The sequence below is a fragment of the Pseudomonas sp. 32A genome, from assembly GCF_052682255.1.
Genome location: NZ_JBQYLY010000001.1, coordinates 572194 through 629864, shown reverse-complemented (window position 1 = coordinate 629864; position 57671 = coordinate 572194). Strand labels below are relative to the sequence as shown.

The window sequence follows — 57671 nt, the reverse complement described above, 5'->3', positions numbered from 1 at the left end:
GTTCCTGCACAAGGCTCCGCTCAAGGACCTGTGGGTGCTGCGTCAGACCGATGCAACGGGCGCGGTCAAACGCTTGCTACTGTGCACGCCTCACGCGCCACGCGCCGAACAGTTCCAGGCGTTTGGCAGCGAGCGGGAATTGCAGGCGCATATCCTCGGCTGGAGCCAGGAGGTAGCGTCCGCTCCCGGTTCGCGCAGCATGAAAGACTACCTGCTTGAACAGTTGGTCAGCCGGATCCGGCCCAAATACAGCGCGATGCTTTCCGCCCTGGGTTTTGCCCCGGCCAGCCTTGAGTATTTGATGATCAGTTTCGGCGCGCCCTCCACCTATGAGGCCTGCCTGGTGGAAATGAGCACCACGACGCTGGCCATGCAGGCCGATGAATACCTGCATCAGATGCCCAAGTGGCTCAGCCAGGCATCGGCCGCCGACCGACAGAAACTCGCCGACCTCAAGGAACAGGCACAGGGCGCTGCACAGGCCTACGCCGCAAGCCCGGGTAGCCCACAACAGTTTCCCGACTTCGACAGTTACTTGCACAAGGCGGCAAAAACTGCGCTGAACCAACTGCTGGGTAATCCGCCCCCTGCGGTAGACCCAAACCTCGTGGGCGTGATCACCCCGCGCGAACGCGTCAGCTACACCACGCTGTACCGCAACGGCTACGACGCCAGCCTGGGCTTTATCAACCCCGATGCCAGCACCACCGCGCAGTTCAAGGGACCGCCCGGCGTCGACCTGAGTCGACTCACCGCGCAAACGGTGAGCAACTCGGTCAGAGGCACCTGGATCGGTGACCGCTATGTCGCCGAGGTCGAGAAAACCCTGCTGGACCCGCAAGGCCCCCACTATGCATGGCGCCGCAATATGGCCCTGGAGGTTACCCAACTGCACATGCACGTCGCTGCGCTTGAGTGCTGCCTGCAAGGCTGCCTGGCAACAAGCGACCTGGCCTGGCTGGAAAAAAGCATCGACAGCCTGGCCGATAACAGCGATGCCGTGCGCAATCGGTATCGCCTCTATCCCCTGCAAATCAGCGGGCAAGTGATCGATGGCTGCTACCTGTTCCACCACGCCAACGACCTGCCCCTGCTCTACACCCCGCACGCACCGGATGGCATCGCCTTCAGGCCGCAACGGGAATTCAACGAACGCCTGAAAAACCTTGAAGGCATGGACACCTACTACATCAGCCGGGTCGCCAGCGTTGAGCGCGCGGCGTTCCAGCCCAAATTGCAAGCATTGATAGCCGGCCTGCCGGCACAGCTCAAGGGGGTGTATTCCAAGCCGGTGTTCGACGAAGTGCCTCGCACCGCACTGCCGCTCAAGAACCTGCATTACCACACCTACGACAAACAGCTGCGTCACCGTATCGACGAAGTCAAAAGCACCACCACCGGGCGCTTGCAGATGATCATGGAACTGGTCAGCGTCATCGGTGAAATCACCATTGCCGTGCTGACTGCGCCCTTCCCGACACTGAGCCTGGCCTTGGGCGGCTTGCTGGTGTTCAAGGATTCGATGCTCGCCCTGCATGCCTACAGCCGCAACGACACCGCTGCCGCGCTGGGACACTATCTGGGCGCGCTGCTGAATGCCGGCGGGGCGCTGTTGACCGACCTGCGACCCCTGCTGTTTGCCCCCGTCAAGCTCGCCCGTCCGCCGTTGCGCCACGTTGCCCGGGTGACCAAGGACCAACAGGCCATGACCTTGATCAAGCAACTGCAACCGCAACCCCCATTGCCCCAGGGCATGCAGCCCGTGCTGTTTGCCGGCGACAGCCTGTGGGCCTCCCACACCCCGGACAGCCTGGGGCGATTCCTGTTGTTTCGCTACGACAACACCAGCGGGCAATTGCGCTCCACCGGCAAGCTGGTGAACCAGACGGTGGACGGCCAGTGGCAGCGCTCCGGTGTCATCGGTGGCATGCCTGGCCCTGAAAGGCTCGGGCAGCCCTATGAGTTGTCGGAAAAGTTTCGTCGGGACGTATCGGCTGTCATCGCCCCCGAGGACCGGTCGGCGCTGTTCCTGCAAATCGCCTACCTGGATCGAGACCTCAATACCCACAGCATCTGGATCTCGCGTCGGCAACTCGCCCCGGCACTCCAACAGCACCTGGACAATGTCAGGGCACTGACGGATGACGCCGACGCGTTTTTTGCGCGGTTGCCCGCCGTGGTTCCCCGGGCCGAAACCCTGAACCCGGCGCCAGACATTGCCCTGCGTGATTTGCTCAAGCTGCTGATCGATGACGCGCACAACCTAGTGGTAGGCGAGGCACCGTTTTCCACCGCGGCTAAACAGGTGCTGATCGAAAACATGCAGTACCTGCGCGAACTGAACGTGACGGTTCTCTATATCGAGCCGCTGTGGCGCGACATTCATCACCTGAAAACTCATTCACGGTTTTCCAGTGGTCTCTCCAAACGGGCCGAGGGCCAGCTCAAATCCATCGACAAGGAAAATTACCGCGACCCCGACGGGTTGTACGGCCACTGGATGCTGGTAAAAACCGCGCAACAGCACGGGATTGAGGTCAGACCATTGAACGCCTCAAGCTCCTACGACTTGGAAAACACCCTGTGCCTAATTGATTCACGCCCGGCACCGATTCGCGCCAACCGGCTGACCAACTTTTACTCCCACACCCTCATCAACGACGACCAGGTAAAAAAACCGGGCGAGCGCTGGATAGCGTTGGTTGATCAAAAACGCATGAGCACCTATCGCGGCACGCCGGGCCTGGCCGACCTGCAAAAGAGCATTGCCCTGCGGGTCGATGATGCGTTCGACCAACCCACCCAGGTCATTGCGGATGTGGCCGGCGGCATTCCCGGCGATGCCCTGGCCAAGGGCGACCTGAAGCTCTCGTTGCACACCGCAAGCCAACCGGCACCGCGCCCGGGCCCCTCGGTGGAACGCTCACACTCGCTACGGCCAACGCGCCCTCTGCCTGTTGAGGCGCCGCGCCACTTCAGCACCTTTGACCTGCCACATGAACACCTGAGCCTGATCAGCGAAGAAATCACCTTGCCGATGGGCACGCGTGAAGCGCTCTTCGCCACCGCCTACAGGGAGACCGCCAGCAGCCGTCGCGCGGCGCAAACCACGTTCGACCAGACCCGCAAAAAACTTCAGGATCAGGCCCAGGCGTTTTTTACCGAACACACACCGCCTGCGCGGGGAACACTGCCTGCGGTCGACCCGGCCCTGGATGAGGCGAAGTTTATCGATCAACTGCTGGACACCGCCGATGGCCTGGTCGTCGGCGAAGCCCACGCCGGTACGTCGAGCAAAGGCTTCCTCAGCCGGCACATGGAATACCTGAAAGGCCAGCGCGAAGTAAAAACCCTGTACATGGAGCAACTCACCACCGAGCTGCATCAGGCCGACCTGGATATCGTCCACAGCCTGGGCTTTATGCCAGATGAACTGTGGAGCTACCTCAACGCATTGGACAAAGGCCACGGCGTACCGGCCGACAGCCCCTACAGTTTTGTCAGCCTGGTGCAGGTGGCGATGAAGCATAACGTGCGGATCCGCGCGCTCGACTGTGTCGCCAGCTTGCGGGTGGACGGCATGACCGCCTCCAGGACATCAATGTTCAACTACTTTGCGACCCAGGTGATCCGCGCCGATCAACTTCAACAGGGGCCACACAAGTGGGTCGCGCTCGTGGGCGAAGCGCACGCCAATACCCATCGCGGCGTGCCGGGCATTGCCGAGCTCAACAACGGCATCAGTTTGCTGTTGGACGATGTGCCTCCCGGCTCGGCCAGCGGCTTTGTGCGTGAGCCCGCCAGCGTCCAGGCGCTGCCGCGCGAGCAGCAATGGCCATTGGTGCGCTACGACTTCAAGAAAAACGTCGAAGTCGCCGGTGCGCCATTGCCGCCACCTGTCGTGCCCGCGCCATCCCTCAGCCTCGAACAACGCCTGCGGCGCAAAGGCGATTACCTGCTTCAGCGCACCTTGGACGACGGGTTGGAGATGGTCCATAAAAACCGTGACGGTGTACTGGTCCACACCTCGTTGCAGCAGGATGCCAGGGGGCACTTCGTCAATCGCTGGAACCTGGATGACCGGCGTTTCCGCAGCAGGGAAGCGTTGATCGACATCATCACCACCAGCAAAAGAATGCGCCAAGTCCACTGACCCTCGCACCGCCCTCTGCATGAGGGCGGTGCGACCGCTCGTCGCTCACGGTCGATAAATCTTCCCCTCACGAAAAAACCGTTTCAGCTCTCGCCAGGGCTGCCGATACCTCCTGACTACCCATCGGCTGGTCGCTACTTCCAGCAACCGGATGTACCCGCAAATCTGTTCCTGGAGGAATGCGATGAATAGTTGGTTCGGCAACATCAGCGTCAATATGAAACTGGGCCTGGGCTTCGGCCTGGTTCTGGTACTCACCTCGATCCTCGCGCTCACCGGCTGGACCAGCCTGGGCGGCCTGATCGACCGCAGTAACTGGATGAGCGACATCACCCAGCTCAACGCTTCGCTGACCAAACTGCGGATCGTGCGCCTGCAATACATGTTGGCCAACGGCGACGAAGCCGTGGCGCAAAACGTGCAGACCAACCTCGACGGTTTTGTCGCCCAGCAACAGAAGCTGCTGGACAGCTTCAAGAGCCCGGACAACCTCAAGTTGCTCAATGAGCAAAAAGCGATCATCACCGCTTACCAGCAGTCCTTGAACAAAATGCGCGAGGCCTACCGCAACGGTAACGCCGCGCGCCAGGTCATGGGCGACAAGGCTGACATCGCCAACGCGCAGATCAGTGCCCTGGACGCCAGCGTGCGCCAGATGCCCGAGAGCACCGAACGCTTCGCTCAGTTCGAGGCCGTGAACACCGCCAAGGAACAGTTCCAGTTGGCCCGCTACGAAGTGCGCGGCTACACCGGCAACGTCAACGCCGAGACTGAAGCCCGTGCCGCCGCGCAGATCGAGAAAGCCATCGACGGTTTGAAAGGCCTGCATGCGGTGTTCGGCGCCAGCCAACAGACAGCCCTGAGCTCACTGGAAACCGCCCTCGGCGCCTATCGCAGCGCCGTCCAGAACTACAAGGCAGCCAACGCCAACATCGTCTCGGCCCGGGCAGAAATGACCACCCAGGGTGCCGACATCGTCACCATCAGCGACAAGCTGTACGACATCCAGCTGCAACGTCGCGACGCTGAAAGCGCCCAGGCCCGCAGCCTGCAACTGATCAGCACGTTGCTGGCGTTGCTGGTGGGCATCGTGGCGGCCGTGATCATCACCCGCCAGATCACCCGCCCATTGCGCGAGACCCTCGCCGTGGTGGAGCGCATCGCTTCCGGCGACCTGAGCCACAACATCCAGGTGACGCGCCGCGACGAACTCGGCGTGTTGCAGCAAGGCATCCAGCGCATGGGCACCACCCTGCGTGAACTGATCAGCGGCATCCGCGACGGCGTGACCCAGATCGCCGCTGCCGCCGAAGAGCTGTCGGCCGTGACCGAACAGACCAGCGCCGGGGTCAACAGCCAGAAGATCGAGACCGATCAAGTGGCCACCGCCATGCACGAAATGACTGCCACCGTGCAGGAAGTCGCACGCAACGCCGAACAAGCGTCTCAGGCTGCCTCGGCCGCCGACGGTGAAGCCCGTGCCGGTGACAAAGTGGTGGCCGAAGCCATCGCCCAGATCGAACGTCTGGCTGCCGAAGTGGCGCGCTCCACCGACGCCATGACGCACCTGCAACAAGAGAGCAACAAGATCGGCAGCGTGATGGACGTGATCAAGGCCGTGGCCGAGCAGACCAACCTGCTGGCGCTCAACGCCGCCATCGAAGCGGCTCGTGCCGGTGAAGCCGGTCGGGGTTTTGCGGTGGTCGCCGACGAAGTCCGCGGCCTGGCCCAGCGCACCCAGAAATCCACCGAAGAAATCGAAGGCTTGGTGGCCGGTTTGCAGAATGGTACCCAGCAAGTGGCTGCCGTGATGAACAACAGCCGCAACCTCACCGACAGCAGCGTCGAACTGACGCGCAAGGCCGGTGTATCACTGGAAAACATCACCCGTACGGTGTCGAATATCCAGTCGATGAACCAGCAGATTGCGGCAGCCGCCGAACAGCAGAGTGCCGTGGCGGAAGAGATCAGCCGCAGCATCGTGAATGTGCGGGACGTGTCGGAGCAGACGGCGGCAGCCAGCGATGAGACGGCCAAGTCGAGTGTGGAACTGGCGCGTTTGGGCGGGCAGTTGCAGCAGATGGTCAGCCATTTCCGGGTGTAAATCCCAGGCACAAAAAAGCCGCCCCGGTCGAAACCGGGGCGGCCCACTTCTCAGACCTTAACGGTCATCGAAGCTGTCCCGCAGGAATTTCCACACGTGATAGACACGCAGGGAGTTCACTACGAGGTCCCACGTACGTCGTGCAAACTTGGACATACTCGGCCCTCCATCAGTTGGGCCTACCTCCAGCGCACTTACCGGAACACGTGAGCCTTCGGACGCAGGTCAATGCTTCCAGTGAGGCGGCCGGGCTTTGGTTCCTCCCGCATGAATCCGGCACGGATTACTAGCCCGTGGCGTTCGGTCCATAAATTCGCGCGCGTACCCAGCCCACCTACAAGCGACATACACAGAACGGGGGCGATACTAACCAACATCCCGCTCAAAGGTGTGACCTGGGAGAACTAATCCACCGGTAACGCTCCAAGAATTTATTGCCAGTTTTTGCAGTCGTCCTTAAATAGCGTAGGTCTCAAAGAACTGAAAACACCGAGTGTCACCAGGCCTTGCGTGATGCCTGAACCGACAGTAGTATCCGGTCAGCAGGTCAATGCTTCCGGTGAGGCGCAACCCCAGCCGCGAACTGGGATTGCAATAAAAAACCGCCCTACTAAGGCGGTTTTTTATTGCCTGCGATTTATGCGCGCAGCCTCAGCTGCTGACTTCTTCAACAAACACCAACCGGTTCCCCGACGGGTCGCTGATGCTCATTTCGCGGCTGCCCCATGGCGTGTCTTCAATCCCCGGCTTGGCGTTGCGGTAATGCTTGGCCAGCAATTGTTGCTGGTACGCTTCCAGCCCTTGGGCCTGAATCCGCACCGCCGCACCCGGCGTGCAGTCGCCATGGTGCTCGGACAGGTGCAGCACACATTCCCCCAGCGACACCTGCAAGTACAGCGGAAAGTTGTCTTCAAACCGGTGCTGCCAATCGACCTTGAACCCCAGGAAATCGACGTAGAATTCCAGGGTTTTGGCCTCGTCGAAACTGCGCAAAATGGGGGTGACTTTTCCTAAGTGCATGGCGATTGCTCCGTGTTTGAGAGCGGCCACTATACGGCCGCAAACCCCTTACGCAAATCCCCGTTTCGCGCCAGGAATCGTCCGGGCCGCTGCCCATTGGCTTGCCCGTCGCTGTAGCTGAGCACGCCATTGACCCACACACCGTCAATCCCTTCCGCCGCGCGCTGCGGCTCCTTGAAGTCCGCCACATCCCGCACCCGCAACGGATCAAACAGCACCAGATCGGCCCAGTGTCCTTCACGGATTTCACCGCGCTCGGCCAAGCCAAAGCGCGCTGCCGACAAGCCAGTCATCTTGTGCACGGCGGTGTGCAGCGGGAACAAACCAAGGTCTCGGCTGAAATGCCCGAGCACCCGTGGAAACGCGCCCCACAAACGTGGATGAGGAAACGGATCTTCCGGCAAACCATCCGAACCAATCATCGACAGTGGATGCGCCAGGATGCGCTGCACGTCGGTCTCATCCATCCCGTAATACACCGCTCCGGCGGGTTGCAGGCGACGAGCTGCGTCCATCAGCGGCACCGCCCACTCGGCGGCAATGTCTTGCAGATCCCGTCCGCCCATTTCCGGATGCGGCGTGGACCAGGTGATGGTGATGCGAAACGCGTCGGTGACCTGCTTCAGATCCAAGGTCGATGAACTGGCCGCATAGGGATAGCAATCGCAGCCCACCGGATGAGTCTTCGCCGCGTGTTCCAGAGAGGCCAACAACTGCGGGCTGCGTCCCCAGTTGCCAGCGCCGGCGCATTTGAGGTGGGAAATGATGACCGGGGCATTGGCGTGACGGCCAATCTGAAACGCTTCGTCCATGGCCTCCAGCACCGGTTCGAATTCGCTGCGCAAATGGGTGGTGTACACCGCGCCGAACGCCGTGAGTTCTTCACTCAGTTGCAGCACCTCATCGGTCTCGGCGTTGAACGCGCTGGCGTAGGCAAGGCCGGTGGATAACCCCAGGGCTCCGTCCGCCAGGCTCTCCTGCAACTGCACGCGCATGGCGGTGATTTCACCCGGCGTGGCGGTACGGTGCAGGTCGTCCATATGGTTGCTGCGCAGCGCGGTGTGGCCGATCAGCGCTGCCACGTTGACGGCCGGGTGGGCGTTTTCCACCGCCGCCCGGTAATCGCTGAACCGTGGGTAGGCAAAGGCCTCGGCGGTGCCCAGCAGGTTCATCGGGTCCGGGGGATCAGCCTTCAAGCTCACGGGCGAGGCGCTGATGCCGCAGTTGCCGACGATCACCGTGGTCACCCCCTGGCTGAGCTTGGGCAGCATCTGCGGGTGACGGATCACCACCGTGTCGTCGTGGGTGTGCACGTCGATAAACCCCGGCGCCAATACGCGCCCGGTGGCGTCGATTTCATGCTCGGCGCTGTCTCGGGACAAGTCGCCGATCTTCTCGATACGGCCCTCGTGCACTGCTACATCGGCGACATAGCCGGGGGTGTTGCTGCCATCAATGATCAGCGCCTGGCGGATCAACGTGTGGTACTTCATTTCAGTCTCCAAGCGGCAGGCTGTCGGGGCCGCCGCGATAATCGTCCAGGGCCAGCTTGATCCGTCGCAGGCGTTCCTGGTTGTCGTCCGGCATGGCCAGGGCCAGCTCGGTGGCGAGCACGTCGATGGCCAACAGCATTCCGTAGCGCGCCGCCGTTGGCTTGTAGATAAAACTGGTTTCCGCCGGTTGCAGCGGCAGCAGCACATCGGCCAACTGCGCCAGCGGAGAATCCGGCAGGGTGATGGCGATGATTTTTGCGCCGTAGTTACGCGCCAGCGCCACCACGCCCAATACCTCCGGGGTGATGCCGGTCAGCGAGCAAACAATCAGTGCATGCTCCGAACCCAAGGTGGCGGCGGTCACGCGCATCATCACCGGGTCGTGGCAGGCGGCAATCGAGTAGCCCAGGCGCACCAGGCGCACTTGCAACTCATCGCTGCACAGGCTCGATGGCCCGCCCATGCCGAACGCGTGGATCATCCGCGCTTTGCCCAGCAGGCTCACGGCGTCGACAAAGCTGCGCTGGTTGAAGCCGGACAAATGCCGGCGCAACGTTGATTCGATATCGCTGAGAATCTGCCGGTGAAAGGCCGACTGCTCAGGCAGGCCCGCCGGGTCGAGAAACCGGCTGCCGACGCCGCTGGCCTGGGCCAGTTGCAGGCGCAGGTCACGCAGGTCGCGGCACCCGACGCTGCGGGCAAAACGCGACAAGGTGGCGGTGCTGACCTCGGCCCGTTGGGACAACGCTTCCAGGCTGGCGGACGCTGCAAAGCCGACATCATCGAGCATCAGCTTGGCGATACGCCCTTCGCCAGCGCTGAAGGAATCCTGGCGGGCGCGGATCTGGTAGACGATGTCCATGAGGTCTCCGGTTACAGGATGCAGGACAGACCATACGTCAGACCGAAGGCAACCACCGAAATCAGGGTCTCCAGCACGGTCCAGGTCTTGAAGGTCTGGATCACCGTCATATTGAAGTATTCCTTGATCAGCCAGAAGCCGCCGTCGTTCACGTGGGAAAAGATGACCGAACCCGCACCAGTGGCCAGCACCAGCAATTCCGGATGGGGATAACCCAGCCCCATCGCAACCGGCGCAACCACGCCCGAGGCAGTGGTCATGGCCACCGTGGCCGAGCCGGTAGCGATGCGCATCAACGCGGCAAACAGCCAGCCCATCACCAAGGGCGACAGGTTGAAGGCATGGGCCAGGCCGAGGATTTCATTGGTGACGCCAGCGTCTACCAGAATCCTGTTAAGACCGCCGCCCGCGCCCACCAGCAAGGTGATGCTTGCGGTTGGTGCCAGGCATTCGTTGGTGAACTTGAGGATCGATTCGCGGTTGAAACCCTGGGCCAGGCCCAGCGTCCAGAAGCTCACCAGGGTCGCCACCAGCAGCGCAATCACCGAGTTGCCAATAAACAACAGGAACTGGTTGAACGCGGTGCCCGGTGTGGAGATCAGGTTAGCCCAGCCGCCGATCATCATCAGCACCACCGGCAACAGGATGGTGCCCATGGTCAGGGCGAAACTCGGCAAGCGGGTGCGCGGTTCGCGGTCGATGAACTGGCGCTCCAGCGGGTTTTCCGCCGGCAGGTGAATGTGCGGCACGATGAGTTTTGCGTACAGGGGACCTGCGATGATCGCCGTGGGTATGCCGATCAAAATCGCATACAACACCGTTTGCCCAACCGACGCGTTATACGCCAGCACCGCCATCATCGCCGCCGGATGCGGCGGCACCAGCGCATGCACCACCGACAAGCCGGCCACCATTGGCAGACCGACCATCAGGATCGACACGCCCACTCGCCGCGCCACGGTAAAGGCGATCGGCACCAGCAACACAAAACCGACCTCGAAAAACAGCGGCAGCCCCACCAGGAATGCAATGCACACCATTGCCCAGTGCGCATTCCGCTCGCCGAACCGATTGATCAACGTGCGCGCCACCTGCTCGGCGCCGCCGGACTCGGCCATCATCTTGCCGAGCATCGTCCCCAGCGCGACCACCAGCGCAATATGCCCCAGAGTCTTGCCGACGCCGGCCTCGTAGGAACCCATGATCGTATCCGCCGGCATCCCGGCCAATAGCGCCAGGCCGATGGACACCAGGGTGATGACGATAAACGGGTTGAGCCGGTAACGCGCGATCAATACGATCAATGCAATGATGGCGATGGCGGCGTAGATCAGCAGCCAATACCCCGGTGATGCGGCCATGCGGTACTCCTCGGAAAGGGTCACGTCGAATAGGTTGTGAAAGTCATAAATCATTACCGAGGTGGATTTTCAATTTTTATGAAAGTAATTTTCGCCCACAGACACGCCCTGTCGCACAGGGATATGCCATGGGTCAGTGGATGAAAATTCGGGGGGCGTTCTTACATGAAGATCGCCGGGCTGGAAACTCAACTGCGCAGGCCGAGTCTTAGACTGCACACCGACTCATGACCAGGAAAACCCAGAATGAATCGTAACCACCTGCTTGTCCCTTTCGCCGCCGGCGCGCTGTTGCTGGCCTTGGGCGGCACGGCTTCGGCCGATGAGAACGCGGCGCTGAAAAAATGCATGGACGGCGCCAACACCACCGCCGACATGGTCGATTGCAACGCCAAGGAAACCAAGGTGCAGGACGCGCGCCTGAACACCGCCTACAAAGCCGCCATGACCGCGATGGAAGGCAACCGCAAGCAGCAGCTGCAAGACGTACAGCGCCAGTGGCTCAAGTTTCGCGATGCCAACTGCGGCTTCATCGGCTCGGCAACCGGCGGCACCATTGATCAGGTCAACGGCTCCGGCTGTGTGCTGGACATGACCCAGACCCGCGCCCAGGAACTGGAAAACCTGGTCGGGCCATGATCGTTCCCACGCTCTGCGTGGGAATGCATCCTGTGACGCTCCGCGTCACGACTTCAAGAGCGGACGCGGAGCGTCCCAAGCGACGTTCCCACGCAGAGCGTGGGAACGATCATCGCACTTCAACAACGGTCAGTCGTGCTGCACCCGTGCACGCTTGAGCAGTTTGCGGCAGCGCTCGGACAGGTGCAGCACCCGCAAATGCTTGCCGGCCTTGGCGTAGCGCTCCCGCAAGGTCATCAACGCAGCAATCGCCGAATAGTCGACGAAGCTCAAGTGACGACAATCCAGCGTCACCTGGGCCGGGTCGTTGGCCGGATCGAACCGGTTCAGGAACGGCGTGGTCGAGGCAAAAAACAGCGTGCCGTGCACCCGATAGAGTTTGCTGCCGTCCGCTTCCATATGCTCGTCCGCGTACAGCTCACGCGCTTGCTGCCAGGCGAAGTTCAGCGCCGCAATCACAATCCCGCACAGCACTGCGGTCGCCAGGTCGGTGAACACGGTAATCACCGTCACTGCCATGATCACCAGCACGTCGTTCAGCGGCACCTTGTTGATCACCCGCAACGAAGCCCAGGCAAACGTCTGCTGAGACACCACGAACATCACCCCCACCAGCGCCGCCAGCGGAATGCGCTCGATCAGCGATGACAGAAACAGAATGAACAACAGGATCATCACCCCGGCAAACACACCGGAGAAGCGCCCGCGCCCGCCGGAGCTGAGGTTGATCACGGTTTGACCGATCATCGCGCAGCCGCCCATGCCGCCGAACAATCCGGAGACCATATTCGCCGCGCCCAGGGCCACGCTTTCACGGTCCGGGTAGCCGCGGGTTTCAGTGATTTCGTCGGTGAGGTTGAGGGTCAGCAGGGTTTCCAGCAGGCCCACCATGGCCATCAGGATCGCGTAGGGCGCGATGATGTGCAGGGTTTCGAGGGTCCAGGGAATCTGTGGCAACGCGAAGGTCGGCAGGCCGCCGGCGATGTGAGCCATGTCGCCCAGGGTGCGGGTCGGCAAGCCAAGCAGGTACACCGCCAGTCCCACGCCGAGGATCGCCACCAGGGCTGGCGGCACGGCACGGGTCAGGCGCGGTAGCAGGTAGACGATAGCCATGGTTGCAGCGACCAGCCCGGTCATCACGTACAGCGGCGTGCCGCTGAGCCAGGTGTCACCGCTCTTGAAATGCTCCAACTGCGCCAGGGCGATGATGATCGCCAGGCCGTTGACGAACCCGAGCATCACCGAGTGCGGCACCATGCGCACCAGCTTGCCCAGGCGCAACAGGCCGAAGGCGACCATGATCAAGCCGCCCAGCAACACCGTGGCCAGCAGGTACTGCACGCCGTGCTGCACTACCAGCGCAACGATCACCACCGCCATCGAACCGGCGGCACCGGAGACCATGCCGGGCCGGCCGCCGAACAGCGCGGTGAGGGTGCAGATGATGAACGCGCCATAGAGGCCCATCAGCGGGTTGAGGTGAGCCACCAGGGCAAAGGCAATGCATTCGGGCAGCAAGGCAAAAGACGTGGTGAGTCCGGCCAGGGCGTCGGCGCGCAGACGGGTGAGGTTCATTGAAGTACCGGGGAGTTGCGAGGGATAAGGCGGGGGATGGTACGGAATTGGGCGGGGTGGGGCTAGTGTTGGGTAAGACCGTTGGACCGAGTCGCCCCTTTCGCGAGCAAGCCCGCTCCCACACTTAACCGAGTTCCAACTTTGGAATGCAGTCAAATGTGGGAGCGGGCTTGCTCGCGAAGGGCTCGCCTCGGTCTCAAGCGAACATCAAACCATCTCGTTGCGAATCCACTCAACTACGGAGGTCCGCTTCGGCGCCCACCCCAGCAATTCCCGCGCATGCTTGCCACGCACCCGGCTGTTGGAGCCCAAGCCATAGTTCGCCATTTCATAACCCCACTCGGCCTCGGCGTCGGCCAATGGCCAATCCTGCGGTTTACCCAGCTTCAACGCTTCGGCAATCGCGGTGGTCATGTCGACAAACGCCGCTTCGCCACTTTCCACAAAGTAGAACGTGCCCGGCACATTCTTTTCCAGCGCCAGCAGGTACAGCTCAACCACGTCTTCGATATGCACGTTGGACCAGATGTTCTGACCGGTACCTACATGACGAACCACACCGCTTTTGCGTGCCTGTTTAAGCAAACGTGGCAACTGCACGCTGTCGCGCTTAACGCCCAGGCTGTGGCCGTAGATCAAGGTATTGCAGATCACCGCCGAGTTCACGCCGTCTTTGGCGGCAGCCAGGATCAAATTGTCGATAGCCACACGAGCGGCCTTGTCGACGGTCGGCTCCGGCAAGTTGTCTTCAAAGTAGATGACATCGCTGGACTTACCGCCCGACGCATCGCCGACGATGCTCGAACCGCTGGTGTGCAGGAAGGTTTTGTTGGAACCGCGCAGCGCGGTCAGCAAGGTTTCCACGGCGCCGCGATGGTCGCTGCTGGCGGCGTTGATCACGGCGTCTGCTTTCTTCGCTTGCTCGGTCAACAGCGCACTGTCATCCAACGTGCCGATCACCGGCGTGATGCCCAGTGCAGTCATTGCTTCGGCTTGTTCGGCGCTGCGCACCAGGCCGGTGACTTTATGGCCGGCCTTAACCAGGCCAGTGGCGATGGAGCCGCCGATAAAACCGGCAGCGCCGGTAATGAATATGTTCATGGAGGTGTCTCCCTGCGTGAGTAATTGATGGCGTCAGTATTGCGGACCCATCCATTCCGAATAAGTCCGCATTGCCCAATTCACTCTTGCGCAGGGGTCACGAATCAACGGGCGTAGCTGGACAGCTTGCCCTGGATAAAGTCCAGGAAGCACTGGATGCGCAGGGCCAATTGCGAGTTGCGGTAGTACACGGCATTGATCGGCTGGCGATAGCCGCTGTTGAACTCTGCCAGCACCGGTATCAGGCGCCCGCTTTTGATGTCCTGGGCGGTCATGAAGTCCGATAGACAGGTGATGCCCTGCCCTTCCAGTGCCAGTTGGCGCAAGGTTTCACCGCTGGAGGCGGCGACGCCCGGCTGGATCTGCCAGCGATCCCCGTGCACATGGCGCAGCGGCCAGTGGTTCAGGGTTTCGGTATGGGTGAAACCGAGCAAGGTGTGTTCGGCCAGTTCGGCAACGGTGCTGGGCGTACCGTGCTGTTTCAGGTAAGCCGGGCTGGCGAGGATATGCAGCGGGCTGCATCCCAGTGAGCGGGCATGCAGGGTCGAGTCGGCCAGGGCACCGATGCGGATCGCGATGTCGGTGCTCTGCTCCAGCAGGTCGATGATCAGGTCGTTGCTGTTCAGCTCCAGCTGGATGTCCGGGTACAGGCCACGAAACTCGGCGATGTACGGCACGATCGCATGCAGCATGAACGGCGATGCCGCGTTGATCCGCAGACGCCCCGAGGGGGTTTGCTGGCGCGACGACAGGCGTTCTTCCAGGTCGTCCATTTGCTCGAGGATCACCTTGGCCCGCTCGAAGAAATACTTGCCCTCTTCGGTCAGGTCCATGCGCCGGGTGGTGCGGTTGATCAGAGTGGTGTCGAGCTTGGCTTCCAGGCGCGACAAGGTGCGGCTGACCGCCGACGGCGTCTGCCCAACCTGTTCGGCGGCAGCGGAAATCGACCCGCATTCAATCACGCAGACGAAGATCTGTAGCTCATCGGATCGGGCTTTCAACGTGAATCCTCTTTATAGCGGCTGCACGGATACTAGCCGCATTACAGACTCAGGATAACGGGGCCTGTGCTCTGGCGTACGCACAGGGCGGTCAAAACGCATTTGACCAAAATACACAAATCAACAGCAGATTCTTAACCGCTGATCAGCAAATGCCCACCCAGCGCGGCCATCCCGATAAAAAACACCCGCTTGAACAGCACCGCGCTGATGCGCTGGCGCAGGGCCTGGCCCAGCCACATGCCGAGCAGCGCCGGCACCAATGCCAGCAATGAGGCGTTCAATTCCCCACCGCCCAGGCTGCCGCGCCAGAACAGGCCGGCCGCCAGTGCCAGGGTCGACACGGTGAACGATAGCCCCAGCGCTTGCACCAGTTGATCGCGGCTCAAGCCCAACGCTTGCAGATACGGCACCGCCGGGATCACGAATACTCCGGTGGCCGAGGTGATGACCCCGGTCAGCAAGCCGCACGATGGCCCCAGCCAGCGCTCGGTGGCCGGGCTCACCTTGAAGGTCGGCAGAAACAATCCGCTTAGGGCATAAACCAGCAATGCCCCGCCTAACGCCCGCACCACCCAATGCCCGCCGTCCATGCCCAGCCACAACGAGCCCAGCCCGGTACCGAGGAAAATCAGCAGGAGCATCGGCCACAGGCGTTTGATCAAGGCCCTCAGATGACCGCCGAACGCCAGTTGCCAGAGGTTGGTCACCGTCGACGGAATGATCAGCAAGGCCGCAGCCTGCGCCGGCAACATAGCCAGGCCGAGCATTCCCATGGCGACAGTGGGCAAGCCCAGGCCGATGACGCCCTTGACCGTACCGGCCAGCAGGAAGGTGCCGATCACCAGCAATGTCAGGGCCGGGCCGAGATTTTGGTAGAACGCGAGTAAGGTATTCATGGGTCGATTTTGCAGGTTTGGGTGATGTCTGAAAATTCGCCATATACTGAGGCAGCCTCTTGTTTTGCATGAGGCAGATGGCCTCTTCGCGAGCAAGCCCGCTCCCACATTTTGAAAGGGTTCACAGATCTAAATGTGGGAGCGGGCTTGCTCGCGAAGAGGCCCGTCCAGACACCGAGAACCCCAGCCCATGCACTTTGACCTGATCGACCTGCGCCTGTACCTGCACATCCTCGACACCGGCAACATCACCGCCGGCGCCAGCCGCAGCCATTTGTCCCTGGCCGCCGCCAGTGCGCGGATTCGGGCGATGGAAGCCTCGCTGGGCATCGCGTTCCTGGAACGCGGCCGCCGTGGCGTAACGCCAACAGCAGCAGGCAAAGCCCTGGCCCGCCACGCCCGTTTGCTGTTGCAGCAGGCCGAGCACCTGCAGCAAGACCTCGCGGAATACGCCAACGGCGTCAAAGGCCAGGTGCGCCTGCTGTGCAACACCACGGCCCTGAGCGAATACCTGCCGGAATTGCTGGCGGACTTTCTGCGGGAACACCCCAACCTGGATATCGACCTGCAGGAACTGCCGAGCCTGCGCATCACCCACGCCTTGCGCCAGGGCGCGGCAGACCTGGGGATTATTTCCGATGCGGTGGACACCCACGGCTTGCAGACCCTGCCCTTTCGCGACGACCCGCTGGTGCTGATCATGCCGCTGGATCACCCGCTGGCCGGGCGCACCGTGAGTTTTATCGACAGCTTGCAGCACGACTACGTAGGCCTGGCCGCCGACAGCGCGCTGGCGGTGTACCTGGAAGAACAGGCGTTGCATGCAGGCTTTCGCTTGCAGACGCGCATCCGTGCGGACGGGTTTGACGGGTTGATTCGCATGGTCGCCGGGGGCGCCGGGCTGGGAATCGTGCCGTTGGCCGCGCTGGAACGCTGGCCGTTGGAGCGGCGCTTCCAGGCCCACCCCCTGACCGAGGATTGGGCCTGTCGCAAACTGCTGTTATGCGCGCGCGGGTTCGACCAATTGCCCGGTTACGCCGCCCAACTGCTAAACGCCCTCTCCCCCTGTAGGAGCGAGCTTGCTCGCGAAGCACGTCAACAATAACGCGGGCTTTCTGATTTAACCCGGCGCCCTCGCGCCTACAGGGTTTTGGCGACCCTTGCGAAAAAACAAGTAATACACCAGCGACAGAATCAGCAGGAAGGGCACCCCGAACACCAACGTCATCTTGAACGCGTCGGTGAAGAACGTGGTGATCATCACCGCGCCCATCAGCACCAGGCCCAGCAGCGTGCTATAGGGAAACAGCGCCAGCTGGAACGACAACTTCGCCCCGCCGTGACGCTTGCGGTAGCGACGGAAAAACAGGTGAGTCAGGAAGATCATGAACCAGGTGAAGATCGCGCCAAACATCGAGATCGCCATCATCAAGGTGAACGAGCTTTCCGGGTACACCACGTTCAGCAAGGTCGCCAGGGCAATGCCCGAGCTGGACAGCAGCAAGGCGTTCAACGGGATCCCGCTCTTGCTCAAGGCCCCCATGGACTTGGGCGCAAAACCAGCGCGAGACAGGCTGAACATCATGCGGGTGGTGATGTAGAGCTGGCTGTTCATCGCCGACAAGGCGGCGATCAGGATGACAAAGTTCATCACCCCGGTGGCGCCGGGAATGCCGATGGTCTGCATCACTGTGACGAACGGGCTCTGGGCATGGCCGGCCTGGTTCCACGGCACGATGGCGAGCATCAGCGCCAGGGTCAGCAGGTAGAACACCACCAGCCGCACGATGGTCGCGCGGAAGGCTTTCTTCACCGCCTGCTCCGGGTCGGCCGCTTCACCGGCGGCCACCGCGATCATTTCCACGCTCAGGTAACTGAAGATCGAGACGATCACCGCGATCCACATGCCGCTCAAGCCATTCGGGAAAAAGCCGCCGTGGGCCGTGTAGTTCTGCACACCGTAATCCGGGTTGCCGGAGCCGAACACCACATACACCGCGAGGATGATAAAGCCCACAATGGCGCTGATTTTGATCGTGGAAAACCAGTATTCGAAGTTGCCGAAGGTCTTGACGCTGATGGCGTTGAGCACGATCAACACGCTGGAAAACGACACGATCCACACCCATTCCGGCACGTTGGCGAACCAGTACTTCATGTACATCGCCACCGCCGTGACCTCGGCGCCCACCGCCAACACAATCGCCGCCCAGTACGCATAGCGCACCAGGAAACCCGCCAGCGGGCTGACGTAAAACTCGGCGTACGCGCCGAAGGAGCCCGAGGTGGAATGCGCCACGGTCATCTCCGCCAGGCAGCCCATCAGCAACAAGGTGATCAGCGCACCGATGGCATAGCTGACCAGCACGCTGGGCCCGGCATAGCCGATGGCGTAGGCACTGCCCATGAACAGCCCGGTGCCGATGGCGCCACCGATGGCGATCATGCTCATCTGGCCGGAAGTTAGCTGGCGCCTGAGGCCCAGTTCGCGATTGGTGATTTCGGCAAAGCCTTGGTCTGGCGTGGTCACGTGGCGTGCCCCTTTATTATTGTGATTGCACTGCTTTCTGGTTGAAACACTGTCCCCTGTGGGAGCGGGCTTGCTCGCGAATGCGGTGTGCCAGTCAATACATCAGAGACTGATAGACCGTATTCGCGAGCAAGCCCGCTCCCACATTTTTTGCTCTGCGTTTACTCAGGTGACGCTGTGGCGAACCTTGAATTGCGGTTGATCCCAGGTTTTCTGATCGAGAATCTCACCCAGGATTTCCACCGCATCCCACACCTCAGCAAAGCTGGTGTACAGCGGGGTAAAGCCGAAACGCATGATCCGCGGCTCGCGATAATCACCAATCACGCCGCGATCGATCAAGGCCTGGATAACCGCATAGCCTTCCGGGTGTTCGAAGCTGACGTGGCTACCCCGCCGCGCGTGTTCACGCGGGGTGATCAAGGTCAGGTCGTGAGCGGCGCAACGGGATTCCACCAGCTCGATAAACAGGTCGGTCAGCGCCAGAGACTTAGCGCGCAAGCTGGCCATATCGGTCTGAGCAAAAATATCCAGGCCACACTCCACCATCGCCAGCGAGGTAATCGGCTGGGTGCCACACAGGTAGCGGGCGATGCCCTGGCTCGGCGCATAACGCGATTCCATGGCGAACTGGCGGGTATGCCCGAACCAGCCCGACAGCGGCTGCGTGACCACATCCACCAGCGCTGGGTTGACCCACACAAACGCCTGGGAGCCGGGCCCGCCGTTGAGGTATTTGTAGGTGCAACCAATCGCATAATCGGCACCGGCCTGATGCAGGTCGATCGGCACCGCGCCCGCCGAATGCGCCAGGTCCCAGATCGTCAGCGCGCCGCACTCATGGCTCAACGCGGTCTGGGCCGGCATGTCGTACATGTAGCCGGTCTTGTAGTTGACGTGGGTGAGCATCACCACGGCCGTGTCCTGGTCGATGGCGTGGGGCAGTTCGTCCGGGCTGTTGACCAGGCGCAGGGAGTAGCCCTGTTGCAGCAGTTCGGTCAGGCCTTCGGCGATGTACAGGTCGGTGGGGAAGTTGCTCGCTTCGCTGACGATCACCTTGCGGCTTGGCGCCCGTTCGCGTTGCACGGTCAGTGCCGCGCTGAGCACCTTGAACAGGTTGATGGAGGTGGTATCGGTGATCACCACCTCACCGTCGTGGGCGCCGATCAGCGGTGCCAGGCGATTGCCCAGGCGCTGGGACAGGTCGGCCCAGCCGGCGCTGTTCCAACTGCGAATCAGGCCATTGCCCCACTCCTCGACGATCACCGCTTGCGCCCGCTCCAGCGCTGCCACCGGGCGCGCGCCAAGGGAGTTGCCGTCGAGGTAGATCACCCCGGCAGGCAAGGCGAATTGGTCGCGCAGTGGCGCCAGCGGATCCTGGGCGTCGAGGGTCAGGCAATGGGTGCGGGTGGTCATGGTCAGTCCTGTTCTTGTAGTAACAATGAGCCAAATAATGAACGAAGCTTTAGAGAATTTTCGTGCAAAGTGGTGGGCGACAGGCTAATTAAGCTGTAGGAAATTCGAATTTACCCCCCAAACACGCGGATTTATTCTAACCATGATTCTCGACGCCACCGACCTGCGCCTTCTGCATTTCCTGCAACAGGATGGCCGTATCAGTAACCAGGAACTGGCGGAGAAAGTCGCCCTGTCGCCCTCGGCTTGCCTGCGGCGTTTGCGCCTGCTGGAGAGCGAGGGAATCATCAGCGGTTATCGGGCGGTGCTGAACGCCGAACAGTTGGGGATTGAGCTGGAGGCCATCGTCCACCTGTCGTTGCGTCAGGACGTGGAGGATTGGCACGAGACGTTTATCAAGAAGGTGCAAGGGTGGCCGGAGGTGGCCAGTGCGTATGTGATTACGGGGGCGAGCAATTATGTGCTGCGGGTGCAGGCGCGTAATTTGAAGCACTTTTCGGACTTTATCGTGAACCACCTGAACCGCACGGCGGGGGTGATGGATATTCGGTCAGAGATCGTGTTGCAGAAGATCAAGGATCGGGATGATCTGCTCGACCTGGTTGTTCGCAAATAGACTGCAGATCGTTCCCACGCTCTGCGTGGGAATGTCGCCCTGGACGCTCCGCGTCCGCTCTTAAGGTCGTGACGCGGAGCGTCACAGGAGGCGTTCCCACGCGGAGCGTGGGAACGATCAACCTCAGTCTTCGAGCGCGCGCACTCGCTGCATGCGCTTTTGTTCTACCGGCGCCGCCGCAGGCTGCAACTCGAAGTCAAAATCAATCTGCGCAAACTGCCCTTCCACACCAAACTCCTTCGCCAGGTTTGCGTCCTCGCTGAAGCGAATTTCGGCGATCAACTCATCCCGCGTCGCATAGGCAAAATCATCATGCAGGTACGGATCATCCGACAGGTTGATCTGCGTCGTCAGGTGCCGATGGCCTGGCGCCGAGATGAAGAAGTGGATATGCGCTGGCCGCTGGCCATGGCGCCCCAACTGGTCCAGCAACTGCTGGGTCGGCCCGGTCGGCGGGCAGCCATACCCCGACGGCACAATGCTGCGGAAACGGTAGTTGCCCTGGGCATCCGTCTCGATCCGCCGACGCAGGTTGAACTCCGATTGCGTGCTGTCAAACCACGAATACGTACCACCGGTATTGGCCTGCCACACGTCGACAATCGCCCCGGCCAGCGGCTTGCCATTGGTGTCGCGCACCTGGCCTTGCATGAACAGCGGCACACCCGGGTCCTGCCCGTCATCCAGCCGCGCTTCATATTTGGACAGCGGCGCACCGGCCACATACAGCGGGCCTTCGATGGTGCGCGGGGTGCCGCCGGATTTGCCGGCTTCTTCGTCTGCCGCGTCCATCAGCATGTCCAGGTAATGCTCCAGGCCCAGGCCGGCTGCGAGCAACCCGGCTTCCTGGTTCTTGCCCAGTTCGTTGAGGTAGTTGACCGCCTTCCAGAACTCTTCCGGGGTCACTTCCAGGTCTTCGATGATGTTCACCGTGTCCCGCAGGATCCGGTAGATCAGCGCCTTGGCCCGTGGGTTGCCGCCGTCGTTCAGGTTGCCGCTGGCTTCTTCGAGAAACTGTTGGGCGTGAGCAGTCTGGGAAAGTCGGATGGTCATGGTGCAATCCTCATCTTGTAATTATTAGGTGAAAAAACAGACTCAGCGATCATCCTCACGGATCGACGATGGATGCCGGCACAGGGCATTCACTTCGATGGCCATGTAAGGATAAAGCGGCAGTTGCATCAGCAGGTCATGCAGTTCCTGCACGCTGTCGACATCAAATACGCTGTAGTTGGCATACAGCCCGGCGATGCGCCACAGGTGGCGCCATTTGCCCTCTTGTTGCAGCCGCTGGGAGAAGGCTTTTTCTTCAGCCTTGAGGCCGGCAGCGCGCTCGGGGTTCATGTCGACGGGCAGGTTCACGGTCATTTTTACGTGGAACAACATCGCAGGTGTCCTCTTGTTATTTATCGCGACGGAAGAACGCCAGGCGCTCTTCATCGATGGCCAGGCCCAGGCCCGGAGCGGTGGAGACATGCAGGTGGAAATCGCGGTACACCAGCGGCTCGGCGAGGATGTCTTCGGTGAGCAGCAGCGGGCCGAACAGCTCGGTGTCCCACGCCAGTTTGTTCAAGGTGAGAAAGGCATGGGCCGAGGCCAAGGTGCCGATACCGCCTTCGAGCATGGTGCCGCCGTACAGGCCAATGCCCGCCGCCTCGGCAATCGCCGCGGTGCGCAATACCGCGCGCGGGCCGCCGTTTTTGGCGATCTTCAGGGCGAACACCGAGGCCGCGCCTTCGCGAGCCAGGTTGAAGGCGTCTTCCACACATTCGATGGATTCGTCGGCCATGATCGGCGCCGGGCTCGACAGGTTGAGCCGGACCATGCCGCCACGGTTGTTGCGCGAGATCGGTTGTTCGATCAGGTCGATACCGTTGTCACCCAGCACCTTGCAGGCGCGCAGAGCCACGGCTTCGTCCCAGGCCTGGTTGACGTCAACCCGCACGCTGGCGCGATCACCCAAGGCTTTTTTGATCGCGATGACGTGGGCCAGGTCCTGGCTGACTTCACCGGCACCTATCTTCAGTTTGAAGATGCGATGGCGGCGCAGGTCGAGCATCTTCTCGGCTTCGGCGATGTCTTTTTCGGTATTGCCACTGGCGAGGGTCCAGGCCACCGGCAAGGCGTCCCGCACACGGCCACCGAGCAATTCGCTGACCGGCAAATTCAGGCGTTTGCCGAGGGCGTCGAGCAAGGCGCTTTCGATGCCCGACTTGGCAAAGGTGTTGCCCCGAATGCTGCGCTCCAGGCGCAACATGGCGGCATTGATGTTGCTCGCATCCTGGCCAAGCAGCAGCGGCGCGACGTGCCGGTCGATGTTGATCTTGATGCTGTCGGGGCTTTCATTGCCGTAGCTCAGGCCGCCGATAGTGGTGGATTCACCAATGCCTTCGATACCGTCGGCGCAGCGCACGCGGATGATCACCAGGGTCTGGTTCTGCATCGTGTGCATCGCCAGCTTGTGCGGGCGGATGGTAGGAAGGTCGACGATGATGGTCTCGATCGACTCGATGGCGCAAATCGGCATGGCAATACCCGTTGGGTTCTTTATAGATTTGGCCTGATTCTGTTCCGGATCTCTGCTGGCTTCCAATATAATGAGTCTCGAACAATACCCTCAAGGTATGAAAGGAGTCCTTATGGAACTGCGCCATCTGCGTTACTTCCAGGTGCTGGGGGAAACCCTCAACTTCACCCGCGCCGCCGAACGCCTGCACATTGCCCAGCCGCCGTTGAGCCGGCAGATCCAGCAACTGGAGGATGAACTGGGCGTGGTCCTGCTGGAACGCGGGCGGCCATTGCGCCTGACCGAGGCCGGGCGGTTTTTCTATGAGCACGCCAACGTGCTGCTGGAGCAACTGGGCAAGGTGTGCGATAGCACCCGGCGCATTGGCTTGGGCGAAAAGACCTGGCTGGGCATCGGTTTTGCGCCTTCGGCGCTGTATGGGGTGTTGCCGGAGTTGATTCGACGGCTGCGCAGCCACGATGGTCTGGAGCTGGAATTGGGCCTGTCGGAAATGACCACGTTGCAACAGGTCGAAGCCCTCAAGGCCGGGCGGATTGATGTGGGCTTCGGGAGGATTCGCATCGACGACCCGGCGATTGTGCAGCGGGTGTTGGTGGAGGATCGGCTGGTGGCCGTATTGCCCGCCGGGCATCCCTTGCTGGGTGCACCGGCAACGCTTGCGCAATTGGCCGCCGAACCGTTCGTGCTGTACCCCGGTAATCCGCGGCCCAGCTACGCCGACCATGTGATCGCGCTGTTCGACGCCCACGGCTTGAGCCTGAAGGTGGCGCAGTGGACCAATGAATTGCAGACCGCCATCGGCCTGGTGGGTGCGGGTATGGGCGTGACGCTGGTGCCAGCCTCGGTGCAGGTGCTGCATCGGGCGGACATCGGCTATACCCCGGTGGTGGAAGCCACCGCCACTTCGCCGATCATTCTCAGCCGGAGGATCAATGACCAGTCGCCGGGGCTTACTCATTGCCTGCAGCTGGTGGAAGAGTTGATCTGAAATCTCACAACCAACACAAATCCCCTGTGGGAGCTGGCTTGCCTGCGATAGCGGTGGGTCAGCCAAGAAGATACAAGCTGAGCCACCGCTATCGCAGGCAAGCCAGCTCCCACATTTGATCTCCATTGTTTTTAAGTAGTGTGTTCATTGTTCAAGCCCCCCGCATGCGCCGGGCGTCGTTGCGTTGCGGGGTCTGGCTGGGGGATTCATCGAACAGCTTGCGGTACTCGGCCGAGAATCGCCCCAAATGGGTAAAGCCCCAACCCAGGGCGATCTCGGAGATAGTTCGGGTCGAACCGTGTTCGAGAATTTCCTGGCGCACGGCGCCCAGGCGGTATTTCTTCAGGTAAGCCATGGGCGACAGGGCGAAGTATTTGCGGAAGGCATCGAACAGCTTGAAGCGCGAAACCCCCGCCGCTGCCTCCAGGTCCTCCAGATGCACCGCCTCCCGGGCGTTGTCGTGGATGTACTGCCGCGCACGGATCAGATAGTGCGGCAGCTTCACCCCCAGCACGTCCCGCAGTTCTTCGGAGTAGTTATTCGGCTGGGCGAGAATCAGGCCCTTGATCAGCGAGCTTTCCAGATCCCGGGTAAACGCCGCCTGGTCATACAGCTCGCTGCTGCGCTCCAGTTCGGCGATGACATACCGCGCCATGCGCCACCACGACGCCGGGGCGCCATCCACCGCATCCATCACCGACTCAAAGCGCAGCGGCGCTTCAATCGGCCGCTGCAGCAGGCCTTCCAGGGATTCGCTCATCGCCGCGCGGGTGATCACCACCTGCAACTTGCGGCAGTCGCCGGAAATCGCCAGCACTTGATGCTCATTGGGCGAGATGATCACGCCCTGATCGCGGTTGGAACTGAGCCGTTCGCCGTTCTTGCTCAGTTCCTGCTCGCCCACCAACGGCAGGCTCAGGCTGTAGCTGCTGAAGTGTTCGGCGTCTTCGATGTCGATGGTGACGTCGGTGCCGTACTCAATAATCCCCAGCGTGGTGGCGCGGGACTTGAACACATTGGCACTGTGGTGAAAGCGGATGCGTTCCGGCGTCGCGGTTTGCAGCCGGTGCGGCCCGCAAATGCCGGACATCCAGCTGCAGGCGCCTTCAAGGTCGAAGCGCTCGATACGTATATCGCGTGTATTGCTACTCATCACGGGGCACCCACGGCAATTGTGGCCGGCGCGCTCTGACGGCGCGTCCTGGTAGAGCAACAGCAAGTTTTGCGCCACGCCAGCGGCATTGCCACTGGGTGGATAGCAACCGTCGATTAAGTGGATAACGCACCGACTTTTCCGACAATCGCCTTGCAAGACAGTAGCGCATTCCACCCCTGCCCTGCACCGCCGTGGGTATTTGGTGCCCAACTAAGTGGCCCACCTTCCCCCATTAACCGGATAGCCCGCCACCCTGCCGCAGCCTCTTAATGGCCTACCCGTTTAGCCATTATCAAAAAGGTGCCTCCCATGAGTGGTGCAAGAAGCGTCGAGCAGTGGAAAAGCTTTATTGAAGGCTGCCTGGACTTTCGTCCGGTGGATGAAGTGTTCCGCATCGCCCGGGACATGTTCACCGAGCCGCAGCTGTTTGATCTGGAGATGGAACTGATCTTCGAAAAGAACTGGATCTACGCCTGTCACGAAAGCGAATTGGCCAACAAACATGACTTCGTGACGATGCGCGCCGGGCGCCAGCCGATGATCATCACTCGCGATGGCGAAGGCCAGCTCAACGCCCTGATCAACGCCTGCCAGCACCGGGGCACCACCCTGACCCGGGTCGGCAAGGGTAACCAGTCCACCTTCACCTGCCCGTTCCATGCCTGGTGCTACAAGAGCGATGGCCGGCTGGTGAAGGTAAAGGCGCCGGGGGAATACCCGGAGGGGTTCGACAAAGCCACTCGAGGCCTGAAAAAGGCGCGGATCGAGAGCTACAAGGGTTTCGTGTTCATCAGCCTCGACGTGAACGGCAGTGACAGCCTGGAAGACTTCCTCGGCGACGCCAAAGTGTTCTTCGACATGATGGTTGCCCAGTCGGCCACCAGTGAGCTGGAAGTGCTGCCGGGCAAATCGGCCTACACCTACGACGGTAACTGGAAACTGCAAAACGAAAACGGCCTGGACGGTTATCACGTCAGCACCGTGCACTACAACTACGTGGCCACGGTGCAGCATCGCCAGCAGGTCAATACCGAGAATGGCACCGGTTCAGGCACAACCCTGGACTACAGCAAGCTCGGCGCCGGCGACGCGAATACCGATGACGGCTGGTTCGCCTTCAACAATGGCCACAGCCTGTTGTTCAGTGACATGCCCAACCCCACCGTGCGTTCGGGCTACGCCACCATCATGCCGCGCCTGGTCGAAGAACACGGCCAGCAAAAAGCCGAGTGGATGATGCACCGCCTGCGCAACCTGAACATCTATCCGAGCCTGTTTTTCCTCGATCAGATCAGCTCGCAGTTGCGGATCATCCGCCCCATCGCCTGGAACAAGACCGAGATCATCAGCCAGTGCCTGGGGGTAAAGAACGAGTCTGACGCCGACCGTGAAAACCGCATTCGCCAGTTTGAGGATTTCTTCAACGTTTCCGGTATGGGCACGCCGGATGACCTGGTGGAATTTCGCGAAGCCCAGCGCGGCTTCCAGGGCCGCCTGGAGCGCTGGAGCGATATTTCCCGTGGCAGCCACCGCTGGGAAACCGGGCCGACGCCCAACAGCGAAGCCATCGGCATCCAGCCGGCAATGACCGGCACCGAATTCACCCACGAAGGCCTGTACGTCAACCAGCACCGCAACTGGCAGAAATTCCTGCTGGACGGGCTCGATGCCCAAGCCCTGAAACTGCGGGAGGTGAAATGATGAATGCGCAATTGCAGTACCGGATCGAACAGTTTTTTTACCGTAAATCCGAGCTGTGCGACGCCCAGGATTGGGACGCGTATGTGCAGTTGTTCGACCCGCAGAGCGAGTTCCACCTGCCGCAGTGGGACTCGGAACACGTCTACACCCGCGACCCGAAGCGCGAGATGTCGCTGATCTACTACGCCAACCGCTCGGGCCTGGAGGATCGGGTGTTTCGCCTGCGCACGGGCAAGGCCGCGTCGGCCACGCCGATGCCGAGGACGCTGCATTTGATCAACAACGTGCGGATTGCCGAGCAACCGGACGGGCTGCTGGAAGTGAAGCTGAACTGGCACACGTTGTTCTATCGGCTGGCGACGTCGGAGCAGTTCTACGGCAGCGCCACTTACAGCCTCAAGCCCGATGGCGACAGTTGGTTGATCACCCGCAAGCATGCGCTGCTGCTCAACGACACCATCAACTCGGTGCTGGACTTCTATCACCTGTGAACACCTTCCCCCCGTAGCAGCTGTCGAGCCTTGGCGAGGCTGCGTCTGCGGAGTGTCAGGTGCGCCGCCGACGCAGCCTCGCCAAGGCTCGACAGCTGCTACGCGGCGTTTTAGAGAGCGATCATATGAATCACAAAGTGGCCTTCAGTTTTGCCGACGGCAAGACCCTGTTTTTCCCGGTGGGCGCCAATGAGATCCTGCTGGATGCCGCACTGCGCAACGGCATCAAGATCCCGCTCGACTGCCGCGAAGGCGTATGCGGCACCTGTCAGGGCCGTTGCGAATCAGGGGATTTCACTCAGGACTACGTGGACGAGGAAGCCCTCTCCAGCCTCGACCTGCAACAACGCAAAATGCTCAGCTGCCAGACCCGGGTCCAGTCCGACGCGGCGTTTTATTTCGATTTTGATTCCAGCCTGTGCAACGCGCCGGGGCCAGTACAAATCCGCGGCACGGTGAGCGATGTGCAGCAGGTCTCGGCCAGCACCGCGATTCTGCACCTGCAGCTTGAACACCCATTGGACTTTTTGCCGGGCCAATATGCCCGCCTGTCGATTCCCGGCACCGACAGTTGGCGCTCCTACTCTTTCGCCAACCGCCCGGGCAATCAATTGCAGTTCCTGATCCGCCTGCTGCCCGATGGCGTGATGAGCAACTACATCCGCGAGCGCTGCCAGGTCGGCGATGAGGTGCTGCTGGAAGCGCCATTGGGTGCCTTCTACCTTCGGCATGTCACCCGACCGCTGGTGTTGGTGGCCGGCGGCACTGGTTTATCGGCGCTGCTGGGCATGCTTGACGACTTGGCCGCCAGCGCTTGCCAACAGCCGGTGCACCTGTATTACGGCGTGCGTGGTGCGGCAGATTTGTGCGAGGCCGTGCGCATCGCCGCTTATGCCGAAAAAATCCCAAACTTTCGCTACACCGAAGTACTCAGCGACCCGACGCCCGATTGGGCCGGCAAGCGTGGCTACCTCACCGAGCATTTCGACCTGGCCGAATTGCGGGATCAATCGGCGGATATGTACGTGTGCGGGCCGCCACCGATGGTCGAATCCATCAAACAATGGCTGCTGGATCAGGCACTTGATGGCGTTCAGCTGTATTACGAAAAGTTTACCGAGAGTAATATCTGACCCCTCAGCGGTATGAGGGGCTGGTTCGGTGTGCGATCAACCCTGAAAAAAACAAGTAGAAGGGAATGTTAATGGCGGATGACATGGTTAACCCGGTGGGCCTCAAACGTGGCCTGAAGAACCGACATATTCAGCTGATTGCCTTGGGAGGGGCAATCGGGACCGGGCTGTTCCTCGGCTCGGCAGGCGTGCTCAAGTCGGCGGGGCCGTCGATGATCCTGGGCTATGCGGTAGCCGGTTTCATCGCGTTCCTGATCATGCGCCAGCTGGGCGAGATGATCGTCGAGGAACCGGTCGCCGGCTCCTTCAGCCACTTTGCCCACAAATACTGGGGCGGTTACGCAGGCTTCCTCGCCGGCTGGAACTACTGGGTACTCTACGTGCTGGTGGGCATGGCCGAGCTGACAGCGGTGGGCAAGTACATCCAGTTCTGGTGGCCGGAAATTCCGACCTGGGTCAGCGCGGTGGTGTTCTTTGTGCTGGTCAACCTGATCAACACCCTCAACGTGAAGTTCTTCGGTGAGACCGAGTTCTGGTTCGCGATCATCAAGGTGGTGGCGATTGTCGGCATGATCGTGCTCGGCTGCTATCTGCTGTTCAGCGGCACCGGCGGCCCGCAGGCCTCGGTGAGCAACCTGTGGAGCCACGGCGGGTTCTTCCCCAATGGCGGCATGGGGCTGTTGATGTCCATGGCGTTCATCATGTTCTCGTTCGGCGGCCTGGAGCTGGTGGGGATTACCGCCGCCGAAGCCAGCGAGCCACGTAAGGTGATCCCGAAGGCGATCAACCAGGTGGTGTACCGGATCCTGATTTTCTACGTCGGCGCACTGACCGTGCTGCTGTCGTTGTACCCATGGGATCAACTGCTGCAAACCCTCGGCGCATCGGGCGATGCCTACAGCGGCAGCCCGTTCGTGCAGATTTTCTCGCTGATCGGTAACGACACCGCTGCCCACATCCTTAACTTCGTGGTCCTGACTGCGGCACTGTCGGTGTACAACAGCGGCGTGTACTGCAACAGCCGCATGCTGTTCGGCCTGGCCGAGCAAGGCGATGCGCCGAAAGCGCTGATGAAGCTGAACAAGCAAGGCGTGCCGCTGCGTGCCCTGGGCATTTCGGCCCTGGTGACGCTGCTGTGCGTGGTGATCAACTACGTCGCCCCGCATGATGCACTGGAGCTTCTGTTTGCGCTGGTGGTTGCCTCGCTGATGATCAACTGGGCGCTGATCAGCCTGACCCACATCAAGTTCCGCAAGGCCATGGGCGAGCAAGGCGTGGTGCCGTCGTTCAAGACCTTCTGGTTCCCGTTCAGCAACTACCTGTGCCTGGCGTTCATGCTGATGATCATCTGCGTGATGCTGGCGATTCCGGGTGTGCGGGCGTCGGTGTATGCGATTCCGGTTTGGGTCGGGATTATCTATGTGGCGTACCGGTTGCGGTTGAATAACGCGAAGGCAGTAACAGCGCAATAACCCATGTGGGAGCGGGCTTGTGTGGGAGCGGGCTTGCTCGCGAAGGCGTCGTGTCAGTCACCTGATGTATTGACTGACCCACCGCTTTCGCGAGCAAGCCCGCTCCCACATTTGGATCGTATTTCAAATGAAAAGCCCCGGTACTGATGAGTACCGGGGCTTTTTGTTGGGCCTTGATTACAGCGTGGAACGCACTCGCCACAGCTCGGGGAACAGCACGGTGTCGAGCATCTTGCGCAGGTAGCCCACGCCTTCGGTGCCGCCCGTACCGGGCTGGAAGCCGATGATCCGCTCTACAGTGGTGACATGGCGGAAGCGCCACTGGCGGAAGGAATCCTCCAGGTCGATAAACTTTTCGGCCAATTGGTACAGGTCCCAATACCGGCTCGGGTCGCGATAAACCTCGCGCCACGCGGCCTCCACGGATTCATCGTGAACCGTCGGCGCCGTCGGATCGCGTTCGGCGCGCTTGGGGTCGATCGCCAGGCCGGCCTTGGCCATCAGGTTGATCGCTTCGTCATACAGCGACGGCGTGGCAATCGCCACTTTCAGCTCGTTCAACAAGTCCGGACGATGGGCGTGGGGCCGCAACAGCGCCGCGCTTTTATTGCCGAGGATGAATTCGATTTCCCGGTATTGGAACGACTGGAACCCCGACGACTGGCCCAGGTACGGGCGAATCGACTTGTACTCCGACGGCGTCATGGTCGCCAGCACTGCCCAGGCGTGCACCAGTTGGTCAAAGATTCGCGACACCCGCGCCAGCATCTTGAACGCCGGTGGCAACTCCCCCAGGCGCACGTGTTCGCGGGCGGCCTTGAGTTCGTGGAGCATCAGCTTCATCCACAGCTCCGAGGTCTGGTGCTGGATGATGAATAGCATCTCGTTGTGGTCCGGCGACAGCGGGTGCTGGGCGCTGAGCACTTTGCCCAGGTCCAGGTAGTCGCCATAGCTCATGGACTCGGAAAAATTCAGCTCGGCGTTATGCCATTCTTCCGGCGGCTGGTAGTCAGGGGAGAAAGGACACTGGCTCATCGCGTGGGCTCCTTGAGCGGGCGGAGGATGGCTCGTACCGGGCTGGCATCGAGGTTGGCAAAACGCAGCGGCAGCGCGATCAACTCATAATCGCCCTCCGGCACGTCGTCCAGGACGATGCCTTCGAGAATCGCCATGCCATGACGGGCGACGGCGTTGTGGGAATCCATGGTCTTGGACTGCTGCGGGTCCAGGGACGGTGTGTCGATGCCGATCAGGCGCACACCGAGGCTGGCCAGCAGCTCGACGGTTTGCGGGGCGACCGCGGTGAAATTCGAATCCCAGCTATCCAGCGGCGCCTGTTGATAAGTGCGCAGCAGCACCCGCTCCGGCAGGTTCTCCAGGCGGCCTTCCAACTGATGTGGCTGCACCAGCGCGCCGCTGCCCAGGCAATGCAGCACCCGGCACGGGCCCATGTACACATCCAGGGACACTTCGCCGATGGGCGCCCCGTCAGCGCTGTAGTGCAGCGGTGCGTCCACATGGGCGCCGGTGTGGGGCGACAGGGTGATGCGTCCGACATTCACCGGGCACTCGGGGCCGAACTGCCACACCCGCTCTTCCTGAAACGGCGTATCGCCCGGCCAGGTCGGGGTCGCGGTGCTCAAGGGCGGGCTGATGTCCCACCACGTTGTTATTGGATTCATTTCAAGGCTCTCGGTCGTTACTGGGGTGAATGATACGAGGGCCAGCTGTAAATATTCTTGCGAATTCCAGCGTAAAGCGGGAAATCTTTCGCACTTACTGCGAGGAAATGGCTGATTGGTGATTGGATGTTTCAAAGCGCCCGGTCAAGCATTGCCCCCTGTAGGAGCGAGCTTGCTCGCGAAAAACTCGAGGGCCCCGCGTGGCGTCAGAATGCCAACGTCATCGTTAACGACCTTCGCGAGCAAGCTCGCTCCTACAGGGGATCAAGATCAACGGCCGCCTGCGCTTCTGGGCATCCCGATGTCGAGTTCAGACCACAGGCGGGCGGCCCAAGGCGATAGGGTTCGGACTTCCCTTCCACTGCCTCGGAATCATCATGTCCAAGCCGATCACCGTACTGCGCGACACCCACCCACTGCCGGTGCTGGACGCCTGCAAATGGGAAAAACTCGAAGGCGACCCCCACACCGTCAATCTCAATGCCTACACCAGCGAGGACGGCAGCAAGATCATGGGCACCTGGATCTGCACCCCCGGCAAATGGCGGGTGGAGTACGTGAAGTGGGAATACTGCCACTTCCAGGAAGGCTACTGCGTGATCACCCCCGACGGCCTGGAGCCGATCCATTTGCGAGCTGGGGATATCTTTGTGGTGGAACCGGGGATGAAGGGGACGTGGGAAGTGGTCGAGACGGTACGTAAGTATTTTGTGTTTGCCTGAGTTAACAATCAGAAAAGCCCACAAGAAAAAACCGCCCCAAAAAGGCGGTTTTTTTCATAAAAAATGAGCGGTTCTCACCCTCCAACAGCGAACGATGCCAGAGCTGACCTTCTCGATTGAGATTGGAAAACCACGCACTTGAGAAAATTCGAATATTGACGTGCCATACCGATGGGATTCTTATTAAGCCGGTGGAGAAGTCACGAAAGCGCGTTAGCGGCAGAGGGCGAAAACAATAGCAAGATTGCACGTGGCCTTGAGCTGGGCTTGAATTCAAGATCTTCTGACCTATTCGATGCCAGTTTCCGTCTCCCGAAGAAGTCCTCCGCATCATGCCATTAGCCAAGGAACCTACTTATGGCAGCTGAATTCGATAGACAAAAAATCGTCATTTTCACAGGTTCCGGCATCAGTGCTGAAAGCGGTCTGGATACCTTCAACGACGAAACCGGCCTGTGGATGGATCATCGCATCGAAGATGTGGCAACTCCTGAGGCGTGGCATAGAAATACGGAAGAAGTTCTGACGTTCTATAACCAGTTGCGAAAAAAGGTCTATGCCGCACAACCCAATGCCGCACACCTTGCAATCGCAGCGTTGGAGTCGCGGTTTGATGTCGTGGTGATCACTCAGAACGTTGACGACCTGCATGAACGCGCAGGCTCCACGTGCGTTTTACACCTTCACGGTCAGATCAACCTGGCGCAAAGCACCGTCGATGAACAACTGATGTACAAGATCGATGGCGGCCCGATTTTACTGGGCGACTTGTGCGAAAAAGGTAGCCAGCTACGGCCCCATGTCGTTTGGTATGGCGAAAACGTACCAAATCTTGAGATAGCACAGCAGCACTTCAAAAACGCAGAGAAGGTTCTGGTAGTGGGAACGTCACTCACCACCCAGCCGGCCGCCGGCTTGGTTACCAAAGCCAGGCACTCTGCCGAGAAAGTCCTTATTGGACTGGCGGTTGTGCGTAAACCCTACGGATATGAATTCATGCGAGGAAAGGCATCAAGCCTGGTGCCTTATGTTGCAGGTTGCTGGCTGAAAGGCCAGAAAGCTCGCTGACAGGCAAAAACCCGGGAACCCATTTAAATCGGGTTCCCGGAAAATCCCCTATTGGGGTTTTCGATAGCTGTTGATAATCGCCGAGAAGTCCTTGCCCCCTTCCCCACGCTGGCTCATCGATTGATACAACTGCTGCGCCACTGCGCCGAGGATCACCGGCTGGTGCGCCTGGCGGGCGGCTTCAGTGGCCAGCCCCAGGTCCTTGAGCATCAGTTCCGCACCAAACCCGCCGGTATAACCCCGGGACGACGGCGCCGTTTCGATAATCCCGGGCCATGGGTTGTAGGTGTCCGAACTCCAGCAACGCCCGGTGGAGCTGTTGATGATTCCCGCCAACACTTGGGTGTCGATGCCCAGCGCGTCGCCCAGGGCCATGGCTTCGCTGACGCCGACCATGGTGATACCCAGCAGCAGGTTGTTGCAGATCTTGGCGATTTGCCCGGTGCCGACTTCGCCGCAATGGACGATGTTACGGCCCATCTGCGCCAATACCGGTTGCAGGGTGGCGAACAGTTCCGGGGTGGCGCCGACCATGAAGGTCAGCGTCCCGGCCTGGGCGCCACCGGTGCCGCCGGACACCGGGGCGTCAGCCATCACCACGCCTTGTTTTGCCGCCGCCGCTGCTACATCGCGAGCGGTCTGCGGGTCGATGGTGCTGCAATCCACCGCCGGCACGCCTTTGCCGATGCCGGCCAGCACGCCATCTTCACCGAGCCATACGCTGCGCACATGGACCGCAGCCGGGAGCATGGTCACTACCAGCTCGGCACCTTCTGCTGCCGCACGCGGTGAGGCGCTGATGGTGCCGCCCAGTTCGGCCAGTTCCTTGAGCACGGTCTGGTTCAGGTCAAACAGGTTCAGCGCATGGCCGGCCTTGATCAGGTTGCGCGCCATCGGCGCGCCCATGTTGCCCAGGCCGATAAATGCAATCTTCATGGTCGTCTCCTCGATCAGCGCAGGTTGATGGTGGTGTTGACGCCATCGTTGACGCTGTCGTCGTCGAACCAGCGGCTGGTGACGGTCTTGGTCTGGGTGTAGAACTGCACCACTTGCTTGCCGTACGGGCCCAGGTCGCCAAGTTTCGAGCCACGGGAACCGGTAAAGCTGAAGAACGGCACTGGCACGGGAATCGGGATGTTGATGCCGACCTGACCGACGTCGATTTCGCTCTGGAACTTACGCGCCGCCGCGCCGCTCTGGGTGAACAGGCCGGTGCCGTTGCCGAACGGGTTGGCGTTGACCAGGGCGATGGCTTGGTCGAGGGTGTCGACTTCCAGCACCACCAGCACCGGGCCGAAGATTTCCTGGGTGTAGATCTGCATGTCGGTGGTCACGCCGGAGAACAGGGTCGGGCCGACGAAGTTACCGTCTTCGAAACCCGGCACCTTGATGCCACGGCCATCCAGTTCCAGCTTGGCGCCTTCTTTCACGCCGCTTTCGATCAGGTCGAGAATACGTGCCTTGGCGCGCCTGGAGATCACCGGGCCCACATCAGTACCGGCTTCACTGCCGGCATTCACCTTGAGTTTCTGCGCCAGGGCCTTGAGGTCCGGCAGCCATTGCTTGGCCGCGCCTACCAGCACCACCACGGAAGTCGCCATGCAACGCTGACCGGCCGCGCCGAAACCGGCACCGACCAGAGCGTTGAGGGTTTGCTCGCGATTGGCGTCCGGCAGCACCACGGCGTGGTTCTTGGCGCCCATCATCGATTGCACGCGCTTGCCGTGTTTGCCCGCGAGGTCGTAGACGTGAGTCCCCACGGCGGTCGAGCCGACGAAGGACACGGCCTTGATGTCTTTGTGGGTGCACAGCGCATCCACCACATCCTTGCCGCCGTGAACCACGTTCAGCACACCAGGTGGCACACCGGCTTCGAGCGCCAGCTCGACCAGCAGCAGGGTCGACAGCGGGTCCTGCTCAGAAGGTTTCAGTACGAAGGTGTTACCGCAGGCAATGGCCATCGGGAACATCCACAGCGGAATCATCGCCGGGAAGTTGAACGGGGTGATTCCGGCGCACACGCCGATCGGTTGGCGCAGGGTGTAGGTGTCCACACCGCCGGCGACGTTTTCAGCGAATTCGCCCATCTGCAGGGTGCCGATGGAGCACGCATGCTCGACCACTTCCAGGCCACGGAAAATATCGCCTTCAGCGTCGGCAATGGTCTTGCCCTGCTCGGCGCTGAGCACCACGGCGATGCGCTTGGAGTGCTCGCGGATCAAGGCTTGCAGCTTGAGCATGATGCGCATGCGCGCACCGATCGGCGTCAACTTCCAGGTCTGGAAGGCGCGATGGGCGGCGTCAATGGCAGCGTTGACTTCTGCTGGGGTGGAAAACGGCACACGGGCCAGTACTTGCTGGGTAGCGGGGTTGACGATGTCTTGCCATTCGGTGGTCTTGGACTCGACCCACTCGCCGTTGATCAGCAGCTTGACCTGTTGCACGGAAATATCGGCAGATGCGTTCATGTGGTCTCCAATTCTTGTAGGTATGCAGAGAACCAAGGCGTTGAATCGCCTTGAGGATGAGGCGTTCGGACTTTTGTAGGAGCAAGCTTGCTCGCGAAGAACCGGAGAGCGCCGCATTCATTCAGGCTCCCCGCGTTATCGTTAACGCCCTTCGCGAGCAAGCTCGCTCCTACACATGAGGCGTTCGGACTGTTTTTGGAGTATAGATGTGCAAACTTCTAATAAGAACGCACATAAAAGCCGGTCCAATATGCAAAAAAACATCACGTCACTAGGCTCCCTGAACTGGGATGACCTGAAGTTTTTCCTCGAAGTCGCCCGCACCCGCAAGGCCAGCGTCGCCGCCAAGCGCCTGGCGGTGGACTACACCACGGTGTCGAGGCGCATTACCTCCCTTGAAGGATCCTTGGGCACTCTGCTGTTTGAAAAGTCCCGGACCAACGGCTTCGTATTGACCACCGAAGGCCAGCGTTTGCTGGGTTACGCCGAGTCCATCGAAAGCACCTTGCACATGGCCTGCGAACAGGTTTCCGGCTCCGGCGTGGCGTTGTCCGGCCACGTGCGCATGGGCTGCACCGAAGGCTTCGGCAGCTTCTTCGTCACCCCGCAACTGAGCCACTTCGTCGACACCTACCCGGCGATCTCCGTGGACATCCTGCCCCTGCCCCACTTCATCAGCCTGTCCAAGCGCGAAGCGGATATCGTCATCGCCCTGGAGCGGCCGGAACACGGGCCGTACGTGTGCTGCAAGCTGTGCGACTACAAGCTGCAGCTGTACGCGACTCAGGAATACCTGGACCAGCACCCGCCCATCCGCCGGGCAGCGGATTTGGCCGAGCATCCGTTTATCAGTTACGTGGATGATTTGGCTTTCAGCTCGGAGCTGTTGTACCTGGCGAACGTGGTGCCCGGCGCCAGCGCGAGCTTACGCAGTACCAGCGTGATCGCGCAGTACGTGGCGGCGCAGCAAGGGCGGTCGCTGGCGATCCTGCCGTGCTTTTTGGCGGCGCAGGATCCGCGGTTGCTGCCGGTGCTGGGCAAGGAGATCAACATCACGCGGCAGTTCTGGATGTACTGCCGCGAGGATCTGAGGAAGCTGAAACGGATCACCCTGCTGTGGGATTACATCCGTGAGGTGACGGAGCAGAATCAGCCGTTGTTGATGGGGGAAACGCGGGAGATGGTGTTTGCGGATTAAATAAAATGTGGGAGCCGGGCTTGCCCGCGATAGCAGTGTGTCAGTCACCCAATACATCAACTGATCCACCGCCTTCGCGAGCAAGCCCGCTCCCACATTTTTGAACGCACTCCATAGAGCGAACGAGGGCGTCGGCTTAGTCCGCAATCACCACAATCGACACCCGCCGATTCTCGGTGCGCCCGGCCGCTGTCGTGTTGGACGCCACCGGCTCGCTGCTGCCCAGCCCGCGCATTTGTACGTTTTCTTCTTTCATGCCAACGCCCACCAACACCTGTGCGACGCTTTTTGCCCGGCGCAGGGAGAGTTGCTGGTTGTAGGTTTCCTTGCCCGAGGCGTCGGTGTGACCGTCAACCCGCACGCGTTCAATGCCCACACCCGTCAGTGCCTTGCCGATACGTTGGACGATTTCGGTGCTGGGGGCATTCAAGCTCTCGACGTCGCTGCCAAACAGTACCTTGCCCGACAGGCCGAAGGCCCAGCCCTCGTCAGTCAGCTCGAAGCCTTGCTGTTTGAGCACGGCGATTTGCGCCGGTGTCAGGCCCTTGGGCGGCGGTGTCTGGCAGCCACTCAGGGCGAGCAAGGCCACGAGCAAGGTGATGAATAAAACGCGTGCGGTCGAGAACAAGGGATCAACTCCTGTGTTGAACGTTGGCGGCGGGAGACTCGGATTCCGCCGTTTGCTGGCCACCCTGAGAGAGCCGTTTGGCCTGGTACATCGCCGCATCGGCGGCGTTGAGCAGGTTACCGGGGGTGGCACCATGATCAGGGTAGATGGCAATGCCAATACTGAGTGAGGTCAATACGTGGGTGTCGCCGGGCAGCGCAATGGGCGCGTCCATGCTGGCGATGATTTTTTCGGCAATGCGCTGGGCGTCCTCAAGCCTGTGCAAGGGCGACAGCAAGATGGCGAACTCATCGCCGCCCAGGCGTGCCACCAGGTCCTGTTCGCGCAGTTGCGCACGAATGCGCGCAGCCACTGCCACCAATACCGCGTCGCCGGCGGCGTGGCCGTAGTTGTCGTTGATGTCTTTGAAGCGGTCGCTGTCGAGGAACAGTACCGCGACCTTCTCGTTGAGTTTGGCGGCGCTGCGCAGGGCGCGAATCAGCCGGCCTTCGAAGAACGCACGGTTGGGCAGCCCGGTCAGGCTGTCGTGGCTGGCCTGGTGAGCGAGGGTTTCGTTTTCGCTTTGCAGGTGGGTCTGCCAGGCTTCCAGCTCGTCGAGCAAGGCATTGAAGTCGTTGCCCAGGCTGTCGAGTTCGGCGATTTTCGCCGGGGGTACGCGCCGGTCAAAGGCCCGCTCGCTGCGGGCGGCGTGGGCCACCGAAGCCAGGCTGTGCAACGGCCCGGTGATGCCGCGTAACAGGCGTCGCGCCAGGTACAGCGCAACCCAGGCGCTGAGGGCGGTACACACCAGAATCCCGGCAAGGCCGCTGAGCAGGAAGCGTAACAGGCTGCCGCCATGGCCGGTCAGGTGCACGCTGCCGATGACCTGGCCCTGGTGCAGGATCGGCTGGGTGATGGGCTGTTCGAGCAGCGCATGCGCCAACTGCAGCTCGATCATCGACAGCATCCCGGTTTCCGGTCGTTCCCAATGTGCGAGTTGCTTGCCGTCGACGTTGAAGACTTCCGCCTCGGCCACCTCTTCCTCCGAGGCAATCACGGCCAAGGCTTCGGTGGCCGCCGCGCTGTCGTTGAACACCACCGCGGCTTCCACGGTGTAGTTGATGGAGCGGGCAATCAGGTGCAGGTTGTGGTCGGCATACACCCGCAGCGCGAGCACGCCGAGCAGGGTCAGGGAGATACTGGCCATGCTGACCGCCATCAACGCCAGGCTCAGGTGCCCACGCCCGATCACCGAACGCAAGGTAGGGCGCACTGGCCCTGTATCGATATTCATGAGCCCGGCGCTCGACGTCGGGACAGCTGCAGTACGCTCGGATGAATGCGCACACCGCTGCGGGCAACGGAGTCCAGGTTGACCTCGAACGACACCTGCTCGTCGGCCACCCGCAGGCAGAACAGGCTGCCCACGGTGCATTGGTCGCCGCCTTCGCTGATGCTGAGCACCGGATGGCCGATCAGTGATGCGAACAGGCGGCTGCGCTCGTCGCTGGTCAATTGGCCGATGTACACGGCATCGCAGGCATTGGCGATGTCCGGATGGTCGGCCAGCAAACGCTGCACCACGACCGGACGACCAGTAGCCTGGGTGGTGCCTTTGACCAGGTCATCGGTGTATTGGGTCGGCCCGACGATGCACAGCCGCAATTGCGCGGGCTCTACCGGCCAACGGGCGTAACTGAGGATTCCGAGGACCACCTGCGTGACCGACTTGGCTCGCTGATCGGCCATGCCTGCGGGGGGCTGGGCAAAAGCGAGAGGCGTGAAGATCCAGAGAAGCGCCAACAGCAGCATTCGTCTCCAGCTCAAACTTCGCTCTGTGGGCGAGACAGCCACGTTCATGCAGCGATTCTCTTTGATCTTCTTGGGATGATGCCGCAACGATAGCACAACGGCGGAAAACCCCCGAGGCGACACCCAGGAGGATTCCGACATTTTATTAAGAAAAATCACACATTTGGATCAGAAAATTTAGATGCCCCATCGGTCAGCTTCTTTATCGATCACGTGCCCAGTTCCAGCATCAGCCCACTCAAGCGCTTCACCTTGCGGCTCACCGCCTCTTCAAATACGCCCCCTCGGGGTTCGATCAGGCTGAACCAGTCCTTGGCCCGGGTGATACCGGTATAGATCAACTCTTTGGTGAGCACCGGGTTCAGAGCATCCGGCAGAATCAGTGCGGTGTGGGTGAATTCAGAGCCTTGGGATTTGTGCACCGTCATCGCATAGACGGTTTCTACATCGTTAAGCCGGCTGGGCAGCACAAAGCGCACCCCGCCCTGCCCATCGTTACGCGGGAACGCCACGCGCAGCACCTGTGGCCCACCGTCGCTTTCGGGCAATTTCAGGGCGATGCCGATGTCGCCGTTCATCAGGCCCAGGCCGTAATCGTTGCGGGTCATCAACACCGGGCGGCCTTCGTACCACTGCTGATCGCTGTCGATCAGCCGAGCCTTGAGCAACGCGGCGGTGATGCGCAGGTTCAAACCCTCGACACCCCACGGGCCCTTGCGTACGGCGCAGAGCAGCTGGAATGCGTCGAAGGCTTTCAGCAGCTTTTGCGCCCAGAGCGTCCAGGCTTCGTCATCCCGTGGCGTGTCGAGGGACGGACGCGCGGTCTGTAGCAGCTTCAGGTAATAGCGATAACCGAGGGCACCGTCACCATGGCCGTCCAGCACCAGGCGCTCCAGGGCATGGTCGTGCTCGCCCTTGAGGCTGACGCAAAACAGATCGGCATGGCTGCGGGCAGCCAGCAGTTTGCGGGCCTGCTCGGGGTTTTGCTGGTTGACCCAGCGGGCCAGTTGGCCGATGCCGCTGCCCTCGCCGAAACGCCGCGAGTAACGCAGCATCACCACTTGTTGCGCGAGGGGGTGGCTACCGTCGAGGTCTTCCTGCAAGCCGCTGGCGCCGAGGTCTTCGCCGCTGACCTGTTGCAGCCACTGGCGGGTTTGCGGGCTGTAGAAACCGGCTTCGGCATCGCGGCACAAATCACCCAGCACCGCACCGGCTTCAACCGAGGCCAACTGGTCCTTGTCGCCCAGCAGCACAAGGCGGGCATGGGGTGGTAAGGCATCCAACAGGTTGGCCATCATTTCCAGGTCGATCATCGAGGCTTCGTCTACCACCAGCACATCCAGGGGCAACGGGTTGCCTATGTGATGCCGGAAGTGTCGGGTGCCGGGCCGGCTGCCCAGCAAACGGTGAACGGTGGTGACTTGGGTCGGGATTTTTTCCTTCACCGCATCCGGCACTTTCAGCGACAGCACTTGCTGGCTGATGGACTCGGTCAAGCGCGCGGCCGCCTTGCCGGTGGGTGCTGCCAGCCGGATGCGCAATGCGCTGCCGTTCTCCACCGCTGGCGCCTGCAACAGCGCGAGCAAGCGCACCACCGTGGTGGTCTTGCCAGTGCCCGGGCCGCCAGTGACGATGCTGAATGCTCCGCGGGTGGCCAGGGCGCAGGCGAGTTTTTGCCAGTCGACAACGCCGTCCGGCGGGGCTTGGTCGAACAGGCGATTCAAACGCTCGGGCAGATCGTTGGCAACGCTTTCGCGGGTGGCCAGTTGCAGGCGCAGGGCGCTGTCGATACGTCGCTCGTAAGTCCAGTAGCGGCGCAAATACAGGCGTTTGCCCGACAGCACCAGTGGCCGGCTTTGCGCGTCCTCGCTGCCGTCGACGGCCAGTGCCACCAGGCGACTGGCGGCCAGGACGTGGCACCAGTGAGCGCCATCCAGGCCGTCGAGCAATTGCGATGGCAACAGCATGACGCCCGTTTGCGCATCACCTTCGGGCGGCAGCGACAGCGCGAAATCCGGAGCCTTGAGGGTTTCGAACAGGTCCAGGCACACATGACCGTGGCCCAGTTGGTGGCTGGTCAGGGCGGCCGCCAGCAACACCAGCGGATCAGCCTGGGGATCAAGCTCGTGGAGGAAGCCGACGAAGGCTTTATCCAACGCGCGCAACCAGCCGCGCTGCACCCAAAGGTCGAGCAATTGCACCAGGTCGGCGGCGCGACTGAGGGGCGTCAACTCCTCAAGCGGTAACGGCGACAGGCTCATAGCAGCTCTCCTTGTTCCCAGGCGGGCTCGGCCTTGGGTGGTAGCGGTTTACCCTGAAAAAGCAGGTCCAGGTTTTCGATCAATTCCCGGGGCGGTCGGGTGAAATACGCACCCTGGCTCGCGGAATGGGTGCCGCGCAGGAACAGGTACAACGCGCCACCGACGTGACGGTCGTAGTCGTAATCCGGCAGGCGAGCCTTGAGCTGGCGATGCAGGGCCAGCAGGTAAAGGACGTATTGCAGGTCGTAACGATGATCGAGGATCGACAGTTCCATGGCCTGTTGTGTGTAGGCCGAATCATCGGGACCAAGCCAATTGGATTTGTAGTCAGCCACGTAGTACCGGCCTTCGTGCTCGAACGTCAGGTCGATAAAACCCTTGAACATGCCGTTTAGCAGCACCGGTTCGGCGGCCACGCGGGATACGCCATTGTGAGTGTGCTGGCACACCAGTTTGTCGAGTGCGAGGACGTCGACCTTGTGGCTGGCAAACCAGAACTCCATTTCGATCTGGTAGTGCTGCAACTCGCTAAGGGCTACCTGCCCGTTATCCAGCGGCAACCGGGCCTGCAACAGGTGCCCGAGCCAGTCGCTGAGGGTGCCGATCCAGCCTTCCCAACCACGTCGGTTGCAACGGCGGGCGACCGCATCCTCGATGGCCTCCGGAGTCACGTTGAAGCCTTCGCCGCCCGCCCATTCCAGCAAGCCGTGGAGGAAGGTGCCGGGGTTTGGCCCGCGTGGGAAACGGTGAATATCTCCACCGGAAGCCGGCACTTCGCGCGGGGCATCCGGGTCGAGGCGTTCGTCGTCAAACAGCTTCTGCGCTTGTGGGCTTTCCGGTGCTTCGAGGCTGGCGGCGCTCATGCTTTCGCCGATACGCAGGGCGCTGTAGGAAGCGATCCACCAGTTTTCTGCGGCCTTGCGTTTGGGCAACAGCGGCGCGAGCAAAGTGGCTTCGTTGCGTGGTGGATGGAACACGGCCGTATCGGCTTCGGGCATTTCTGCGTAATGCAGCGCCGGGCAACCTTCCTGCAGGTCGAGCAGCCAGCGGGTCAGGCCGGCGGACTCGCCCAGCGAAGCACCGCCGCCGAGCAAGTAGCCCAAGGCCGACAGGTGCAACACCGAGCTGTTGTTATTGCCGCGCTTCAGGTCAGCGATCCCCAGCCAGCAAGCGTGTTTGGCCCGGGTCAATGCCACGTAAAACAGTCGCAGGTCTTCGGCCAGGCGCTCGTCATCGGCTTGGGCAATCAACTCGGCGGTGGGCTTGAGGCTGACTTGGGATTTGCCGTTTGCGTCGTGGTAATGCAACGGCAAGCGGCTGCCGTCCACCGGCTTTGCCGAGCAAATAAACGGCAGGAAGACCAGGTCGTATTCCAGCCCCTTGGATTTGTGGATCGTCACCACTTTGACCAGTTGCTCATCGCTTTCCAGGCGCAGGATCTGCTCTTCACCGGCCTGACCAGAGAGCGCGAGATGTTCGGCCAGATGGCGAATCAATGCCTGCTCGCCGTCCAGCTCTGCGGCCGCCTGTTGCAACAATTCCGAGAGGTGCAACAGGTTGGTTAGCACCCGTTCGCCATCGCTGCGGGTGATCAGGGTTTGCGGCAATTGGAAGTCGTGCAACAGGCGACGCAGCATCGGCAGCACGCCTTGGGTGCGCCAGATCGTGCGGTAGTCGCGGAACTGCATCACGCGTTTTTCCCACGCCAGTTCGTCCTGGTTCAGACGCTCCAGTTCGGGCAATGACAGGTTCAAGGTAACGCAAGCCAGGGCAGCGCGCAGCGGGCGCTCGACATCCGGCTCGGCGCAGGCTTTGAGCCAGGCCAACAGGTCGTGGGCTTCCTGGGCGGCGAACACCGAATCCTTATCAGACAGGTAAACACTGCGTACGCCACGGGCAGCCAACTCACCGCGCACAGCTTGGGCTTCCTTACCGTCGCGCACCAGGATGGCGATGTCTGACGGCAGCACGCCCTTGAAGCTACCGTCTTTACTCAGGAATCCGGCAGTACCCTGCTGTCCGCCGTTGAGTAATGCAACGATTTGGCTGGCACAGGTCGCGGCCAGCTGTTGGCGGTAGAGCACGCTGGAGATCGGCTGATCGGTAGGCAAGTGCCAGAGGTTCAGTGCGGGCAACGTCTGACCGTTGACCTGCAGGTGTTCCTTGCGGCCTTGGGAAAGTACCGACTGGAACGGCACCGGATTCGTACCGTCGGGTTCGCGGAACAGGAACGCGCCGCGGCCTTTTTCGGCGCGCTGGAACACATGGTTTACCGCTTCGACCATGGCGTGGCTGGAACGGAAGTTGGTGCCCAAGGTGTGATGGCGGCCGGTGGTGGACTGGCGCGCGCGCAGATAGGTGTAGATGTCGGCACCACGGAAGGCATAGATCGCCTGCTTCGGGTCGCCGATCAGGAACAGGCCGCTGTCGAGGTGGTTTTCTTCGATGCGGTAGATGCTGTCGAAGATGCTGTATTGCACCGGGTCGGTGTCCTGGAATTCGTCGATCAAGGCGACCGGGAATTGCTCGCGGATCACACTGGCCAGGCGTTCGCCGCCGTCTGCCTGCAGGGCAGCGTTGAGGCGGATCAGCATGTCGTCGAAGCCCATTTCAGCGCGTCGGCGTTTTTCTTCTTCGAAGCGTTTTCCAACCCAGCCGGCGGCGTGTTGCAGCACGGCGGCATCGGGCGTTGGCAGGGCGTCGAGGCTGGCCTTGAGGCTGGCCATGGCATCGATACCCGGATGGCGTGGTGGTTCGCCTTTCCAGGCTTCGGCCATGCCGTCGGGCGTCAGGCGGGTGAAACCAGTGCCGATGTCCAGTTGCTCAAGGGATTCATCAGCCGCCCAGGCGCTGATCTTTTCGAACCAGGGCTCGAAATAACGCGCTTGCATCTTGCGGCCATCGACGGCTTTGGCAGCGACGGCCTGCAAGCAAATGTTACGCAACTCTTCTGCCCATTGTTGCCAGGGCGCCTTGAGCGCGACGAGGGCTTGGCGGCGTTCTTGTAGGCATTCGTTGATCAGCTCGGCGGGGTCGCGAGTTTCATCCGTGGGCCGCTCGCTGTTGAACAACGCGCGTACCCGTGGCATCAGCGCTGCCGGGCCGCCCCAGTTGTTGCGCACCCAGTTCAATGCATCGTCGTGCATCGGGTAGCAGAACAGGCGCCAGTAGTCGCGCAGCACTTCGCCGAGCAGGTCGCTGTGGTCGGTTTCCAGGGTCTGTGTGAACAGGCTGCCGCTGTCGAAAGCGTGTTCGCGCAGCATGCGCTGGCACCAACTGTGGATGGTCGAGACGGCCGCTTCGTCCATCCATTGGGCAGCGATGTCCAGGCGATTGGCGCAGCCGGGCCATTGTTCGGGGCTGTATTGGTCGCGCAGTTCGGCGATCAGTGCATCGGGTTCTTCGATTTCTTCACGGAAAAAACGTGCGGCTTCCGCCAGGCGGATACGGATACGTTCGCGCAGCTCTTTGGTGGCGGCATCAGTGAAGGTCACGACGAGAATTTGCGGCGGCAGCAACTCGCGGCCGAAGCCCGATTCGTCACCGCCGTGGCCGAGTACCAGACGCAGGTAGAGCGCCGAGATGGTGAACGTCTTACCCGTACCAGCACTGGCTTCGATCAGTTGGCTGCCTTTAAGCGGGAACGCCAGGGCCAGGGGTTTTGTGCCGCTCATGCGCTGGCCTCCGCGCTGGTGAGTGATCGCCAGGGCGCGTTGATCAACGGTCGATACAGAGTTTCGCACCAACCCTCGAATTCTTCGCTGGCGATCAAGGCGGCGTAGTCGGGGAACTGGCGGCTGAGCGCGGGATTTCACGGCGCTCGCCGTCGGTGGTTTGGCCGTCGCCTTCGTAGGCTTTGCTGGCGGCGGCTTGCGCTTTGACCGGGTCGGTTTGGCCGAGCCAGGCGAACGCTGTTTTAACGGCGATAGGCAGCGGTTCGCTCATGCCGGTTTTCCACGCGAGCAGCAGGTTGCCGAGGAGCTCCTGAGCGGTGGCTTGCTCCAGCGGGGCCAGTAGCAGGGTGTCGTCGCTCGCAACCAGGCCGGTGCTTAATGGCAGTCCGCAGGCACAGGCCACCAGGTGGTTCACCCACGGGCGAATCAGGCGATGCCACTTGCGGGTCTTGATCGAGCCGATGCTGTTGGGGATGGCGGTGACGCTTAGAAAGCTGCCGTCGCTGCGTTGATGCAGGCCGCTGATCCAACCTTCCAGCTGGATGCCCTGATACTCAAAACTGATCGGTTCAGCACTGGTGTGTGGAGTTGGCCAGAGAGCCAGGAGTTGCTGATAACGGTGCAGCAGATCCGGCAAGGGCTCGATCAGTTCTTTGCGCAGGCATTCGCCGAAACCAACCATGGGCAACAAGCCGCTGCCTTGCAGGCGCAGAGCTTGGGCGTTGAGGGCTTCGTCGAGGTTGTCGGGCCGGGTCAATGCGGCGGCGAGCAGGCTGTCGCTCAGGCTGTAGCGCTGCAGTGCGTCGAGGACGAAGGGTTCTTCATCTTCCAGCGGGACTTCGGCTGCTTCGAAAAACACTTTCAGGCGCTGGCTGAAGAAGTGTTTGACCGGGTTGCGCAGGAAGTCTTGCAGTTGGCCGAGGCTCAGCGGTTCTTCCTGGATGTAGGGCGCCAGGCTGCCGGTATCTGGGAGATTGTCCGCTGTTGCATGGAGCAACTGCCATTCCCGGGCGTAGCTGAACAGCTCATCACCTTCGTGGAAGTAGCGGGCGCTGAAGGGTTGGAGCGGGTGTTCCTGGGTGGTGGCTTCCAGGAGGGGTTCACCGCTGGTGGTGTGCCAACCGCTGGCGATGTGGTCGCGCAACTGGCCGATCAGGACGGATGCCGGGCGGTCGCTGTTGTCGCGGATGCTGCGGCCAACCCAGCTGATGTAGAGCTGGTCGCGGGCCGAGAGCAGGGCTTCGAGCAGCAGGTAGCGGTCGTCTTCGCGGCGTGATCGATCACCTGGGCGGTAGTCGCTGCCCATCAGGTCGAAGTCCAGCGGCGGTTGCGCGCGCGGGTAGTCGCCGTCGTTCATGCCCAGCAGGCACACCAGCTTGAACGGGATCGCACGCATGGGCATCAGGGTGCAAAAATTGACAGCACCTGCGAGGAAGCGTTGGGACAGTCGGCCCTGGTCGAGCCCTGCCAGCCAGGCCTCGCGGACTACGGTCAAGGGTAATTCGTCGTGCAAGCCGACGGACTCGCAGGTTTCCAGCCAGGTTTCTCTCAGTTGCTCGAGTTGGCCCAACAGGTAGTCGTCGTGCTCGTTGCTCGGGAGGAAGAACAGCTGCATCAGGTTTTGCAGGCGCTCGCCCCATTCTGTCGGCGCGGCGGGTTGTGACAGTGCCTGGTGGGCGTCGTGCAGTGCGTCGAGCAGTGCGACCAGCGGGCCGATCAGAGCGGCGTCGAGGCCACCGATTTCATCATAAGGCTCGATGCCATCGCAGGCCGAACCCGTACCGACGGCGTAGCCCAGGAGCATGCGGCGCAGGCCGAAACGCCAGCTGTTTTGCTCCAGCTCCTCGGGCAAGCCGAGACCCGCACGCTGTTCGGCGTTGAGGCCCCAGCGGATGCCTGCGCCTTCGATCCAGCGGTGCAGGGTCGGCAGGTCGCGCTCCTTGATGCCGAAGCGTTCGCGCAGGGCCGGTACGTCGAGCAGGTCGAGGATTTCGCTGACCGGGAAGCGGCTGTCGGGGAGCTTGAGCATGTGTTCGACGGCGATCAGCAGCGGGTCGCGGCCGCGCTGGCCTTGGTCTGTCAGCGTGAACGGAATGAAGCGTAGGTCGCTTCTATCAAGTTGGCCGAATACGGCACGAATGTGCGGCGCGTAGCTGTCCACGTTGGGGACCATGACGATGATGTCCCGTGGACGTAGCGTCGGGTCGGCGCTGAAGCGCTGGAGTAGCTGGTCATGGAGAATTTCTACTTCGCGTTGGGCGCTATGGGCGATGTGGAAGCGGATGGAAGTGTCGCGCTTCAGGTCGACGCTTGGCCAAAGTTCGCGGGTTTCGTTGAGCGGGCGCAGTTCGAGGATGTCGTCCTGGAGCTGGTTGAGCACGGTGGTGGGCTCGCTCTCGCTGAACAGGTCGATACGGCCGTCGCGGAATGCCGAGCGGTAACTGTTGGGGTCGTCGTAGCTGTCCAACAGGTTGATGTAGTCGCGACCTTGCTTGCCCCAGGCCGCGAGTAGCGGGTGGGCGTGCTGGTGCAGGGTTTGCGGGTCGATGGTGACCGGCATTCCGGCTTTGCGGGCCTGGCGTTTGTATTCGTTTCGGAGCAGGTCTTTATCGGCAACGATGTCGGACCAGTGGTGGCGACAAGGGTTGTGCACGCACAAAAGCACTTGGCTGAAACGGGCGAGGCCGGCGAGCGCTTCCAGGGCCTGGGCTGGCAATGACGAAATACCGAAAACGATCACGCGAGAAGGCAGGCCAACCGGGGCTTTTTCGAGGGTGTTGATGCGCTCGATAAAGCGCTGGTGAACGCCGGCGCGACTCTGGGCCATGCCCTCCTCTCCGACATCCAGCAGCAGCGCGCGCCATAGTTCGGCTTGCCAGCAGTTGGCTGGGCTCAGGGGTTTGGATTCGCCTCGGCCATTGCGTAGTTGATGGCGCCCGGCAGCCCAGTCTTCCAGCCAGTCGGCGCGGTAGACCTGGTATTGGTCGAACAGGTCGGCGAGGCGCTCTGCCAGTTGGTAGCGCTTGCGCAGATCCGTGTCGTGGGTCAGGAAGCGTTGCAGGGGCTCGAAGTGGGGCTGGTCGATCAGTTCGGGGAGCAGGCGCATGAGACGCCAGGTCAGTGGGGCTTTGTCGAGCAGGGACTTGGGCGGGATTTCGTCTTTGCCCAGGACCATGCGATAGAGCTGCCACATGAAGCTGCCTGGAAGTTGTACATCGATAGCGGCAGCGATGCCGCAGCCGCCCATGTCGTCATCTTCAGGGTCTTCGGCCAGCGCCAGTTTGAGCCATTGGGCAATGCCGTTGCTTTGTACCAGGGCGATTTCGTTTTCGAGGGGAGCCAGCGGGTAGCGACGCATCCAACTGACAACCAGGCTGCGCAGCTCATCCAGGCGGTTGCCGTGAACCACCATGAATCCAGCACTGAGGGACGTCGCATCCGGCATAACGGCTTCCTTGGGAAAAGCAAAATCGAGGGATGGACTTTAGCATTGAAGGCAACCGTAGGCTGCAAGGGAGGAACACTTGGGGACGCTTGCCATACTTTCCGACCGCCCAAAACAAAACCCCTGATTGCGTTAGCAATCAGGGGTTTTGGAATTTAATCTTGACGATGACCTACTCTCACATGGGGAAACCCCACACTACCATCGGCGATGCATCGTTTCACTGCTGAGTTCGGGATGGGATCAGGTGGTTCCAATGCTCTATGGTCGTCAAGAAATTCGGGTACTGAGTCGTGACCAGCTGGCCTCGCTTCAGCAAATTGGGTATGTGATAGCTTTCGGTGTTTGTGAGTCTCTCGAACTTTCGGTTCGTTTCGTCTTCACACACCGCAATCTGGTGCTCTTTCGCTTTTCAGCTCGAAGCCTGCAAATTGCTTGGGTGTTATATGGTCAAGCCTCACGGGCAATTAGTATTGGTTAGCTCAACGCCTCACAGCGCTTACACACCCAACCTATCAACGTCGTAGTCTTCGACGGCCCTTCAGGGAACTCAAGGTTCCAGTGAGATCTCATCTTGAGGCTAGTTTCCCGCTTAGATGCTTTCAGCGGTTATCTATTCCGAACATAGCTACCCGGCAATGCCACTGGCGTGACAACCGGAACACCAGAGGTTCGTCCACTCCGGTCCTCTCGTACTAGGAGCAGCCCCTCTCAAATCTCAAACGTCCACGGCAGATAGGGACCGAACTGTCTCACGACGTTCTAAACCCAGCTCGCGTACCACTTTAAATGGCGAACAGCCATACCCTTGGGACCGGCTTCAGCCCCAGGATGTGATGAGCCGACATCGAGGTGCCAAACACCGCCGTCGATATGAACTCTTGGGCGGTATCAGCCTGTTATCCCCGGAGTACCTTTTATCCGTTGAGCGATGGCCCTTCCATACAGAACCACCGGATCACTAAGACCTACTTTCGTACCTGCTCGACGTGTCTGTCTCGCAGTCAAGCGCGCTTTTGCCTTTATACTCTACGACCGATTTCCGACCGGTCTGAGCGCACCTTCGTACTCCTCCGTTACTCTTTAGGAGGAGACCGCCCCAGTCAAACTACCCACCATACACTGTCCTCGATCCGGATAACGGACCTGAGTTAGAACCTCAAAGTTGCCAGGGTGGTATTTCAAGGTTGGCTCCACGCGAACTGGCGTCCACGCTTCAAAGCCTCCCACCTATCCTACACAAGCAAATTCAAAGTCCAGTGCAAAGCTATAGTAAAGGTTCACGGGGTCTTTCCGTCTAGCCGCGGATACACTGCATCTTCACAGCGATTTCAATTTCACTGAGTCTCGGGTGGAGACAGCGCCGCCATCGTTACGCCATTCGTGCAGGTCGGAACTTACCCGACAAGGAATTTCGCTACCTTAGGACCGTTATAGTTACGGCCGCCGTTTACCGGGGCTTCGATCAAGAGCTTCGCGTTAGCTAACCCCATCAATTAACCTTCCGGCACCGGGCAGGCGTCACACCCTATACGTCCACTTTCGTGTTTGCAGAGTGCTGTGTTTTTAATAAACAGTCGCAGCGGCCTGGTATCTTCGACCGGCATGAGCTTACGGAGCAAGTCCTTCACCCTCACCGGCGCACCTTCTCCCGAAGTTACGGTGCCATTTTGCCTAGTTCCTTCACCCGAGTTCTCTCAAGCGCCTTGGTATTCTCTACCCAACCACCTGTGTCGGTTTGGGGTACGGTTCCTGGTTACCTGAAGCTTAGAAGCTTTTCTTGGAAGCATGGCATCAACCACTTCGTCATCTAAAAGATAACTCGTCATCAGCTCTCGGCCTTAGAATCCCGGATTTACCTAAGATTCCAGCCTACCACCTTAAACTTGGACAACCAACGCCAAGCTGGCCTAGCCTTCTCCGTCCCTCCATCGCAATAACCAGAAGTACAGGAATATTAACCTGTTTTCCATCGACTACGCTTTTCAGCCTCGCCTTAGGGACCGACTAACCCTGCGTCGATTAACGTTGCGCAGGAAACCTTGGTCTTTCGGCGTGGGTGTTTTTCACACCCATTATCGTTACTCATGTCAGCATTCGCACTTCTGATACCTCCAGCAAGCTTCTCAACTCACCTTCACAGGCTTACAGAACGCTCCTCTACCGCATCACCCGAAGGTGATACCCGTAGCTTCGGTGTATGGTTTGAGCCCCGTTACATCTTCCGCGCAGGCCGACTCGACTAGTGAGCTATTACGCTTTCTTTAAAGGGTGGCTGCTTCTAAGCCAACCTCCTAGCTGTCTAAGCCTTCCCACATCGTTTCCCACTTAACCATAACTTTGGGACCTTAGCTGACGGTCTGGGTTGTTTCCCTTTTCACGACGGACGTTAGCACCCGCCGTGTGTCTCCCATGCTCGGCACTTGTAGGTATTCGGAGTTTGCATCGGTTTGGTAAGTCGGGATGACCCCCTAGCCGAAACAGTGCTCTACCCCCTACAGTGATACATGAGGCGCTACCTAAATAGCTTTCGAGGAGAACCAGCTATCTCCGAGCTTGATTAGCCTTTCACTCCGATCCACAGGTCATCCGCTAACTTTTCAACGGTAGTCGGTTCGGTCCTCCAGTTAGTGTTACCCAACCTTCAACCTGCCCATGGATAGATCGCCCGGTTTCGGGTCTATTCCCAGCGACTAGACGCCCTATTAAGACTCGCTTTCGCTACGCCTCCCCTATTCGGTTAAGCTCGCCACTGAAAATAAGTCGCTGACCCATTATACAAAAGGTACGCAGTCACAGAACAAAGTCTGCTCCCACTGCTTGTACGCATACGGTTTCAGGATCTATTTCACTCCCCTCTCCGGGGTTCTTTTCGCCTTTCCCTCACGGTACTAGTTCACTATCGGTCAGTCAGTAGTATTTAGCCTTGGAGGATGGTCCCCCCATATTCAGACAAAGTTTCTCGTGCTCCGTCCTACTCGATTTCATGACTAAGAGATTTTCGCGTACAGGGCTATCACCCACTATGGCCGCACTTTCCAGAGCGTTCCGCTAATCTCAAAGCCACTTAAGGGCTAGTCCCCGTTCGCTCGCCACTACTAAGGGAATCTCGGTTGATTTCTTTTCCTCAGGGTACTTAGATGTTTCAGTTCCCCTGGTTCGCTCCATACACCTATGTATTCAGTGTAAGGTAACCATCTTATGATGGCTGGGTTCCCCCATTCAGACATCTCCGGATCAAAGTCTGTTTGCCGACTCCCCGAAGCTTTTCGCAGGCTACCACGTCTTTCATCGCCTCTGACTGCCAAGGCATCCACCGTATGCGCTTCTTCACTTGACCATATAACCCCAAGCAATCTGGTTATACTGTGAAGACGACATTCGCCGAAAATTCGATTCTTGCTCATAAAGAGCAACTCACAAATTTTACCTTAGCCTGATCCGTTACCAGTGAAAGTAACGCTCAGTCTATCTTTCTATCACATACCCAAATTTTTAAAGAACGATCTAATCAAAGACTAGAAATCAACATTCACCATCATAACAATGGAATGCTCATTTCTAAGCTTTCATAACGTAGAAGCAGTAGTGGTGGAGCCAAACGGGATCGAACCGTTGACCTCCTGCGTGCAAGGCAGGCGCTCTCCCAGCTGAGCTATGGCCCCGTATTTCTACAGGCGTTTCCCACACAAAATTGGTGGGTCTGGGCAGATTCGAACTGCCGACCTCACCCTTATCAGGGGTGCGCTCTAACCAACTGAGCTACAGACCCAATTTCGGGCTGCTTCTTATCGTCTTCTTCAATGAATCAAGCAATTCGTGTGGGAACTTATGGAGCAGCTGATGTCGTCGATTAAGGAGGTGATCCAGCCGCAGGTTCCCCTACGGCTACCTTGTTACGACTTCACCCCAGTCATGAATCACACCGTGGTAACCGTCCTCCCGAAGGTTAGACTAGCTACTTCTGGTGCAACCCACTCCCATGGTGTGACGGGCGGTGTGTACAAGGCCCGGGAACGTATTCACCGCGACATTCTGATTCGCGATTACTAGCGATTCCGACTTCACGCAGTCGAGTTGCAGACTGCGATCCGGACTACGATCGGTTTTCTGGGATTAGCTCCACCTCGCGGCTTGGCAACCCTCTGTACCGACCATTGTAGCACGTGTGTAGCCCAGGCCGTAAGGGCCATGATGACTTGACGTCATCCCCACCTTCCTCCGGTTTGTCACCGGCAGTCTCCTTAGAGTGCCCACCATAACGTGCTGGTAACTAAGGACAAGGGTTGCGCTCGTTACGGGACTTAACCCAACATCTCACGACACGAGCTGACGACAGCCATGCAGCACCTGTCTCAATGTTCCCGAAGGCACCAATCTATCTCTAGAAAGTTCATTGGATGTCAAGGCCTGGTAAGGTTCTTCGCGTTGCTTCGAATTAAACCACATGCTCCACCGCTTGTGCGGGCCCCCGTCAATTCATTTGAGTTTTAACCTTGCGGCCGTACTCCCCAGGCGGTCAACTTAATGCGTTAGCTGCGCCACTAAGAGCTCAAGGCTCCCAACGGCTAGTTGACATCGTTTACGGCGTGGACTACCAGGGTATCTAATCCTGTTTGCTCCCCACGCTTTCGCACCTCAGTGTCAGTATCAGTCCAGGTGGTCGCCTTCGCCACTGGTGTTCCTTCCTATATCTACGCATTTCACCGCTACACAGGAAATTCCACCACCCTCTACCATACTCTAGCTCGTCAGTTTTGAATGCAGTTCCCAGGTTGAGCCCGGGGATTTCACATCCAACTTAACGAACCACCTACGCGCGCTTTACGCCCAGTAATTCCGATTAACGCTTGCACCCTCTGTATTACCGCGGCTGCTGGCACAGAGTTAGCCGGTGCTTATTCTGTCGGTAACGTCAAAACAGCAAAGTATTAATTTACTGCCCTTCCTCCCAACTTAAAGTGCTTTACAATCCGAAGACCTTCTTCACACACGCGGCATGGCTGGATCAGGCTTTCGCCCATTGTCCAATATTCCCCACTGCTGCCTCCCGTAGGAGTCTGGACCGTGTCTCAGTTCCAGTGTGACTGATCATCCTCTCAGACCAGTTACGGATCGTCGCCTTGGTGAGCCATTACCCCACCAACTAGCTAATCCGACCTAGGCTCATCTGATAGCGCAAGGCCCGAAGGTCCCCTGCTTTCTCCCGTAGGACGTATGCGGTATTAGCGTCCGTTTCCGAACGTTATCCCCCACTACCAGGCAGATTCCTAGGCATTACTCACCCGTCCGCCGCTCTCAAGAGAAGCAAGCTTCTCTCTACCGCTCGACTTGCATGTGTTAGGCCTGCCGCCAGCGTTCAATCTGAGCCATGATCAAACTCTTCAGTTCAAACATCTTTGGGTTTTTAAGAAACCCTAAACTTGGCTCAGCAATCGTTGGTTACATCTTTGATTTCTCGCGGAGTAACTTGTGATGCTGATAATCTTGTTGACTACCAGCCTGACTCCACAAGCACCCACACGAATTGCTTGATTCAGTTGTTAAAGAGCGGTTGGTTAAGATCTTTCGCCTCAACCGAGGCGCGCATTCTACAGCAGCCCCTGTTGCTGTCAAGCGGTTTTTTTAAGAAGTTTTCAAAGTTTCCTTTGTAACTTCAACCACTTGCGCTTCCGATCTCTCGTTAGCGGGAGGCGAATTCTACAGCGTTACACGCTGCTGTCAACACCTCTTTTTCTCCGCTTTCGACCGAGGAGATCGAACCGTTAATAGGGCCAGAACACTGCCTTACTAACTCCTTCTGGGCTTCGATGATCTGAAGCAGCTCGCTGTCGAAACCTACATAACCCTTTGTTTACCAAGGAGTTTTCCGTTTCGACTGCGCCGGAAGTGGGGCGAATTATAGACTTCCAGAATCTGCCGTCAACACCTTTTTTCACAATACTGTCATATCGGTCAAAAAAGCCCTGAAAAGCACAGGCCGGCCCCAAGGGGCCGGCCTTCTACTGACCGAACTTACAAGCTAGGAAAGGCAAACTGCGACGCCTCATGACTGGCCCGCTGCGGCCAGCGCTGGGTAATCGCCTTGCGACGGGTGTAGAAACGCACCCCATCCGGCCCATAAGCATGCAAGTCGCCAAACAGCGAACGCTTCCAGCCACCAAAGCTGTGATACGCCACCGGCACCGGCAACGGCACGTTGACGCCAACCATGCCCACTTCGATCTCGTCACAGAACAACCGCGCCGCTTCACCGTCACGGGTGAAGATGCAAGTACCGTTGCCATACTCATGATCATTGATCAGTTGCATAGCCGCTTCCAGACTGCTCACCCGAACCACGCACAGCACCGGCCCGAAGATCTCTTCTTTATAGATGCGCATCTCTGGGGTCACGCGATCGAACAAGCTACCACCCAGGAAGAAACCTTCTTCATGGCCTGCAACACTCAACCCACGACCGTCGACCACCAACTCCGCGCCTGAAGCCACACCGTCTTCTATATAGCCACTGACTTTATCCCGCGCCTGGCCAGTCACCAGCGGCCCCATGTCCAATCCACACGTGGTGCCCGCACCAATCTTCAGCGCCTTGACCTGCGGTACCAACTTGGCAATCAACGCATCCGCTACCTGGTCGCCGACACACACCGCAACAGAGATCGCCATGCAACGCTCACCGCACGAACCATACGCCGCGCCCATCAAGGCGCTTACCGCGTTATCCAGGTCCGCATCCGGCATCAGCACCGCATGGTTCTTCGCCCCGCCCAACGCCTGCACACGCTTGCCGCGCTTGGTCGCTTCCGAATAGATGTACTCGGCAATCGGCGTCGAACCCACAAAGCTCAACGCTTTGACTTCCGGCGCTTCGATCAGCGCATCCACCGCGCCTTTGTCGCCGTGCACCACACTCAGCACACCTTTAGGCAAGCCCGCTTCCTGCAACAGTTGCGCAATCAGCAGCGTCGAGCTTGGATCACGTTCCGACGGCTTGAGGATGAAGCAGTTACCGCAGACGATCGCCAGCGGGTACATCCACAACGGCACCATCGCCGGGAAGTTGAACGGCGTGATACCGGCCACCACACCCAACGGCTGGAAGTCAGACCATGCGTCAATGTTCGGGCCAACGTTACGGCTGTACTCACCCTTGAGGATCTCCGGCGCAGAGCACGCATACTCAACGTTCTCGATCCCGCGCTTCAGTTCGCCCGCCGCATCTTCCAGGGTCTTGCCGTGCTCTTCGCTGATCATTTGGGAGATCCGCGCTTCGTTCTGCTCCAGCAATTGCTTGAAACGGAACATCACCTGGGCACGCTTGGCCGGTGGCGTATTGCGCCAGGCCGGGAAGGCCGCCTTGGCCGAGTCGATGGCGCTTTGAATGGTTTCGCGGCTGGCCAACGGCACCTGGTGAATCACCTGGCCAGTCGACGGGTTATACACGTCAGCCGTGCGACCGTTCTCGGTCACCAGTTGGCCGTTGATCAAATGCTGGATGAGGCTCATGCAGGGCTCCTGAAAAGTTGTTCTATATAGAAGGAGAAATCAGTCGATCTTGTTCAGCACTTCGCCGACCGCATCGAACAAGCGATCCAGGTCCTGCGGCTTGCTGTTGAAGGTTGGCCCGAACTGCAAGGTGTCGCCGCCAAAGCGCACGTAGAAGCCGGCTTTCCACAAAGCCATGCCGGCTTCGAACGGACGCACAATCGCATCACCGTCACGCGGGGCAATCTGGATCGCCCCGGCCAGGCCGTAGTTACGAATGTCGATCACGTTCTTGCTGCCCTTCAGGCCGTGCAGCGCATTCTCGAAATGCGGTGCGACTTCGGCCACGCTCTGCACCAGGTTTTCCTTCTGCAGCAGGTCGAGTGCCGCCAGGCCGGCCGCGCAAGCCACCGGGTGAGCCGAGTAGGTGTAGCCGTGTGGGAATTCCACCGCGTACTCAGGCGTCGCCTGATTCATGAACGTCTGATAAATCTCGGTGCTGGCAATCACCGCGCCCATCGGGATCGCGCCGTTGGTGACTTGCTTGGCAATGCACATCAGGTCCGGGGTCACACCGAAACTGTCGGCACCAAACATAGAACCGGTACGACCGAAGCCGGTGATCACTTCGTCGAAGACCAACAGGATGTTGTGTTGATCGCAGATCTCACGCAGACGCTTCAGGTAACCCTGTGGTGGAACCAGCACACCAGCAGAGCCTGCCATCGGCTCAACAAACACTGCGGCGATGTTCGACGCATCGTGCAACTCGATCAGCTTGAGCAGCTCATCCGCCAAGGCAATACCGCCCTGCTCCGGCATACCACGAGAGAACGCATTGCTCGCCAACAGGGTGTGAGGCAGATGGTCAACATCCATCATCGCCTGACCAAAGATCTTACGGTTGCCGTTGACGCCGCCCAGGCTGGTACCGGCGATGTTCACACCGTGATAACCACGGGCACGGCCGATCATCTTGGTCTTGGTCGCCTGGCCCTTCAGGCGCCA

The 57671-nt window shown here is 60.1% G+C and carries 38 protein-coding genes, 2 tRNA genes, 3 rRNA genes and 2 pseudogenes (2 of these 45 only partly in view); 14 read left to right on the top strand and 31 right to left on the bottom strand.

The genetic code is table 11. From position 1 onward, the window contains the following. From ACUN0G_RS02730 to ACUN0G_RS02720, 3 genes and pseudogenes are all read left to right on the top strand, one after another. A protein-coding gene (locus ACUN0G_RS02730) for a membrane-targeted effector domain-containing toxin (protein WP_445572637.1) crosses the window boundary here: on the top strand, positions 1 to 4153 show its 3' portion. It extends 1592 nt beyond the left edge of the window; 4153 of the gene's 5745 nt are visible here — the last part of the coding sequence; the start codon falls outside the window, past its left edge; the stop codon is at positions 4151 to 4153. Positions 4154 to 4304: 151 nt separating this feature from the next. Continuing rightward, positions 4305 to 5402 (top strand): annotated as a pseudogene (locus ACUN0G_RS02725) (methyl-accepting chemotaxis protein); the annotation flags it as partial. Then, complete coding sequence (locus ACUN0G_RS02720; protein WP_371103582.1) at positions 5394 to 6257, top strand: methyl-accepting chemotaxis protein; 864 nt, start codon at positions 5394 to 5396, stop codon at positions 6255 to 6257. The pseudogene ACUN0G_RS02725 and the gene ACUN0G_RS02720, both read left to right, overlap by 9 nt. 651 nt (positions 6258 to 6908) lie before the next feature. Here the strand turns inward: ACUN0G_RS02720 and ACUN0G_RS02715 are convergent. From ACUN0G_RS02715 to ACUN0G_RS02700, 4 genes are read right to left on the bottom strand one after another with little or no spacing between them, the layout of a single operon-like run. Then, on the bottom strand, positions 6909 to 7277 hold the full coding sequence (locus ACUN0G_RS02715; RefSeq protein WP_258343596.1) for a VOC family protein: 369 nt from the start codon (positions 7275 to 7277) through the stop codon (positions 6909 to 6911). 29 nt (positions 7278 to 7306) lie between these two features. Further along, on the bottom strand, positions 7307 to 8770 hold the full coding sequence (locus tag ACUN0G_RS02710; protein ID WP_445572636.1) for an N-acyl-D-amino-acid deacylase family protein: 1464 nt from the start codon (positions 8768 to 8770) through the stop codon (positions 7307 to 7309). Between the two features lies 1 nt (position 8771). After that, a complete protein-coding gene (locus tag ACUN0G_RS02705; protein WP_445572635.1) occupies positions 8772 to 9632 on the bottom strand; it encodes a MurR/RpiR family transcriptional regulator in 861 nt (286 codons plus the stop codon). 11 nt (positions 9633 to 9643) lie between these two features. Then, a complete protein-coding gene (locus ACUN0G_RS02700; RefSeq protein WP_258343593.1) occupies positions 9644 to 11047 on the bottom strand; it encodes a GntP family permease in 1404 nt (467 codons plus the stop codon). A 192-nt stretch (positions 11048 to 11239) separates the two neighbouring features. On the opposite strand from ACUN0G_RS02700, the gene ACUN0G_RS02695 reads away from it, so the two are divergent. Beyond that, entirely contained in the window at positions 11240 to 11632 is a 393-nt protein-coding gene (locus tag ACUN0G_RS02695) for a lysozyme inhibitor LprI family protein (protein WP_258343592.1), read from the top strand. A gap of 129 nt (positions 11633 to 11761) precedes the next feature. Here ACUN0G_RS02695 and ACUN0G_RS02690 read toward each other — a convergent pair whose 3' ends face one another. The 4 genes from ACUN0G_RS02690 to ACUN0G_RS02675 all read right to left on the bottom strand — a co-directional run bounded on the left by ACUN0G_RS02690 (position 11762) and on the right by ACUN0G_RS02675 (position 16208). Continuing rightward, positions 11762 to 13207 (bottom strand): SulP family inorganic anion transporter, encoded by a 1446-nt coding sequence (locus tag ACUN0G_RS02690; protein ID WP_445572634.1) that lies wholly within the window; start codon positions 13205 to 13207, stop codon positions 11762 to 11764. Positions 13208 to 13414: 207 nt separating this feature from the next. Next, complete coding sequence (locus ACUN0G_RS02685; protein WP_445572633.1) at positions 13415 to 14308, bottom strand: NAD-dependent epimerase/dehydratase family protein; 894 nt, start codon at positions 14306 to 14308, stop codon at positions 13415 to 13417. Positions 14309 to 14412: 104 nt separating this feature from the next. Next, a complete protein-coding gene (locus ACUN0G_RS02680; protein WP_445572632.1) occupies positions 14413 to 15309 on the bottom strand; it encodes a LysR substrate-binding domain-containing protein in 897 nt (298 codons plus the stop codon). Between the two features lie 134 nt (positions 15310 to 15443). Continuing rightward, positions 15444 to 16208 (bottom strand): sulfite exporter TauE/SafE family protein, encoded by a 765-nt coding sequence (locus ACUN0G_RS02675; RefSeq protein ID WP_445572631.1) that lies wholly within the window; start codon positions 16206 to 16208, stop codon positions 15444 to 15446. A gap of 190 nt (positions 16209 to 16398) precedes the next feature. Between ACUN0G_RS02675 and ACUN0G_RS02670 the strand changes: the two genes are divergently transcribed. Continuing rightward, positions 16399 to 17313 carry a LysR substrate-binding domain-containing protein gene (locus tag ACUN0G_RS02670; RefSeq protein WP_445572630.1) on the top strand — a complete coding sequence of 305 codons (915 nt, stop codon included), beginning with the start codon at positions 16399 to 16401 and terminating at the stop codon, positions 17311 to 17313. A 15-nt stretch (positions 17314 to 17328) separates the two neighbouring features. On the opposite strand, the gene ACUN0G_RS02665 is transcribed toward ACUN0G_RS02670, so the two are convergent. Both ACUN0G_RS02665 and kynU read right to left on the bottom strand, forming a co-directional pair. Continuing rightward, positions 17329 to 18738 (bottom strand): amino acid permease, encoded by a 1410-nt coding sequence (locus tag ACUN0G_RS02665; protein WP_445572629.1) that lies wholly within the window; start codon positions 18736 to 18738, stop codon positions 17329 to 17331. Between the two features lie 165 nt (positions 18739 to 18903). After that, positions 18904 to 20154, bottom strand: a complete 1251-nt coding sequence (gene kynU / locus ACUN0G_RS02660) for a kynureninase (RefSeq protein ID WP_445572628.1) — start codon at positions 20152 to 20154, stop codon at positions 18904 to 18906. A 142-nt stretch (positions 20155 to 20296) separates the two neighbouring features. On the opposite strand from kynU, the gene ACUN0G_RS02655 reads away from it, so the two are divergent. Continuing rightward, positions 20297 to 20770: an Lrp/AsnC family transcriptional regulator gene (locus tag ACUN0G_RS02655; RefSeq protein WP_003212305.1), complete on the top strand. Its 474-nt coding sequence runs from the start codon at positions 20297 to 20299 to the stop codon at positions 20768 to 20770. 123 nt (positions 20771 to 20893) lie between these two features. Here ACUN0G_RS02655 and catA read toward each other — a convergent pair whose 3' ends face one another. From catA to ACUN0G_RS02640, 3 genes are read right to left on the bottom strand one after another with little or no spacing between them, the layout of a single operon-like run. Continuing rightward, the gene (gene catA, locus ACUN0G_RS02650; RefSeq protein ID WP_421552160.1) at positions 20894 to 21823 is read right to left on the bottom strand and encodes a catechol 1,2-dioxygenase; all 930 of its coding nucleotides are present in this window, start codon (positions 21821 to 21823) and stop codon (positions 20894 to 20896) included. A 42-nt stretch (positions 21824 to 21865) separates the two neighbouring features. Beyond that, positions 21866 to 22156 (bottom strand): muconolactone Delta-isomerase, encoded by a 291-nt coding sequence (gene catC, locus ACUN0G_RS02645; protein ID WP_093202109.1) that lies wholly within the window; start codon positions 22154 to 22156, stop codon positions 21866 to 21868. Positions 22157 to 22172: 16 nt separating this feature from the next. Continuing rightward, a complete protein-coding gene (locus ACUN0G_RS02640) occupies positions 22173 to 23297 on the bottom strand; it encodes a muconate cycloisomerase family protein (RefSeq protein ID WP_445572627.1) in 1125 nt (374 codons plus the stop codon). A gap of 112 nt (positions 23298 to 23409) precedes the next feature. On the opposite strand from ACUN0G_RS02640, the gene ACUN0G_RS02635 reads away from it, so the two are divergent. After that, complete coding sequence (locus tag ACUN0G_RS02635; protein ID WP_445572626.1) at positions 23410 to 24285, top strand: LysR family transcriptional regulator; 876 nt, start codon at positions 23410 to 23412, stop codon at positions 24283 to 24285. 151 nt (positions 24286 to 24436) lie between these two features. Here ACUN0G_RS02635 and ACUN0G_RS02630 read toward each other — a convergent pair whose 3' ends face one another. Continuing rightward, a complete protein-coding gene (locus tag ACUN0G_RS02630; protein ID WP_445572625.1) occupies positions 24437 to 25438 on the bottom strand; it encodes an AraC-like ligand-binding domain-containing protein in 1002 nt (333 codons plus the stop codon). Positions 25439 to 25750: 312 nt separating this feature from the next. Here ACUN0G_RS02630 and antA point away from each other — a divergent pair, with 312 nt between their 5' ends. The 4 genes from antA to ACUN0G_RS02610 all read left to right on the top strand — a co-directional run bounded on the left by antA (position 25751) and on the right by ACUN0G_RS02610 (position 30238). Next, positions 25751 to 27142, top strand: coding sequence for an anthranilate 1,2-dioxygenase large subunit (gene antA / locus ACUN0G_RS02625; protein WP_445572624.1), 1392 nt, complete (start codon positions 25751 to 25753; stop codon positions 27140 to 27142). Continuing rightward, complete coding sequence (gene antB, locus ACUN0G_RS02620) at positions 27142 to 27633, top strand: anthranilate 1,2-dioxygenase small subunit (protein WP_003212320.1); 492 nt, start codon at positions 27142 to 27144, stop codon at positions 27631 to 27633. Before antA ends, antB begins: the two co-directional genes overlap by 1 nt. A 125-nt stretch (positions 27634 to 27758) precedes the next feature. Beyond that, positions 27759 to 28766, top strand: coding sequence for an anthranilate 1,2-dioxygenase electron transfer component AntC (gene antC / locus ACUN0G_RS02615; protein ID WP_445572623.1), 1008 nt, complete (start codon positions 27759 to 27761; stop codon positions 28764 to 28766). A gap of 71 nt (positions 28767 to 28837) precedes the next feature. Next, positions 28838 to 30238 carry an amino acid permease gene (locus tag ACUN0G_RS02610; RefSeq protein WP_003212324.1) on the top strand — a complete coding sequence of 467 codons (1401 nt, stop codon included), beginning with the start codon at positions 28838 to 28840 and terminating at the stop codon, positions 30236 to 30238. Between the two features lie 177 nt (positions 30239 to 30415). Here the strand turns inward: ACUN0G_RS02610 and kynA are convergent, their stop codons facing one another. Beyond that, on the bottom strand, positions 30416 to 31273 hold the full coding sequence (gene kynA, locus ACUN0G_RS02605) for a tryptophan 2,3-dioxygenase (RefSeq protein WP_063033266.1): 858 nt from the start codon (positions 31271 to 31273) through the stop codon (positions 30416 to 30418). After that, on the bottom strand, positions 31270 to 31920 hold the full coding sequence (gene kynB / locus ACUN0G_RS02600) for an arylformamidase (RefSeq protein WP_421525990.1): 651 nt from the start codon (positions 31918 to 31920) through the stop codon (positions 31270 to 31272). Before kynB ends, kynA begins: the two co-directional genes overlap by 4 nt. Before the next feature lie 377 nt (positions 31921 to 32297). Here kynB and ACUN0G_RS02595 point away from each other — a divergent pair, with 377 nt between their 5' ends. Next, positions 32298 to 32642: a cupin domain-containing protein gene (locus tag ACUN0G_RS02595; RefSeq protein ID WP_003212331.1), complete on the top strand. Its 345-nt coding sequence runs from the start codon at positions 32298 to 32300 to the stop codon at positions 32640 to 32642. A 357-nt stretch (positions 32643 to 32999) separates the two neighbouring features. Then, positions 33000 to 33710: an SIR2 family NAD-dependent protein deacylase gene (locus tag ACUN0G_RS02590; protein ID WP_445572622.1), complete on the top strand. Its 711-nt coding sequence runs from the start codon at positions 33000 to 33002 to the stop codon at positions 33708 to 33710. A 48-nt stretch (positions 33711 to 33758) separates the two neighbouring features. Here the strand turns inward: ACUN0G_RS02590 and mmsB are convergent, their stop codons facing one another. Both mmsB and ACUN0G_RS02580 read right to left on the bottom strand, forming a co-directional pair. Beyond that, complete coding sequence (gene mmsB, locus ACUN0G_RS02585; RefSeq protein ID WP_445572621.1) at positions 33759 to 34646, bottom strand: 3-hydroxyisobutyrate dehydrogenase; 888 nt, start codon at positions 34644 to 34646, stop codon at positions 33759 to 33761. A 14-nt stretch (positions 34647 to 34660) separates the two neighbouring features. Next, a complete protein-coding gene (locus tag ACUN0G_RS02580) occupies positions 34661 to 36178 on the bottom strand; it encodes a CoA-acylating methylmalonate-semialdehyde dehydrogenase (RefSeq protein ID WP_445572620.1) in 1518 nt (505 codons plus the stop codon). Between the two features lie 250 nt (positions 36179 to 36428). Here ACUN0G_RS02580 and ACUN0G_RS02575 point away from each other — a divergent pair, with 250 nt between their 5' ends. Continuing rightward, positions 36429 to 37376: a LysR family transcriptional regulator gene (locus ACUN0G_RS02575; RefSeq protein WP_177037391.1), complete on the top strand. Its 948-nt coding sequence runs from the start codon at positions 36429 to 36431 to the stop codon at positions 37374 to 37376. A gap of 136 nt (positions 37377 to 37512) precedes the next feature. Here ACUN0G_RS02575 and ACUN0G_RS02570 read toward each other — a convergent pair whose 3' ends face one another. From ACUN0G_RS02570 to ACUN0G_RS02510, 13 genes and pseudogenes are all read right to left on the bottom strand, one after another. Next, positions 37513 to 38004, bottom strand: coding sequence for an OmpA family protein (locus tag ACUN0G_RS02570; RefSeq protein ID WP_421525994.1), 492 nt, complete (start codon positions 38002 to 38004; stop codon positions 37513 to 37515). 4 nt (positions 38005 to 38008) lie between these two features. Beyond that, entirely contained in the window at positions 38009 to 39277 is a 1269-nt protein-coding gene (locus tag ACUN0G_RS02565; protein WP_258343572.1) for a diguanylate cyclase domain-containing protein, read from the bottom strand. After that, positions 39274 to 39843, bottom strand: a complete 570-nt coding sequence (locus ACUN0G_RS02560; RefSeq protein ID WP_226477032.1) for a YfiR family protein — start codon at positions 39841 to 39843, stop codon at positions 39274 to 39276. Before ACUN0G_RS02560 ends, ACUN0G_RS02565 begins: the two co-directional genes overlap by 4 nt. A 161-nt stretch (positions 39844 to 40004) precedes the next feature. Further along, complete coding sequence (gene recD, locus ACUN0G_RS02555) at positions 40005 to 42056, bottom strand: exodeoxyribonuclease V subunit alpha (protein WP_445572619.1); 2052 nt, start codon at positions 42054 to 42056, stop codon at positions 40005 to 40007. Next, complete coding sequence (recB, locus tag ACUN0G_RS02550; RefSeq protein ID WP_445572618.1) at positions 42053 to 45730, bottom strand: exodeoxyribonuclease V subunit beta; 3678 nt, start codon at positions 45728 to 45730, stop codon at positions 42053 to 42055. Before recB ends, recD begins: the two co-directional genes overlap by 4 nt. Further along, positions 45727 to 49175 (bottom strand): annotated as a pseudogene (recC, locus tag ACUN0G_RS02545) (exodeoxyribonuclease V subunit gamma). The gene recB and the pseudogene recC overlap by 4 nt, the downstream one beginning before the upstream one ends. Positions 49176 to 49334: 159 nt before the next feature. Then, positions 49335 to 49450, bottom strand: a 5S ribosomal RNA gene (rrf, locus tag ACUN0G_RS02540). A gap of 171 nt (positions 49451 to 49621) precedes the next feature. Further along, a 23S ribosomal RNA gene (locus tag ACUN0G_RS02535) occupies positions 49622 to 52515 on the bottom strand. Positions 52516 to 52764: 249 nt separating this feature from the next. Next, positions 52765 to 52840, bottom strand: a tRNA-Ala gene (locus tag ACUN0G_RS02530). A gap of 30 nt (positions 52841 to 52870) precedes the next feature. Continuing rightward, positions 52871 to 52947 (bottom strand) — tRNA-Ile (locus ACUN0G_RS02525). An 82-nt stretch (positions 52948 to 53029) separates the two neighbouring features. Then, positions 53030 to 54566 (bottom strand): 16S ribosomal RNA (locus tag ACUN0G_RS02520). The 16S, 23S and 5S rRNA genes sit together here with 2 tRNA genes alongside, the layout of an rRNA operon. Positions 54567 to 55190: 624 nt before the next feature. Further along, on the bottom strand, positions 55191 to 56684 hold the full coding sequence (locus ACUN0G_RS02515) for a CoA-acylating methylmalonate-semialdehyde dehydrogenase (protein ID WP_445572617.1): 1494 nt from the start codon (positions 56682 to 56684) through the stop codon (positions 55191 to 55193). Between the two features lie 39 nt (positions 56685 to 56723). Beyond that, positions 56724 to 57671 carry the 3' portion of an aspartate aminotransferase family protein gene (locus ACUN0G_RS02510; RefSeq protein WP_445572616.1) on the bottom strand. It continues 402 nt past the right edge of the window, so 948 of the gene's 1350 nt are visible here — the last part of the coding sequence; its start codon lies beyond the right edge, outside the window — the gene reads right to left on this strand; the stop codon is at positions 56724 to 56726.

What these genes read in the sequence shown, in the direction of transcription:
- ACUN0G_RS02700 (WP_258343593.1), bottom strand. Translation starts at nt 11,047, where the DNA reads ATGATTTATGACTTTCACAACCTATTCGACGTGACCCTTTCCGAGGAG.
- kynB (WP_421525990.1), bottom strand. Translation starts at nt 31,920, where the DNA reads ATGAATCCAATAACAACGTGGTGGGACATCAGCCCGCCCTTGAGCACC.
- catC (WP_093202109.1), bottom strand. Translation starts at nt 22,156, where the DNA reads ATGTTGTTCCACGTAAAAATGACCGTGAACCTGCCCGTCGACATGAAC.
- ACUN0G_RS02705 (WP_445572635.1), bottom strand. Translation starts at nt 9,632, where the DNA reads ATGGACATCGTCTACCAGATCCGCGCCCGCCAGGATTCCTTCAGCGCT.
- ACUN0G_RS02695 (WP_258343592.1), top strand. Translation starts at nt 11,240, where the DNA reads ATGAATCGTAACCACCTGCTTGTCCCTTTCGCCGCCGGCGCGCTGTTG.
- ACUN0G_RS02630 (WP_445572625.1), bottom strand. Translation starts at nt 25,438, where the DNA reads ATGAGTAGCAATACACGCGATATACGTATCGAGCGCTTCGACCTTGAA.
- kynU (WP_445572628.1), bottom strand. Translation starts at nt 20,154, where the DNA reads ATGACCACCCGCACCCATTGCCTGACCCTCGACGCCCAGGATCCGCTG.
- ACUN0G_RS02610 (WP_003212324.1), top strand. Translation starts at nt 28,838, where the DNA reads ATGGCGGATGACATGGTTAACCCGGTGGGCCTCAAACGTGGCCTGAAG.
- recD (WP_445572619.1), bottom strand. Translation starts at nt 42,056, where the DNA reads ATGAGCCTGTCGCCGTTACCGCTTGAGGAGTTGACGCCCCTCAGTCGC.
- ACUN0G_RS02675 (WP_445572631.1), bottom strand. Translation starts at nt 16,208, where the DNA reads ATGAATACCTTACTCGCGTTCTACCAAAATCTCGGCCCGGCCCTGACA.
- ACUN0G_RS02635 (WP_445572626.1), top strand. Translation starts at nt 23,410, where the DNA reads ATGGAACTGCGCCATCTGCGTTACTTCCAGGTGCTGGGGGAAACCCTC.
- ACUN0G_RS02685 (WP_445572633.1), bottom strand. Translation starts at nt 14,308, where the DNA reads ATGAACATATTCATTACCGGCGCTGCCGGTTTTATCGGCGGCTCCATC.
- catA (WP_421552160.1), bottom strand. Translation starts at nt 21,823, where the DNA reads ATGACCATCCGACTTTCCCAGACTGCTCACGCCCAACAGTTTCTCGAA.
- ACUN0G_RS02590 (WP_445572622.1), top strand. Translation starts at nt 33,000, where the DNA reads ATGGCAGCTGAATTCGATAGACAAAAAATCGTCATTTTCACAGGTTCC.
- ACUN0G_RS02655 (WP_003212305.1), top strand. Translation starts at nt 20,297, where the DNA reads ATGATTCTCGACGCCACCGACCTGCGCCTTCTGCATTTCCTGCAACAG.
- ACUN0G_RS02560 (WP_226477032.1), bottom strand. Translation starts at nt 39,843, where the DNA reads ATGAACGTGGCTGTCTCGCCCACAGAGCGAAGTTTGAGCTGGAGACGA.
- mmsB (WP_445572621.1), bottom strand. Translation starts at nt 34,646, where the DNA reads ATGAAGATTGCATTTATCGGCCTGGGCAACATGGGCGCGCCGATGGCG.
- ACUN0G_RS02690 (WP_445572634.1), bottom strand. Translation starts at nt 13,207, where the DNA reads ATGAACCTCACCCGTCTGCGCGCCGACGCCCTGGCCGGACTCACCACG.
- kynA (WP_063033266.1), bottom strand. Translation starts at nt 31,273, where the DNA reads ATGAGCCAGTGTCCTTTCTCCCCTGACTACCAGCCGCCGGAAGAATGG.
- ACUN0G_RS02720 (WP_371103582.1), top strand. Translation starts at nt 5,394, where the DNA reads ATGGGCACCACCCTGCGTGAACTGATCAGCGGCATCCGCGACGGCGTG.
- ACUN0G_RS02575 (WP_177037391.1), top strand. Translation starts at nt 36,429, where the DNA reads ATGCAAAAAAACATCACGTCACTAGGCTCCCTGAACTGGGATGACCTG.
- ACUN0G_RS02580 (WP_445572620.1), bottom strand. Translation starts at nt 36,178, where the DNA reads ATGAACGCATCTGCCGATATTTCCGTGCAACAGGTCAAGCTGCTGATC.
- ACUN0G_RS02715 (WP_258343596.1), bottom strand. Translation starts at nt 7,277, where the DNA reads ATGCACTTAGGAAAAGTCACCCCCATTTTGCGCAGTTTCGACGAGGCC.
- ACUN0G_RS02595 (WP_003212331.1), top strand. Translation starts at nt 32,298, where the DNA reads ATGTCCAAGCCGATCACCGTACTGCGCGACACCCACCCACTGCCGGTG.
- ACUN0G_RS02710 (WP_445572636.1), bottom strand. Translation starts at nt 8,770, where the DNA reads ATGAAGTACCACACGTTGATCCGCCAGGCGCTGATCATTGATGGCAGC.
- recB (WP_445572618.1), bottom strand. Translation starts at nt 45,730, where the DNA reads ATGAGCGGCACAAAACCCCTGGCCCTGGCGTTCCCGCTTAAAGGCAGC.
- antC (WP_445572623.1), top strand. Translation starts at nt 27,759, where the DNA reads ATGAATCACAAAGTGGCCTTCAGTTTTGCCGACGGCAAGACCCTGTTT.
- ACUN0G_RS02670 (WP_445572630.1), top strand. Translation starts at nt 16,399, where the DNA reads ATGCACTTTGACCTGATCGACCTGCGCCTGTACCTGCACATCCTCGAC.
- antB (WP_003212320.1), top strand. Translation starts at nt 27,142, where the DNA reads ATGAATGCGCAATTGCAGTACCGGATCGAACAGTTTTTTTACCGTAAA.
- ACUN0G_RS02640 (WP_445572627.1), bottom strand. Translation starts at nt 23,297, where the DNA reads ATGCCGATTTGCGCCATCGAGTCGATCGAGACCATCATCGTCGACCTT.
- ACUN0G_RS02515 (WP_445572617.1), bottom strand. Translation starts at nt 56,684, where the DNA reads ATGAGCCTCATCCAGCATTTGATCAACGGCCAACTGGTGACCGAGAAC.
- antA (WP_445572624.1), top strand. Translation starts at nt 25,751, where the DNA reads ATGAGTGGTGCAAGAAGCGTCGAGCAGTGGAAAAGCTTTATTGAAGGC.
- ACUN0G_RS02565 (WP_258343572.1), bottom strand. Translation starts at nt 39,277, where the DNA reads ATGAATATCGATACAGGGCCAGTGCGCCCTACCTTGCGTTCGGTGATC.